The sequence below is a fragment of the Polaribacter sp. OB-PA-B3 genome, from assembly GCF_054589375.1.
Genome location: NZ_BAAIIX010000003.1, coordinates 57,672 through 115,342, shown reverse-complemented (window position 1 = coordinate 115,342; position 57,671 = coordinate 57,672). Strand labels below are relative to the sequence as shown.

General features: G+C 29.4%; 51 protein-coding genes, 1 other RNA gene and 1 pseudogene (2 of these 53 cut by a window edge). 23 read left to right on the top strand and 30 right to left on the bottom strand.

What is annotated here, in order from left to right; all coding sequences use genetic code 11:
- The 4 genes in view from ACYPV9_RS07630 to ACYPV9_RS07615 are tightly spaced (at most 50 nt apart) and all read right to left on the bottom strand, a layout consistent with a single transcriptional unit that may run on beyond the window.
- A protein-coding gene (locus ACYPV9_RS07630) for a mechanosensitive ion channel family protein (protein ID WP_459742771.1) crosses the window boundary here: on the bottom strand, window positions 1-128 show its 5' end (the start). It extends 1,084 nt beyond the left edge of the window; 128 of the gene's 1,212 nt are visible here — the first part of the coding sequence; the start codon lies at window positions 126-128; the stop codon falls past the left edge of the window.
- Between the two features lie 39 nt (window positions 129-167).
- Entirely contained in the window at window positions 168-392 is a 225-nt protein-coding gene (locus tag ACYPV9_RS07625) for a DUF3820 family protein (RefSeq protein WP_299064846.1), read from the bottom strand.
- On the bottom strand, window positions 392-1,597 hold the full coding sequence (locus tag ACYPV9_RS07620; RefSeq protein WP_299064845.1) for an NAD(P)-dependent oxidoreductase: 1,206 nt from the start codon (window positions 1,595-1,597) through the stop codon (window positions 392-394). Before ACYPV9_RS07620 ends, ACYPV9_RS07625 begins: the two co-directional genes overlap by 1 nt.
- Window positions 1,598-1,647: 50 nt before the next feature.
- The gene (locus tag ACYPV9_RS07615) at window positions 1,648-1,860 is read right to left on the bottom strand and encodes a hypervirulence associated TUDOR domain-containing protein (protein ID WP_459742768.1); all 213 of its coding nucleotides are present in this window, start codon (window positions 1,858-1,860) and stop codon (window positions 1,648-1,650) included.
- Between the two features lie 186 nt (window positions 1,861-2,046).
- Between ACYPV9_RS07615 and ssrA the strand changes: the two genes are divergently transcribed.
- Both ssrA and ACYPV9_RS07605 read left to right on the top strand, forming a co-directional pair.
- Window positions 2,047-2,440: a transfer-messenger RNA gene (ssrA, locus tag ACYPV9_RS07610) on the top strand.
- A 727-nt stretch (window positions 2,441-3,167) separates the two neighbouring features.
- Window positions 3,168-4,253 (top strand): glycosyltransferase, encoded by a 1,086-nt coding sequence (locus tag ACYPV9_RS07605; RefSeq protein ID WP_459742766.1) that lies wholly within the window; start codon window positions 3,168-3,170, stop codon window positions 4,251-4,253.
- On the opposite strand, the gene ACYPV9_RS07600 is transcribed toward ACYPV9_RS07605, so the two are convergent.
- From ACYPV9_RS07600 to ACYPV9_RS07590, 3 genes are read right to left on the bottom strand one after another with little or no spacing between them, the layout of a single operon-like run.
- Window positions 4,254-5,066: a 2OG-Fe(II) oxygenase gene (locus ACYPV9_RS07600; RefSeq protein WP_459742764.1), complete on the bottom strand. Its 813-nt coding sequence runs from the start codon at window positions 5,064-5,066 to the stop codon at window positions 4,254-4,256. It lies immediately after the preceding gene.
- Window positions 5,059-5,937 (bottom strand): glycosyltransferase family 2 protein, encoded by an 879-nt coding sequence (locus tag ACYPV9_RS07595; protein WP_459742762.1) that lies wholly within the window; start codon window positions 5,935-5,937, stop codon window positions 5,059-5,061. Before ACYPV9_RS07595 ends, ACYPV9_RS07600 begins: the two co-directional genes overlap by 8 nt.
- Complete coding sequence (locus ACYPV9_RS07590; protein WP_299064840.1) at window positions 5,937-6,623, bottom strand: cell division ATP-binding protein FtsE; 687 nt, start codon at window positions 6,621-6,623, stop codon at window positions 5,937-5,939. The genes ACYPV9_RS07595 and ACYPV9_RS07590 overlap by 1 nt, the downstream gene beginning before the upstream one ends.
- Before the next feature lie 160 nt (window positions 6,624-6,783).
- Between ACYPV9_RS07590 and ACYPV9_RS07585 the strand changes: the two genes are divergently transcribed.
- From ACYPV9_RS07585 to ACYPV9_RS07560, 6 genes are all read left to right on the top strand, one after another.
- Complete coding sequence (locus ACYPV9_RS07585) at window positions 6,784-9,822, top strand: tetratricopeptide repeat protein (protein WP_459742760.1); 3,039 nt, start codon at window positions 6,784-6,786, stop codon at window positions 9,820-9,822.
- Window positions 9,822-11,585 carry a TonB-dependent receptor gene (locus tag ACYPV9_RS07580; protein ID WP_459742758.1) on the top strand — a complete coding sequence of 588 codons (1,764 nt, stop codon included), beginning with the start codon at window positions 9,822-9,824 and terminating at the stop codon, window positions 11,583-11,585. Before ACYPV9_RS07585 ends, ACYPV9_RS07580 begins: the two co-directional genes overlap by 1 nt.
- A 94-nt stretch (window positions 11,586-11,679) precedes the next feature.
- Complete coding sequence (locus ACYPV9_RS07575) at window positions 11,680-13,110, top strand: M20/M25/M40 family metallo-hydrolase (RefSeq protein WP_459742756.1); 1,431 nt, start codon at window positions 11,680-11,682, stop codon at window positions 13,108-13,110.
- Window positions 13,111-13,112: 2 nt separating this feature from the next.
- Window positions 13,113-13,475 (top strand): DoxX family protein, encoded by a 363-nt coding sequence (locus ACYPV9_RS07570; RefSeq protein WP_459742754.1) that lies wholly within the window; start codon window positions 13,113-13,115, stop codon window positions 13,473-13,475.
- Between the two features lie 3 nt (window positions 13,476-13,478).
- The gene (locus ACYPV9_RS07565; RefSeq protein ID WP_459742752.1) at window positions 13,479-15,092 is read left to right on the top strand and encodes an amidohydrolase; all 1,614 of its coding nucleotides are present in this window, start codon (window positions 13,479-13,481) and stop codon (window positions 15,090-15,092) included.
- A gap of 35 nt (window positions 15,093-15,127) precedes the next feature.
- Window positions 15,128-15,577 (top strand): FKBP-type peptidyl-prolyl cis-trans isomerase, encoded by a 450-nt coding sequence (locus ACYPV9_RS07560; RefSeq protein WP_459742750.1) that lies wholly within the window; start codon window positions 15,128-15,130, stop codon window positions 15,575-15,577.
- A 33-nt stretch (window positions 15,578-15,610) separates the two neighbouring features.
- Here ACYPV9_RS07560 and trpA read toward each other — a convergent pair whose 3' ends face one another.
- From trpA to ACYPV9_RS07495, 13 genes and pseudogenes are all read right to left on the bottom strand, one after another.
- Entirely contained in the window at window positions 15,611-16,375 is a 765-nt protein-coding gene (gene trpA / locus ACYPV9_RS07555) for a tryptophan synthase subunit alpha (protein ID WP_459742748.1), read from the bottom strand.
- The gene (locus ACYPV9_RS07550) at window positions 16,372-17,163 is read right to left on the bottom strand and encodes a DUF3050 domain-containing protein (protein ID WP_459742746.1); all 792 of its coding nucleotides are present in this window, start codon (window positions 17,161-17,163) and stop codon (window positions 16,372-16,374) included. Before ACYPV9_RS07550 ends, trpA begins: the two co-directional genes overlap by 4 nt.
- Window positions 17,163-18,347 carry a tryptophan synthase subunit beta gene (gene trpB / locus ACYPV9_RS07545; RefSeq protein WP_299064831.1) on the bottom strand — a complete coding sequence of 395 codons (1,185 nt, stop codon included), beginning with the start codon at window positions 18,345-18,347 and terminating at the stop codon, window positions 17,163-17,165. The genes ACYPV9_RS07550 and trpB overlap by 1 nt, the downstream gene beginning before the upstream one ends.
- 1 nt (window position 18,348) lies before the next feature.
- The gene (locus ACYPV9_RS07540; protein WP_299064830.1) at window positions 18,349-19,038 is read right to left on the bottom strand and encodes a phosphoribosylanthranilate isomerase; all 690 of its coding nucleotides are present in this window, start codon (window positions 19,036-19,038) and stop codon (window positions 18,349-18,351) included.
- Between the two features lie 2 nt (window positions 19,039-19,040).
- Window positions 19,041-19,829, bottom strand: a complete 789-nt coding sequence (trpC, locus tag ACYPV9_RS07535; protein WP_299064828.1) for an indole-3-glycerol phosphate synthase TrpC — start codon at window positions 19,827-19,829, stop codon at window positions 19,041-19,043.
- Window positions 19,830-19,858: 29 nt separating this feature from the next.
- Window positions 19,859-20,217, bottom strand: a pseudogene (locus ACYPV9_RS07530) (four helix bundle protein).
- 30 nt (window positions 20,218-20,247) lie between these two features.
- Complete coding sequence (locus ACYPV9_RS07525; protein ID WP_299064826.1) at window positions 20,248-20,415, bottom strand: hypothetical protein; 168 nt, start codon at window positions 20,413-20,415, stop codon at window positions 20,248-20,250.
- 22 nt (window positions 20,416-20,437) lie between these two features.
- A complete protein-coding gene (gene trpD, locus ACYPV9_RS07520; protein ID WP_459742743.1) occupies window positions 20,438-21,427 on the bottom strand; it encodes an anthranilate phosphoribosyltransferase in 990 nt (329 codons plus the stop codon).
- Window positions 21,427-22,002 carry an anthranilate synthase component II gene (locus tag ACYPV9_RS07515; protein WP_459742741.1) on the bottom strand — a complete coding sequence of 192 codons (576 nt, stop codon included), beginning with the start codon at window positions 22,000-22,002 and terminating at the stop codon, window positions 21,427-21,429. Before ACYPV9_RS07515 ends, trpD begins: the two co-directional genes overlap by 1 nt.
- Before the next feature lie 56 nt (window positions 22,003-22,058).
- Entirely contained in the window at window positions 22,059-23,450 is a 1,392-nt protein-coding gene (locus tag ACYPV9_RS07510; RefSeq protein ID WP_459742739.1) for an anthranilate synthase component I family protein, read from the bottom strand.
- 271 nt (window positions 23,451-23,721) lie between these two features.
- Window positions 23,722-27,063 (bottom strand): bifunctional amidotransferase subunit GatB/aspartate--tRNA ligase AspS, encoded by a 3,342-nt coding sequence (gene gatB/aspS / locus ACYPV9_RS07505; protein WP_459742737.1) that lies wholly within the window; start codon window positions 27,061-27,063, stop codon window positions 23,722-23,724.
- On the bottom strand, window positions 27,063-28,454 hold the full coding sequence (locus ACYPV9_RS07500) for an amidase family protein (RefSeq protein WP_459742735.1): 1,392 nt from the start codon (window positions 28,452-28,454) through the stop codon (window positions 27,063-27,065). Before ACYPV9_RS07500 ends, gatB/aspS begins: the two co-directional genes overlap by 1 nt.
- 1 nt (window position 28,455) lies before the next feature.
- Window positions 28,456-28,716 (bottom strand): hypothetical protein, encoded by a 261-nt coding sequence (locus ACYPV9_RS07495; RefSeq protein ID WP_459742733.1) that lies wholly within the window; start codon window positions 28,714-28,716, stop codon window positions 28,456-28,458.
- Between the two features lie 642 nt (window positions 28,717-29,358).
- On the opposite strand from ACYPV9_RS07495, the gene gyrB reads away from it, so the two are divergent.
- From gyrB to mdh, 3 genes are all read left to right on the top strand, one after another.
- Entirely contained in the window at window positions 29,359-31,296 is a 1,938-nt protein-coding gene (gene gyrB, locus ACYPV9_RS07490) for a DNA topoisomerase (ATP-hydrolyzing) subunit B (RefSeq protein ID WP_299064812.1), read from the top strand.
- Window positions 31,297-31,482: 186 nt separating this feature from the next.
- Window positions 31,483-32,490, top strand: a complete 1,008-nt coding sequence (locus tag ACYPV9_RS07485) for a DUF6588 family protein (RefSeq protein WP_299064811.1) — start codon at window positions 31,483-31,485, stop codon at window positions 32,488-32,490.
- A 131-nt stretch (window positions 32,491-32,621) separates the two neighbouring features.
- On the top strand, window positions 32,622-33,548 hold the full coding sequence (gene mdh / locus ACYPV9_RS07480; protein ID WP_299064809.1) for a malate dehydrogenase: 927 nt from the start codon (window positions 32,622-32,624) through the stop codon (window positions 33,546-33,548).
- Between the two features lie 81 nt (window positions 33,549-33,629).
- Here mdh and ACYPV9_RS07475 read toward each other — a convergent pair whose 3' ends face one another.
- Window positions 33,630-35,306, bottom strand: coding sequence for a formate--tetrahydrofolate ligase (locus ACYPV9_RS07475; protein ID WP_459742730.1), 1,677 nt, complete (start codon window positions 35,304-35,306; stop codon window positions 33,630-33,632).
- A 186-nt stretch (window positions 35,307-35,492) separates the two neighbouring features.
- On the opposite strand from ACYPV9_RS07475, the gene ACYPV9_RS07470 reads away from it, so the two are divergent.
- The 4 genes from ACYPV9_RS07470 (at window position 35,493) to obgE (ending at window position 41,496) form a co-directional block, all read left to right on the top strand.
- Window positions 35,493-36,083: a hypothetical protein gene (locus ACYPV9_RS07470; RefSeq protein WP_459742727.1), complete on the top strand. Its 591-nt coding sequence runs from the start codon at window positions 35,493-35,495 to the stop codon at window positions 36,081-36,083.
- Between the two features lie 159 nt (window positions 36,084-36,242).
- Complete coding sequence (secDF, locus tag ACYPV9_RS07465; RefSeq protein WP_459742725.1) at window positions 36,243-39,242, top strand: protein translocase subunit SecDF; 3,000 nt, start codon at window positions 36,243-36,245, stop codon at window positions 39,240-39,242.
- A gap of 93 nt (window positions 39,243-39,335) precedes the next feature.
- Complete coding sequence (locus tag ACYPV9_RS07460; RefSeq protein WP_459742723.1) at window positions 39,336-40,454, top strand: adenylate kinase; 1,119 nt, start codon at window positions 39,336-39,338, stop codon at window positions 40,452-40,454.
- A gap of 52 nt (window positions 40,455-40,506) precedes the next feature.
- Window positions 40,507-41,496 (top strand): GTPase ObgE, encoded by a 990-nt coding sequence (gene obgE, locus ACYPV9_RS07455; protein ID WP_459742721.1) that lies wholly within the window; start codon window positions 40,507-40,509, stop codon window positions 41,494-41,496.
- A 65-nt stretch (window positions 41,497-41,561) separates the two neighbouring features.
- Here obgE and ACYPV9_RS07450 read toward each other — a convergent pair whose 3' ends face one another.
- The 5 genes from ACYPV9_RS07450 to ACYPV9_RS07430 form a co-directional block, all read right to left on the bottom strand.
- Window positions 41,562-42,014: an energy transducer TonB gene (locus tag ACYPV9_RS07450; RefSeq protein ID WP_459742719.1), complete on the bottom strand. Its 453-nt coding sequence runs from the start codon at window positions 42,012-42,014 to the stop codon at window positions 41,562-41,564.
- Window positions 42,015-42,075: 61 nt separating this feature from the next.
- Entirely contained in the window at window positions 42,076-43,110 is a 1,035-nt protein-coding gene (locus tag ACYPV9_RS07445) for an energy transducer TonB (protein ID WP_299064795.1), read from the bottom strand.
- 60 nt (window positions 43,111-43,170) lie between these two features.
- Entirely contained in the window at window positions 43,171-44,427 is a 1,257-nt protein-coding gene (locus tag ACYPV9_RS07440) for a tetratricopeptide repeat protein (protein WP_459742716.1), read from the bottom strand.
- A gap of 10 nt (window positions 44,428-44,437) precedes the next feature.
- Window positions 44,438-45,982 (bottom strand): M56 family metallopeptidase, encoded by a 1,545-nt coding sequence (locus ACYPV9_RS07435; protein WP_459742714.1) that lies wholly within the window; start codon window positions 45,980-45,982, stop codon window positions 44,438-44,440.
- Window positions 45,983-45,995: 13 nt separating this feature from the next.
- On the bottom strand, window positions 45,996-46,358 hold the full coding sequence (locus ACYPV9_RS07430; RefSeq protein WP_459742712.1) for a BlaI/MecI/CopY family transcriptional regulator: 363 nt from the start codon (window positions 46,356-46,358) through the stop codon (window positions 45,996-45,998).
- A gap of 122 nt (window positions 46,359-46,480) precedes the next feature.
- On the opposite strand from ACYPV9_RS07430, the gene ACYPV9_RS07425 reads away from it, so the two are divergent.
- From ACYPV9_RS07425 to ACYPV9_RS07405, 5 genes are all read left to right on the top strand, one after another.
- Entirely contained in the window at window positions 46,481-46,984 is a 504-nt protein-coding gene (locus ACYPV9_RS07425) for a DUF456 domain-containing protein (protein ID WP_299064786.1), read from the top strand.
- A 432-nt stretch (window positions 46,985-47,416) separates the two neighbouring features.
- The gene (gene lysS / locus ACYPV9_RS07420; RefSeq protein ID WP_079737105.1) at window positions 47,417-49,111 is read left to right on the top strand and encodes a lysine--tRNA ligase; all 1,695 of its coding nucleotides are present in this window, start codon (window positions 47,417-47,419) and stop codon (window positions 49,109-49,111) included.
- Between the two features lie 74 nt (window positions 49,112-49,185).
- A complete protein-coding gene (locus tag ACYPV9_RS07415; protein ID WP_459742709.1) occupies window positions 49,186-50,037 on the top strand; it encodes a DUF3667 domain-containing protein in 852 nt (283 codons plus the stop codon).
- An 8-nt stretch (window positions 50,038-50,045) separates the two neighbouring features.
- A complete protein-coding gene (locus ACYPV9_RS07410) occupies window positions 50,046-50,963 on the top strand; it encodes a glutaminase (RefSeq protein WP_299064780.1) in 918 nt (305 codons plus the stop codon).
- Window positions 50,964-50,993: 30 nt separating this feature from the next.
- A complete protein-coding gene (locus ACYPV9_RS07405; RefSeq protein ID WP_459742707.1) occupies window positions 50,994-51,689 on the top strand; it encodes a hypothetical protein in 696 nt (231 codons plus the stop codon).
- Between the two features lie 4 nt (window positions 51,690-51,693).
- On the opposite strand, the gene rsmG is transcribed toward ACYPV9_RS07405, so the two are convergent.
- Entirely contained in the window at window positions 51,694-52,323 is a 630-nt protein-coding gene (gene rsmG / locus ACYPV9_RS07400) for a 16S rRNA (guanine(527)-N(7))-methyltransferase RsmG (protein WP_299064776.1), read from the bottom strand.
- 123 nt (window positions 52,324-52,446) lie between these two features.
- Here rsmG and ACYPV9_RS07395 point away from each other — a divergent pair, with 123 nt between their 5' ends.
- Window positions 52,447-53,538: a fatty acid desaturase family protein gene (locus tag ACYPV9_RS07395; protein ID WP_299064774.1), complete on the top strand. Its 1,092-nt coding sequence runs from the start codon at window positions 52,447-52,449 to the stop codon at window positions 53,536-53,538.
- A 29-nt stretch (window positions 53,539-53,567) separates the two neighbouring features.
- Window positions 53,568-54,755 (top strand): pyridoxal phosphate-dependent aminotransferase, encoded by a 1,188-nt coding sequence (locus tag ACYPV9_RS07390; RefSeq protein ID WP_299064772.1) that lies wholly within the window; start codon window positions 53,568-53,570, stop codon window positions 54,753-54,755.
- Between the two features lie 161 nt (window positions 54,756-54,916).
- Here the strand turns inward: ACYPV9_RS07390 and ACYPV9_RS07385 are convergent, their stop codons facing one another.
- On the bottom strand, window positions 54,917-55,132 hold the full coding sequence (locus ACYPV9_RS07385; protein WP_459742705.1) for a hypothetical protein: 216 nt from the start codon (window positions 55,130-55,132) through the stop codon (window positions 54,917-54,919).
- A gap of 167 nt (window positions 55,133-55,299) precedes the next feature.
- On the opposite strand from ACYPV9_RS07385, the gene ACYPV9_RS07380 reads away from it, so the two are divergent.
- On the top strand, window positions 55,300-56,400 hold the full coding sequence (locus ACYPV9_RS07380; protein WP_459742704.1) for a DUF4407 domain-containing protein: 1,101 nt from the start codon (window positions 55,300-55,302) through the stop codon (window positions 56,398-56,400).
- A 124-nt stretch (window positions 56,401-56,524) separates the two neighbouring features.
- Here ACYPV9_RS07380 and ACYPV9_RS07375 read toward each other — a convergent pair whose 3' ends face one another.
- Together ACYPV9_RS07375 and ACYPV9_RS07370 are read right to left on the bottom strand one after the other, a co-directional pair.
- Window positions 56,525-57,115, bottom strand: a complete 591-nt coding sequence (locus tag ACYPV9_RS07375) for a PhnA domain-containing protein (RefSeq protein WP_299064768.1) — start codon at window positions 57,113-57,115, stop codon at window positions 56,525-56,527.
- Between the two features lie 52 nt (window positions 57,116-57,167).
- Window positions 57,168-57,671, bottom strand: partial view of a penicillin acylase family protein gene (locus tag ACYPV9_RS07370; RefSeq protein WP_459742702.1) — the 3' end only. Its footprint extends 1,890 nt past the window's final position; 504 of the gene's 2,394 nt are visible here — the last part of the coding sequence; its start codon lies off the right edge, out of view; the stop codon is at window positions 57,168-57,170.

Sequence of the window (57,671 nt, the reverse complement as noted above, 5' to 3'; positions counted from 1 at the left end):
TTAAATAACACATTTCTATCTAAAGCATCTAATTTAGTTTGTAACCATCTAAAAAACTTCTTTAGAAGAAAGAAGAAAAGGAAAATACCTAGAATTGCAAATCCAAAATAAATGTACTTTAAAGTCATAATAACCAATTGTGTTAATAATATAAAAATAATGTATTATTACGAATATTCTTGTTGAATTTTTCTAATAATATCTTCTAAACCATTTAATTGAAGCTCGTAAACTAACTCCATTTGTTTACCCAATTTACCATTTGGAAACCCTTTTGTCTTATACCAAACAATATAATGTTCTGGTAAATCTATTAAAAATCTTCCTTTATACTTACCAAAAGGCATTTTCATTTTCGCCAAATCTATTAGAAATTGTCTATCTTCTATCATTACTCTTTACCATCTACATAATCTTGTAAATAAGAAAAACGTTTTGTTAACTTACCGTTTTCTGTCATTTTTGCTCTTTCTAAAACACCATCTTTATCGTTATTAAAAAAAGCAGGAATTACATTTTCTAAAAACATTTCTCCGAAACCTTCACTTGCATCTTTTGGTAATTCACATGGTAAATTATCTACAGCCATTACCACAATAGCATTTTTATCTTGATAATCTACTTCTAATTCTGTATCTGGGTTGTATCCGTAAATAGGTTCTGCAATAGTTGATGCTTTAATTGTTGACGCAACAGGACCATCAACATCACAAGAAATATCTGCAACAAATTTTATATTAAAATCTTTAGATTTTGCATCTTCTCTAGTAAATAAATATGGCGCGCCATTTCCATAAAAATGACCAGCAATAAAGAAATCCGTTACTTCTGCAAAACGCATAAAATTAGATTCATAATTTTCTGGATGATTGTAAAAATCGAAATTATCTATAATTTCACCATCTTTTCGTTTATTATAATCTAGCACATCAGCTAAACAGTATACAGTTTCATCAAAAGTTTTTTCTAAATATTCGTTTACAGAAACTTCTTTAATTTGCATTGCATCTAACATTTCTTTTGCTCCGTATGCAACTTTACCATTACCGGTTAGTAATATTTTTATTTTTGGTAATGCTATTTTTTTTAATTCTGATATTAATTCTTGCTGGCTATCTAAGGTTTCTGCTTTAGGCAAATTAAATGTTTCATTTTTTAAACCAATTGCTCTAAAACCATTATAAGCACCAACTATACCTGCGTATCTACCAAAACCAATTAAACGAGCACCATTTTGCTTTATAATTGTTTCATGGTCGTATAATTCGATATTTTTATCTAGAATAGCTTGCAATAAATCTCTATTATAGGGTTGTTTTTTAATTGTATGACTAAAAAAGAAATACTTTTTATTAGGAATTAATGCATCAATTGGCACTTCTTTTACGCCTAACAATACATCACAATTAGATACATCTTCTAAGACTTTAAAACCTAAATCTGAATATGCTTGGTCGCTAAAAACACGTATATCAGAGCTTTCTACTACAATTTCAGCATCAGAATATATATTTTTAAATTGCTCTAATTTAGAAGGAGAAAAAACGACTCTTCTATCTGGTGGGTTTTTGCGTTCTTTTATGATACCGAATTTCATACGTTTTAGTTTTGCTCGAAGATATTTTATTTATATGAACCTACAAAAAGTTAGTTTACTCTTTCAACTTCGCTTTCTAATTTCAAGACAACATTTCCATCTTTTTGCTTGATATACAATGCTTTATTCCCAACATCTCCTTTTCTAACGATCTCAGTGTTATCGATGGTTTTTGTTACTTTTTTAGAGTATGTTTCTACTACTTCACCTTCTGCTGAACCATTTCCCCATTTCCAAGTTACCTTTGTACCTTTTCTTATCATAATAATATTTAATTTATTTACTATTAATAGAACTAATTTGCGTTACAATTATAAGTTTTTGTATTTTTGCAACCTTGTAATAATAATAACTAAGACAAGTTACAAAGTTTCATCAGTATTAAAAAATGAAATTTTTAAATAGATTGGTCTAATTATTGTATTCTTATTACAGCTCTTTGAAATATTGGGGACGACTGGTTTTGACAGCAAGGTCAGTGAATTTGTAAGCATATCGAGTTATGAAATAACACTCGTAAAACCTAATTTCAACTTTTTAAACGGCGAAGATAACTACGCTTTAGCTGCATAATTCGAATCATAGTAGAATTAGCCTCGGCACACAAGGTGTGCAAGCTTTATGTCCACGAAAAGCCTTGGTTTATGGCGTTTCACTTTTGGGCATCGTAAAAATAGACATAGAAAACCTGTTACTTTGCCAGGTTTTTGAAACTAAAAAAGTTAAGTTTAAAGTGGATTGTTCTTAATCAGCTTTAGATCGAAAATTAAGAAAGAACTAAATATGTAGAAAGCTTTTTGGCTGCTTGTTTGGACCCGAGTTCGATTCTCGGCGTCTCCACAAATAAAAAAAACCTCTAATTTAGATAAATTAGAGGTTTTTTAATTCAACTTTTCTTTTTACAATTGTTCTTAGTGATTCCTTTTTTTATAATTATTGATGTTGATAGAAACGGAATTCTTATGTATTTAACCTTACATTCGTGACATTTATAAATTTTAGCTCTAAACAATAATCTTAAATAAGAATTTCTTGTTATTCTTTTTCTAAAACCAGAATCGCATGAGGGGCATTTACTCATAATTGTCTTTTAAAATTAAATATAAAAAAACATGTTTCTTTAATTAATAATTTGAATACCTCTTTCTAATTGCTTTCCTTTTTTAATAACGAACTCAGAAAACAAATAAGGCACTTTTAGAACTTTAGTCTTACAATGAAAACATTTAAAAACTCTTGACTTAGGTATAATTCTTTGAAAAAAGTTTCTTGATGATCTTTTACTGTAATTAGAATTACATGTGGGGCATTTTGACATTAATAGGGTTTTTAGGGGTTAAATTTTAGTTTAGTAAAAACTTTTCCTTATAATATCACAAGCAATTGTCTCAAATATAATTATTATTTTAGTAATTCTAAGATATTATTTGTAAAAATATAATAATTTTAATGAAGGTATTTTATTATTTCAATAACAAAAGACAGTATATCAATATCATAAGTTAAAAAATAAATAGATAAAATATATTAATCTGTTTTAAATTATCTTGCATTAAAATTCTAGTAAAAATTGAAAAGAATACTTATCTCTGTTACTAACGATTTATCTACCGACCAAAGAGTTGCAAAGGTTTGTAAAACACTATCGGAAAATAATTTCGATGTTATTTTAATTGGTAGAAAATTAAAGAACAGCAAAAGTCTTTCAAGAAATTATAAAACAAAAAGATTTAAACTTCTATTTAACAATGGATTTCTATTTTACGCAGAATTTAATTTAAGGTTATTCCTATACTTATTGTTTTCTAAAAAAAACTATTTATTAGCTAATGATATAGATACTTTATTACCCAATTATCTTATTAGTAAACTTCAAAACAAAAAACTAGTATTTGACAGTCACGAACTTTTTTCTGAAATACCAGAACTAGTTCATAGACCAAAAGTTAAAAGATTATGGATGACTTTGGAAGATAAAATAATACCTAAATTAAAAAATAATTATACAGTTTGTGATAGCATTGCAAAACATTATCAAAATAAATATCAAACTAATTTTAAAACTATTAAAAATTTACCTTTTCAAAAAGAATTAAAAAAAGGGAGTTTCAATTTTGATACAAAAAATCAAAAAATCATCTTATATCAAGGAGCAACGAACATTGGTAGAGGAATACAATTAATGATAGAAACTGTAAAACTATTAGATAATTATATTTTTGTTATCATTGGAGATGGTGATGAGTTTCTAAATTTAAAATTAAAGATAGCATCAGAAAAATTAGAAAAAAAAGTTTTTTTATTAGGTAGAAAAACTCCTGCAGAATTAGCAGAATTAACACCTTTAGCAGATTTAGGTATTAGTGTTGAAGAAGATTTAGGATTAAATTACAAATACGCATTACCTAATAAAATATTCGATTACATTCAAGCAAATGTCCCTGTTTTAGTTTCCGACTTACCAGAAATGAAAGCTATTGTTTCTAAATATAATGTAGGTGAAGTTCTAAAAAATAGAAAGCCTGCAATTATTGCAAAACAAATTCAACAAATGTTAGAAAATGATTATTTAGTATCTATAAAAACCGCAAAAAAAGAATTGATTTGGGAAAACCAGGAAACTGATTTAATACAAATTTTTGAAAATTTAGAGTAATTACTTTTTATATTGATGTGGATTTTCTCGAACTCCTTTCTTAAAAATTTTTCGTAAACTTCCACGAAACCCATTATCTAAACGCAATAAAATATCTTTAATTTTTTCTGAAGACCTACCTCTAAAAGTAGTTACATGAAAAGTATCTGAAATTAAAAAAGGAGTATTAGAAAAATAATAATTAGAAACACAATTTCTAACATCATCTTTTAAAACTTTACTTACAGAGTGCCAAGAATTATTATGCGTAGACATTACAACTAATCTATTAAACTTGCTAACTATGGTTATTTGAGGTTCTTTTAAACCTTTTGGCCATAACTCTAAATTACCACCATTTTCTAGTTTCCAGTTTGGTGAAACATAGTAAAGTAAGTTTAATACGCGCCATTTATTTCTATCCTTGTCATGAGAATTATCTAAATGCGGATTCAGAAAATTATCTTTTTCCATTAAAGATAAACCACCTGCATACAGATTCTCATCACCTTCTAAATCTTTTAATTCACAAATTTCACCAACTAATTTTACAACTCTTTTATCTTGAAAAGCATAAACAATTTCTTCTAAAATTGTATCATACTTATTCATCTGATAAGCTGTAAATTTAAATTCTCTTAAGTTTTTTTTCTTAACAGTTGCTTTTGTATTTGGAAATTTATGATAGATTTCTAAAGCCAAATCTTCTGGCAATAAATTATCTAGATAAAAATAACCAATTCCACCTTTTGAAGATAAAAACTGCTTTTTTAAAACATCTTTTTTCTCAACTAAATTTCTTAAAATTAAATTTGCAATTTCGGTTCTATTCATCTTTTAATTTTAGTTGACAGAGGTAACTTACTTTCATACAATTTAAAAAAAATACTGATGATTTATTCTTTGCTGAATTCTCAAAAAAAGGTTGTAAAAAAGCAACTACTCTTAATGACTTAAATTTAGAAATTTTATTAATTAGCTTTAATAATTGTAAATTATCAGGATTTATCAAATTACTTTTTTCTAAGAAAATTAAATTTCTCATCGCCTTTTTTGTCTTTTTAATAAAAAGTGTATTGTCATCAATACCCAAATGATAAACTTCGTTTGCTATTTGCTTTATTTTGTAACCTTGCTTTATTAAATCCAAAGAAAAAAGTAAATCTTCTCTACCGTAATCAACCAATTTTTCTTCAAATTTAATTTTTAAAAAAACTTCTTTCTGAATTAAAAAATTAGAAGTGAAAAAATACTTAGAAGGATTCTCTGTTCGTTTTTTTAAAGAAATTTCTTCATTTTTTTTTCCGTATTTGTATCTTAAATACTTTTTGTTTTTGGGTAAATGTTCATATTTAATTCCGCCACAAAAAACAGTTTTATCAGAATTAAAATATTTACTATAATTTCTTATAAAGTTAGTTTTTATTGGTAAAACATCTGCATCTAAAAAAAGCAACCAATTAAATGTAGCTTTTTCTGCTAATAAATTACGAATTGCACTTCTACCAACATTCTTCTTAAAAGCTGTAAAAGTTGCGTTAGAAAGTGTATTTATTTCTCTATTCTTTAAATTAATAGAAGAGTTAGATCCATCATCAAAACAAATTATTTCGAAAGAGATTCTTTCTAATACTAGTTGTTTGTGAATACTTTTAACTAATTTAAATGCATTGTAATTATATGTTGGTATTAATACAGAAAGCATTAAACACTTGCTTGTTGGGCAACTTCAAACAACTCGCCACCTTCACATTTTAAAGTTTTTTGTTTAAACTTTACAATTAATTGGTAATCGTGAGTTGCCATTAAAATTGTTTTACCACTTTTATGTATTTCATTCAAAAGTTGCATGACTTCCATAGAAGTTTTCGGATCTAAATTACCTGTTGGTTCGTCTGCTAAAATTAATTCAGGATCATTTAAAAGAGCTCTTGCAATAGCAACTCTTTGTTGTTCTCCGCCAGAAAGTTCGAAAGGTTTTTTTAAGTATTTAGATTTTAATCCAACTTTATCTAATACTTCATAAATTTTTTCTTTCATCTGTTCTTTATCTTTCCAGCCTGTTGCTTTTAAAACAAATTTTAGATTATCAAAAACATTTCTATCGTTTAAAAGTTTAAAATCCTGAAAAACAATTCCTATTTTTCTTCTTAAAAACGGAATTTGTTTTTCTTTTAACTTTTTTAAATCAAAATCTACAATGTTTCCCGTACCTTTTTGCAATTGTAAATCACCGTATAAAGTTTTCATTAAGCTACTTTTACCACTACCAGTTTTTCCTATTAAATAATAGAAATCGCCTTTATTAATGGTTAAATTAACTTTAGAAAGCACTAAATTATCTCTTTGGTAAATTTCTGCATTTTCTAATTGTAAAACATGATTTTTCATAGGAATAAGTAGTTTCTACAAACTTAAAAGTTTCTATTGATTTTTTAACTATGAATTGACAACAATTCTTATTTTTGATTTAAAATGAAATAATATTTCTTCCCCCATCCAACAAAATAAAAAATTATTCGTTATCACTTTTGAGAATAAATATAACTCTATGAAATATCGTTTTTTAACAAAACTGATTCTTTCTTTTTGCATCTTTTTATGCAGTAATCATTGTTTTTCACAACAAACAATTGCTGATGCTACAAATTTAACAACGTATAATAATGCATTAAAATTATACAACTCTAAAGCTTATGCTGCCGCTTTTAAAACTTTTAATAAAGTTGCCCAAGACGCAAGTGTTGGTTCTAATTTAAAATCTGATGCAAGGTATTACGAAGCAATGTCTGCAATAAAATTAAACCGAGCAGATGCAGATAAAAAGGTATTAACTTTTGTTGAAGAAAACCCAAACAGTAATAAAAAAAATATTGCTTTTTACAATGTAGCAAACTACTATTTTGCTAATAAAAAAGCAGCTTATGCCTTAAAATGGTTTCAGAAAGTAGATGTAGATAAACTTTCTAAAGAAAATAAAAAAGAACTTAATTTTAAAATGGGTTATTGTTTTTTAGCTACAAATAATTTACAATTAGCCAAAGCACGATTTTTACCATTAATTAATGATGCAAAATATGGTAATGATTCGAGATATTACTTCGGATTTATTTCATACAAATTAGAAGATTATGGTATTGCAGAGTCTACCTTAAAAGAAATTGCAGACGACGAATCTTACAGAGCAGAAATTACTTATTATTTATTAGACATTAGTTTTAAAGCAGGTAAATTTAAACGATGCATTAAAGTTGGTTTAGAGTTATACCCAACAATAGAAAGAAAATTAAAATCTGATGTTGCTAAAATTATTGGAGAAAGTTATTTTAATTTAAATAAATATGCAGAATCTATACCTTATTTAAAAGCTTATAAAGGCACAAAAGGTAAATGGAATAACACCGATTTTTACCAATTAGGATATGCGTATTACAAACAAAACGATTTTGAAAATGCTGTAAATAACTTTAATAAAATTATCGATCAAAAAAATTCAGTTTCTCAAAATGCATATTATCATTTAGGTGAATGTTACATGAAATTAGATAATAAAAGTGCAGCTTTAAACGCATTTAAATCTGCTTCTTTAATGGATTTCGATAAAAACATAAAACAAGATGCAGCTTTAAATTATGCTAAACTTAGTTACGAAGAAGGAAACCCTTTTGAACCTGTTGCTCAAGTTTTACAAAATTATTTAAAAAATTATCCTAAGTCGAAATCATACAAAGAAATTAACCAACTAGTAGTTTCATCGTTCTTAAACCAGCAAGATTATAAAGGTGCTTTAGCATTTTTATCAGAAAAAAAATCTGAAGAAAATATTGCACTTATTTATGAAGTATCCCTTTACAGAGGTATACAATTATTTAATGAAAACAAATTAACAGAATCTATTCCATTCTTTATTGAAGCAAAAAAATCGAAAATTAATCAAATAAACCAAAGAGCAAAATATTGGCAAGCAGAAACTTTATATCTATTAGAAAATTATAAAGATGCATTGTCGAAATTTATTTCTATAAAAAGCGAGTCTAGTTCAAAAAATATCAGCGAATTTTCTAGATTAGATTATAACATTGGTTATAGTCAATTTAAACTAAAACAATACGAAAACGCAGCTAATTCTTTTACAAAATTTCTTAAAAGAGATAGTATTTCAAACAATTTAAAGTACGATGCTTTAATTCGATTGGCAGATAGTTATTTTGCAACTACAAATTATACAAACGCCATTGCTACTTATAAAAATGTTACCGATAATTTTGGCCTTGGCGCAGATTATGCACAGTATCAAATAGGTATGAGTTACGGTTTTATAGACAAGAATGAGGAAAAAATATCAGCTTTAAAAAAAGTAATAAACAACTATCAAGTTTCTAACTTAAAAGATGATGCTTTATATCAATTAGGAAATACGTATACCAAAATAAAAGATCATAAAAATGCACATATTGCATATGATCGTTTAATTGAAAAACATCCCAAAAGTACTTTTGTTTCTAGAGCTTTGCTAAGGCAAGGGTTGCTTTACTTTAACGACAACTTAAATATGCAATCTTTAATGAAATATAAAGATGTGGCAGCTAAATTCCCGAATTCTCCAGACGCTTTAGAAGCGGTTGCAAATGCAAGAAACGTATATATAGAAGAAGGAAATTTAGAAGATTATGTGAATTGGGTTGCAACTTTAAAATTTATTAATATCACCAGTTCTGAGTTAGACAATACTACTTTTGCAGTTGCAGAAAAAAAATATTTAGAATCAAAAAAAGGAGACGATATTATAAATAGTCTTCAGAAATACATTAGAGATTTTCCTAAAGGAACTCATATTATTAAGGCAAATTATTATTTAGCAGATGTTTTATTTCAAGTGAAAGAATATAAAAAATCGATTCCTTATTTCGAGTTTATTATAAATGAAGATACATCTGATTATACAGAAGATTCTTTAAATAAGTTGTCTCAAATTTATTTAAACCAAAACGATTTTAATACAGCTTTACCTCTTTTAGATAGATTAGAAGAAGAAGCATATGTTACCGAAAACATCCTCTTTGCACAAAGTAATTTAATGAAAGGATATTATGAAACAGAAGCTTATGATTTTGCTATTGAGTACGCCAAAAAAATCTTACAAAAAGACAAACTTGATGCTACAATAAGTAACGATGCTAAAAAAATAATTGCTAGATCTTCTTTTAAAAGCAACGATTTAAGAACTGCAGAAGAATATTACACAGAAATAGAAGTAACTGCCACTGGAGAAGTAAAAGCAGAAGCTCTTTTTTACAATGCTTACTTTAAAAATGAGCAGAAACTATATAAAGAATCTAATAAAGTTGTGCAAAAGTTAATAGCTAACTATGCTAATTATAAATATTGGGCTGTAAAAAGTTATGTTATAATGGGTAAAAATTATTATGGTTTAAATGATGTTTATCAAGCTACTTTTGTTTTAGAAAATGTAATTAAAAACTTTAAACAGTTTGATGACATTGTAAAAGATGCACAATTAGAATTAAATACCATAAGAGAAAACGAAGCCAAAACAAACAACTCCGTAACACCAGAAAAGAAGAACTAATGAAAAGAAGCTTTTTATTAATTATAGTTTTATTGGTTGTTTTCTCTGCAAAAGCGCAAGAGAAAAAGAAAGATACTGTAGTAGAAACAGAAATAGTAAATGTTGTTACTAAATACAACCCTAAAATTGCTGATGTAAAAAAAATTAAAAACAATCCTGCAATTCAATTACTTAAAAAAAATGATAAGAAAAAATTAGAATATTCTATATTTTCTGCGCCTGTTGCCTCTACATTTACACCTAAAACAGGTGTTGTAAAAGGTATAAATGTGGGTGTAAAAGAAAGAGTATATAATAATTATTTTGCTGCAGGAATTGGGAATTACATAAGTCCGTATGCCGAATTATTTATTTATAACAGCACAAGATTTAATGACGAATATGGTGTACACGCAAAGTTTAATTCATCTGAAGAAAACATAAAAGACACTAAATTAAATAGCACTTTTCTAAATTTTAAATCTTCGGCATTTTTTAAAAAAGAAGAAAGATATTTCGATTGGAAAGTTGGTTTAGACATCGAAAGAAATCATTATAACTGGTATGGTTTACCTACAGATGTTCTTTATAATGAAGCTGTAATTAATGCTATAGAAGAAAATCAAAATTATACTTATTTTAAAACAACAGGAGATTTTAAATTTCATGATTCTTATATTGATTTTGGTAAGGTAACAGCTTCTTATTTTACCGATAAATATAATAGTTCAGAAATTTACGCGAGTTTTAATGCAAAATTAGATTTTCCTTTAGACTTTATAAATTATAATTTAAACACTATTTCTTTTGATGCTGGCGTAGAAGTTTTAAATGGTAATTTTTCTGAAAGTTATGACAATTCTGGCGGAATAAATTACAATACAATAACCGCTAAATTAATACCAGAATATAAACATGAATTTGGCAATTTAATTTTAAAAGCTAGTTTAAGAACATTTGTTTCTGTTGATACGGAAAATGATATTACAAACTTTTTTATGTTTCCAGATTTGTTTTTACAAACCCCAATTTTTAAACAATATGTAAATTTTTACACGGGGTTAACTGGTAATTTAGAAACAAATACATACAAAAACTTTACAGAACTTAATCCTTATGTATCTCCTACTCTTTTTATAACTCAAACAGCAGAGTCTTCAAATGTTTTTCTAGGTTTAAAAGGAAATATTACTAAAAGTATAAGTTACAACATTAAAGCTAGTGCGGTAAAAGAAGAAGACAAACCTCTATTTTTAAGAAATAACACCAAATCTAACGGAACAAATACATCAAATAACGGTGAGCAATTAAAAGGTTATGAATACGGAAATTCTTATAGAATATTTTATGACGACATTAAATCGAATACTATTTTTGCTGAATTTGAATATCTTTTTAACAAAAACCTTACTTTCTCAACTCAAGTTGAAGTAAAAAACTATACAACGTTAAACGCATTAGAAAGTTGGAACTTACCAAGTTTACAAGGTGCTTTTTTAGCAAAGTATAAAAAAACAAAGTGGTATGCTACTGCAAATATTTTTTATGTTGATGAAAGAATGGATGCTTTGTATAACGCAGAATTTCCATCTAGTTTAAGAGGCATACAAACTTTAGATTCATTTTTTGATGTAAATTTAGATGGTGGTTATCATTTTAATGATAAATTCTCTGCTTTTCTTAAATTGAATAATGTGCTAAATACAAGTTATCAAAGATTTGCAAATTTTAAAACTCAGGGGTTTCAGGTCTTGGCTGGTTTTACTTATAAGTTTGATTTTTAAATCATCTTTTTCTTGTAATACTTTCGAGTGATAAACAAATAATTTTCTCAATTCATTTTTGTAGCTTTAACAATTCTTAAATTATTCTACAAACATGAAAAAAATAATATATCTAATTACACTATCATTATTAATTATATCTTGTAATAAAACACAAGAAAAAGAAATTAATAACGCACTTTCTTCTGAAGAAAAAATAGATTCTACTAAAATAAAAACACTTTTTAATAGCGCTTTAACGCAAGGTAAATCTTATGAATGGTTAAGAGATTTAACGCAAAATATTGGTGGTAGATTATCTGGTTCTAAAGAAGCTGAACAAGCTGTAATTTGGGGAGAAAAATTAATGAAAGAAGTAGGTTTAGACTCTGTTTGGTTACAACCGTTAATGGTACCACATTGGGTTAGAGGCGAAAAAGAGATTGCAACTTATACAACTAACGGAGTTCAAAAAAATGTTGCTATTTGTGCATTAGGTTTTTCAGTTGCAACCCCTCAAACTGGTGTTTTAGCAGAAGTTTTAGAAGTAAAATCTTTGGAAGAAGCAGAAAAACTTGGTAATAAAATGGAAGGTAAAATTGTATTTTTTAATAGACCTTTTGATAATACTTTAATAAATACATTTGGCGCTTATGGTGGTTGTGTAGATCAAAGAGTACAAGGTGCAGCAGTATGTGGTAAATATGGTGCAAAAGGTGTAATTGTTCGTTCTATGACAAATTCTGTAGATGATTATCCGCATACAGGAACAATGACATATAATGATTTACCAAAAGAACTACACATTCCTGCTGCTGCAATAAGTAGTAAAGCTGCTAATATTTTAAGTGAAGATTTGCAAAAAAATCCAAATTTAAAATTCTATTTTAAGCAAAGTTGTGAAACGTTACCAGATGCTCCTTCTTTTAATGTAGTCGGAGAAATTAAAGGAACAGAAACACCAGAAAATATTTTTGTTGTTGGCGGTCATTTAGATTCTTGGGATTTAGGTGAAGGTGCTCATGATGACGGAACCGGAATTGTACAATCTTTAGAAGTTGCTTATTTATTTAAGAAAAACAACATCAAACCAAAAAACACTATCAGAATTGTTTTTTATATGAATGAAGAAAATGGAACTCGCGGAGCAAAAAAATATGCAGAATTAGCCAAACTGAACAAAGAAATGCATATTGGTGGTTTAGAATCTGATGCTGGCGGACATACCCCGAGAGGTTTTTCTATACAAGCAAACGATTCTAATACAGCATTACTACAAAGCTGGAAAAAACTACTATCTCCTTACGGATTACACGATTTAGTCAAAGGTGGTTCTGGTGCAGATATTGCACCGCTACAAGCAGAAAATGTAACTTTGGTTGGTTACAGACCAGATAGTCAGCGTTATTTTGATTATCATCACACAAGCAGAGACACGTTTGATAAAGTAAATAAAAGAGAACTAGAGTTAGGTAGCGCATCTATGGCTAGTATTGTTTATCTAATGGATAAATACTTATACAATAATCAAATTGTGAAACCTTAAAAATGGAAACAACTGTAATTATTTTAAGAGTTTTATTCGGAATTTTATTTTGCTTTGCAGGAATAATGCACATTATTAAACCTAAAATTTTCAAACATTTTATACCAGAATTTCTACCAAAATTATTGGTAAATTATGTTTTTGGTGCTTTAGAATTTCTCCTTGGTTTAGGATTATTTTTTTCGAGTACAGTAAAAAATGCATCCATAGGAATTTTTATATTATTGGTAATCTTTTTACCAATTCATATTTGGGATGCTACTAAAATTAGACCCGCAATAGGATCCAAAAAAATTGCATACGTTAGAATTCCGCTACAATTTCTTTTAATGTATTGCATCTATTTAATCTATCTTAATACTTAAAAAATGAATAAAAAATTAATCTTAATTTTCACCCTAATTTCAATTTTCTCTTGTAAAAAAGAGCCAGTAGATTTAATTGTTTTTAATTCTAACACTTATACTGTAAATAACGATTTTAACAAAGCAGAAGCATTTGCTATTAAAGACGGTTTGTTTGTTGCTGTTGGTAATAACGACGAAATTAAAGGTAAATACGAATCTAAAAAAATAGTTGATGCTCAAAACCAAACAATTGTTCCTGGTTTAATTGACGCACATTGTCATTTTTTTAGAATGGGTTTACAACAACAAAAAGTTTCTTTAGAAGACACAAAAAGTTATGATGAAGTTTTAGAGAAAATTGTTGCTTTTCAGAAAGAAAAAAACACAAGTTTTATTACGGGTCGTGGATGGGATCAAAATGATTGGGAAATAAAAGAATTTCCGACAAAAGAAAAGTTGGATGCTTTATTTCCTGAAACACCTGTTGCAGTTGGCAGAGTTGATGGACACGCATTATTAGTAAACCAAGCAGCCATCGATTTAGCAGGTATTACAAAAGACACAAAAGTTTCTGGTGGAGAAATTATAATAAAAGATGGTAAAATGACAGGTGTTTTAATTGATGCTGCTATGGATTTCATCAAATTTCCATCAGCATCTTTAGAAGAAGCAACACAAGGTTTATTAGATGCTCAAAAAATATCTTTTTCTTATGGTTTAACTACAGTTGATGATGCTGGTTTAGACAGAAGTGCTATCGAGTTAATAGACAGTCTTCAGAAAGAAAACGCGCTTAAAATGCGTATTTATGCAATGGTATCAGGAGACAAACAAGAGCAAATTGACTATTACATTAACAAAGGAATCATTAAAACAGAAAAATTAAACGTTCGTTCTTTTAAAGTGTATGGAGATGGTGCTCTAGGATCTAGAGGTGCAGCAATGAGAACATCTTATTCTGATAGAGACAATCATTTCGGAGCTTTAATATACTCGCCAGAAAGATATCAAGAAATTGCAAAACAAATTGCAGCTTCAGATTATCAAATGAACACGCATGCAATTGGAGATTCTGCTAATACTTGGATGCTTAAAACCTATAAAGAAGTATTAAAAGATGCAAAAAATAGACGTTGGAGAATTGAACATGCTCAAATTATTTCTGAAGATGATTTCTCTTATTTTGAAAATATAATTCCGTCTGTGCAACCAACACATGCAACATCAGATATGTATTGGGCAGAAGATAGAATCGGAGAAAAAAGAATGAAAGGAGCTTACGCTTTTAAAGACTTATTGAATAAATATGGCAAAATTACTTTGGGTACAGATTTCCCTGTAGAACAAGTAAATCCTTTTTTAACTTTTTATGCTGCCACTATAAGAAAAGATTTAGAAAATTATCCTGAGGAAGGTTTTCAAATGGAAAATGCATTAACAAGAGAAGAAACTCTAAAAGGCATGACAATTTGGGCTGCGTACTCTAATTTCGAAGAAGAAGAAAAAGGTTCTATTGAAGTAGGTAAATTTGCAGATTTTGTAATTTTAAATCAAGACATTATGCAAATTGAAGGAGAGAAAATACCTAAAACGAAAGTGATAGCAACTTATTTAAATGGTGAAAAAGTATATTAAAAATCAACCTATATTTGTAACAAATTAATTCATAGATGAAAAAGCATATTATATTCTTGTTATCAATTATCCTACTTACATCATGTATAAATGATACCGAAAGTTTTAAACCTCAAACAGAAGAAGATATTATCAAATATATTGAAGCTAATGATTTAAATGCAAATAGAAGCAATACTGGTTTGTATTATGTGATCTCTAAAGAAGGTTCTGGTGCTAGACCAAATAATAATTCTAATGTTACTGTGGCCTACAAAGGATATTTTTTAGATGGTAAAACTTTTGATGAAAGTAATTCTGAGGGTATTTCATTTGGTCTGAATCAAGTAATTTTAGGCTGGACAGAGGGAATTACTTATTTTAAAGAAGGCGGAGAAGGAAAATTACTTGTACCTTATAATTTAGGTTACGGTTTAAATGGTAGACCAGGAATTCCTGGTGGTGCAGTTTTAATTTTTGATATTAAATTGATAAGTGTAAATTAAAAAAAAAGCGAAACTTAAAAGTTTCGCTTTTTTTTATGATATAATTGGTGATATAAAGTCCTTAATTCCAGAGACACCATTTACACCTAAGTTTTTAATAAAAGCAGAACCTATAATAGCTCCGTTAGCATAATTACAAGCTGTATTAAATGTTTGTTTATCAGAAATACCAAAACCTACAATAAGTTTACTTTTCAAATTCATATTTTTTATTCTTTCGAAATAAGCTATTTGATTATTTGAAATTTCCCCTTTTGCCCCAGTAATAGAAGCAGAAGCAACGACATAAATAAAAGAATTTGTATAATTATCTATTTTATAAATTCTTTCTTCTGAAGTGTGTGGTGTTATTAAAAATACATTTGTAATTCCGTATTTATCAAATAAATCTTTGTAATGATTTTCATATTCTACCATAGGTAAATCTGGTAAAATAACCGTATTAATACCACAATCTATTACTTTCTGACAAAATTTATCTTCTCCATATTTTAACATCTGATTCAAATATCCCATTAAAACCAATGGAGTTTTGTTTGAATCTTTAATAGACATTAATTGATCAAAAACAATATCTAAATTAATTCCATTTGCTAAAGCTTTCTGGCTACTATCTTGAATTGTTGGTCCGTCTGCAAGCGGATCTGAATATGGCAAACCTACCTCTATAAAATCTACATCGCTTTTTTCTAACTCAGAAATAACTTTAGTTGTATCATCTAATTTAGGATATCCACAGGTAAAATATATCGATAATAAATTATCTTTTTCTTCTAAAATACTTTCTAAACTTTTCATGCTAAAATTGGTTCTTTTTTACTTTCTAATTCTTGCTTCACTGCCGTCCATAAATTTATTCTTACCTGCAAAGCACTTTTTGCAATATCTAGAACTTCTTGCCATTTTACGTTATCATTTCCACATAATTCCTCAATCATTTGTAAAGACAACGGTCCGTGTTCATCACCATCTAACTCTATGTGTCTTTCTAAATAGTATGTAAAATTATCAAAATTAATATTTTCTTTTGTAGAGGTTTCTTCTACTATTTTAAGAAACATATCGGGTATAATGTCTTCTCTACCATAAGTAAAAGCTGCAGCAATTTTATGTGTTTGATTAGAGTTGATTGTATCAAAAGTAAAATTAACAAAATCTTTAACAGCTTCTGATATTGTAACTATTTCTAAGGATTTTTTAACAGTTTTTCCTTCATTAATACTTTGTAAAAATTTTTCTATAAGAGAACTATCTGCTCCCATTTCTTCCATAGCATCAACATACATTTCAAAATGACTTTTAAAAACACCATCTTTATTTACATCACTTTCTTCTGCTAATGTGATTTCATTTATAAAACGAACAAGATTCGTATTCTTTTTTGGCAACCACGGTAAAGAGACAGAAGTTAAGTTAATTTGTAAAGCCTTTAAAAGCGACATAAAATCCCAAACAGCAAAAACATGACTTTCCATAAAAAACTTAATATCTTCTATAGAACTTAATGTTTTATATAAATCATGCTCTCTTAATTTTATTCTTAGAGGCAATAATTCTGTTTCTATAAACTTTAAATTAGAATTCATTATTCTTTTAAATGTTTTATATAAGTTTCTAAATCTTTGTCTCCTCGTCCAGATAAATTAATTACTACAACTTGATTTTCTTTAAAATCAATTTTTGGTAAAACAGCCAAAGCATGTGCCGTTTCTAAAGCAGGAATAATCCCTTCAATTTTTGTTAATTCATATGCTGCTTCTAAAGCTTCTGCATCTGTAGCATTCATAAATTTAGCTCTTTTACTTTCATATAAAAAAGCATGCAATGGGCCAACACCAGGATAATCTAAACCTGCAGAAATCGAATATGGTTCTACAATTTGACCATAATCATCTTGCATTAAAATCGTTTTACTACCGTGAATAATTCCTACTTCGCCTAATTGAGATGTAGCTGCACTTTCGCCGGAATTAACACCTAAACCAGCCGCTTCAACAGCAATTAATTCTACTTCGTGTTCATCCATATAATGGTAAAATGCTCCGGCAGCATTAGAACCTCCACCCACACAAGCAATAATTGTATCAGGATTTTCTTTACCTGTTTTCTCTTTTAATTGCCATTTCATTTCTTCAGAAATTACAGCTTGTAAACGTGCAACCATATCTGGATGTGGATGCGGACCAACCACAGATCCTATTAAATAAAATGTTTCTGGATTCTGAATCCAGTATCTTATTGCTTCATTTGTAGCATCTTTTAGCGTTTTACTTCCGCTAGTTGCTGCCACAACTTTAGCGCCTAACATTTTCATTCTAGCAACATTTGGCGCTTGCCTTTCAATGTCTTTTTCTCCCATAAAAACTGTACAATCTAAGCCCATTAAAGCACAAACAGTTGCCGTTGCAACACCATGTTGTCCTGCACCCGTTTCTGCAATAATTTTAGTTTTACCTAGTTTTTGTGCAATTAAAATTTGACCAATTGTATTGTTTACTTTATGAGCTCCCGTATGATTTAAATCTTCTCTTTTTAAATAAATGTGGGCTGCATATTTTTCTGATAAACGCTTAGCATAATACAAAGGTGTTGGTCTACCAACATAATCTTTAAGCAAAGATTTATATTCATCTTGAAATTCTTTAGATTCGATAATTTGAATATAATTATCTTCTAATTCCTTTACATTAGGATACAACAATTCTGGTATAAATGCACCTCCAAATTGTCCAAAATATCCGTTTTTATCTGGTTGAAACTTTGATTTCATATTATATTTTGTTCTTGAAGTTTTTAACTTCATTAATATTTTTTAATCCTGGTTCTAATTCAAATTTACTATTTACATCTAAAGCATAAATAGGTAAATTAGACTTTGCTATTATTTGTACTTGTTCTAAATCACTTAAACCTATACCACCACTTAAAAAGAAAGGTTTATCAAAAGGGTATTTTTCTAAAACAGACCAATCAAATTTGGTTCCATTACCTCCTCTTTCTTTTCCTTTAGTATCAAATAAAAAGAAATCTACAACGTTTAAATATGGTTTTAAAATATCAAAATCAAATGTGTCTTTAATACCAAAAACTTTTATAATTTCAACTTCGTTTTTAGAAATATAATGCTGATTTTTTTTCTTCTTAATCTGCTTATTTTCTTCAATAAACAATGCTCTTCTTTCTGATAATTGTTTTTTTAATTCGTTGATATAATCTACAGATTCATCGCCGTGTAATTGAATTGCGTCTAATTGGTATTCTTCTACCAAAGAAATTACAATTTCTGTGTATTCATTTACAAAAACACCAGTTTTTTTTATCGAATTAGAAAATTCTGGAATAATACCTTCAAAATTTCTTTTTGATTTTTCATAGAAAATAAAACCCATGTAATCTGGATTTACATCAGCTAATTGCTGAATGTTTTCTGTAAACTTCATTCCACAAACTTTCAGTTTCATACCTATCTTATTTGACTGATAAATTCTTGACAAGCTTCTCCTGGATTTTCGGTTTTCATGAAGTTTTCTCCAATCAAAAAACCTTGAAAACCAAATTCTTTTAATCCCGTAATAATTTTTGGATCAGAAATCCCACTTTCTGAAACTTTTAAACAAGTATCTGGTATTTGACTAGAAAGTTTAATAGAATGATCTAAATCTACTTCAAACGTCTTTAAATTTCTGTTATTAATACCTATAATTTTATTGTCTAAATCGTTAATTTTATCTAAATCTTCTTGCGTATGCACCTCATATAAAACTTCCAAACCCAAATCTGTTGCTAGGTTTCCGTAGTTTTTTAATTCTGTAGCGGTTAAACAAGAAGCTATTAAAAGAATTACATCTGCACCAATTGCTTTTGCTTCTACAATTTGAAAACCATCAACAATAAAATCTTTTCTAAGAATAGGTTTTTGCTGATTGATTACTCTTGCTTCCATCAAATCTGCCATAGAACCTCCAAAAAAAGAAGTATCTGTTAAAATAGATTGTGCCGCAACATTTGCATCTAAATACCCATTAGTAACCTCTGCAATTGTAGCTTTATCGTTAATGATTCCTTTTGATGGTGATTGACGTTTGAACTCTGCAATAATACCTGAAGAACCAACCTCTAATAACGATTTTTTTAATGAAAAAACTGTTCTACCAAAATTAGGACTTTCTACTAATTTCTTTACAGGAATTTCTGCTTTAATTTTAGCTATTTCCTTCTTTTTAAATGCTATTATTTTATCTAAAATTGTCATATTTGTAATTATGAATTCTAAATTAAGAATTATGAATTTGTATTTCTAATTGTTTTTTGAATACTTCCGATTATTTTTAAAATTTCTTCAATATCCTTTAATAATGATTCTGATTCTTGTTGTGTTAAAAATCTGTATCTTTTAATAAACGAATCCAATAATGAGATTCTCTTGCTTCTTTATAAGCTATTGTTAATTTAGCTAAAAAATCTTTTCTACTCTGGCCTCCAATTGCTTCTTCTATATTAGCACCAATTGACGTTCCTGAACGTAACAACTGTTTACTTAACACAAACTCTTTTTTCTCTTGTGATAAATGTTTGTATAGTTTAATAATTCTTACTGCGAAATTATAGCTTTTAGTTTGAATTATGTTGTCCTTTTTCATAAGTCGTAATTTCGAATTCGTAATTATTAATTACTTTTTTAAATTATTTCTATACCTTAGAAAAAAATAAACAATTAATCCGACGATTAATCCAACAGCTGCTTGCTTAAATAATTCTTTTGTTTGAATACCTATTGCCAAACCAATAAATAAAAATCCAGGTACAACTAAAAATAAATTTTTTTTCTTTTTTGCCATTATTTTTGTTAAAATAGAAATGCTAAAAACTAATTAATTTTTCTAATGTTTCTTTTGCTTTAAAACCAAATAATGATTGTTTAGCTTCTTCAAAAGCTGTTTCAAATAGTTTAGTTTCATCTACAATTGTTAATGCAAATGCTGCGTTTGTTAAGACAACGTTATTTTGAGATTCAGTTCCGTTTCCTTCTAGAATCGTTTTAAAAATCTTAGCTGCATCGGCCACAGAATTTCCGCCAAATATTTCTGATTGTTGTATTCTTTTCTGACCCAAATCTTCTGGATTAATCAATTGCTCTCCATTTTTTGTAAACAACTTAAATCCGCTTGTTAGCGAAATTTCATCATAACCATCAAGCGCATGAATAATACCGTAATTAATATTTTCTTCTTGTAAAATATAATTATACAACCTTGCTACTTCTAAATTAAAAGTACCCAACATATGATTTTTAGGCGAACTCGGATTTACCAAAGGCCCTAACATATTAAAAAAAGTTTTTAATTTTAATGCCTTTCTTGTTGGTCCAACAGCTTTCATTGCAGGATGAAATTTAGGTGCATGTAAAAAACAAATATTCGCTTTTTCTAAATGTTCTTTTAAAACATTTTCATCATTTGTAAAATTATAGCCAAAACTCTCTAACATATCTGAAGAACCTGATTGAGAAGAAACCGAATAATTACCGTGTTTTGCTACTTTTTGTCCTGTACCTGCAACTATAAAAGAGGTTAATGTAGAGATGTTAAATGTATCTTTTCCATCTCCGCCTGTACCAACAATATCAATCGTGTTATAATCAGAAAAATCTACTTTGATAGCCAATTCTTTTAGCGCATCTCTAAAACCTGCCAATTCATCAACAGTGATTGGACGCATCATAAAAACCGTCATAAAAGATGCTAAATGTGCATCATTGTATTTTTCAGCGGCAATATCTTTTAAGATTTGTTTTGCTTCTGATTTTGACAGTCTTTCGTGATTGTATAATTTATTTAAGATTGCTTTCATTACGAATTTGCATTGATAAAATTAGTAACCAACTGCTCGCCTACATCTGTTAAAATAGATTCTGGATGAAATTGAACCGCAGATATAGGATATACAACATGCTCAATTGCCTGTATTAATCCGTCTTCGTCTCTAGCAGTTACTTTTAATTCTTCCGGAAAACCTTCATCTGTAGCTGCCCAAGAATGGTAGCGCGCTGCTAAAAATGTTTCTGACACATCTTTAAAAATAGTCGCATTTTTATCGGTAACTTTCATTTCTGTTGCTACACCATGAAAAACATCATTTAGGTTTATAATTTTACCCCCAAAAACTTCTGTTATTGCTTGTAAACCTAAACAAACACCAAAAATTGGTTTTACACCAGCATATGTTTTAATTACTTCTTTTAAAATACCAGCTTCATCAGGTATTCCTGGTCCTGGAGATAGCATAATCATATCGTAATTTGCAACGTCTGCAATACTTATTTCGTCGTTTCTAAAAACCGCAGGAAAATTTCCTGTTATCTTTTCTACCATGTGAACCAGGTTGTAGGTAAACGAATCGTAATTATCTAAAATTAATATTTTCATATTTAAAAGCTTTTGGCTTTTTGCTATTAGCTATTAGCTAACTGCTAAAAGCTATTTTATATATTCTCTGCTAAAATCAACGCCTTTTTTAACGCTGCTAACTTGTTATTTACTTCTTGCAATTCTTTTTCTTCATCAGAATGAATTACGATTCCTGCCCCTGCTTGGTAATACAAAACATTGTTTTTACTTACAAAACTACGAATGGCAATTGCCAAGTTTACAGAACCATCTAAACCAATTATACCAACAGCACCACCATAAAAACCTCTAGATTGATTTTCGTATGTATCTATTAACTGCATTGCTTTATACTTTGGTGCACCGCTTAAAGTTCCTGCAGGAAAAGTATCTCCAACAATTTCTATCGGGTTTCCTTTTAATTGCCCAGAAACTGTAGATACTAAATGAATTACATGGCTAAAATATTGTACTTCTTTAAAAACCTCTACTTCTACTTTATCTGCATGCTTACTTAAATCGTTACGAGCTAAATCTACCAACATAACGTGTTCTGCTGTTTCCTTTTTATCTGCAGATAGTTTTTTACCCAACTGAATATCTTTAGCCATATCACCTGTTCTTCTAAAAGTACCTGCAATTGGATTGATCGTTGCCTTACCAGCAGAAATTTTAATTTGTGCTTCTGGCGAAGAACCCATTAATTTAAAAGAACCATAATCAAAGAAAAACAAATATGGCGACGGATTTATAGATCGTAATGCTCTATACACATTAAACTCGTCTCCTTTAAATTTTTGCTGAAATTGGCGTGACAAAACCAACTGAAAAACATCGCCTCTTTTACAATGAGACTTTGCCTTTTTTACATAATCTATAAATTCTTCTCCTTTTACATTCGATGTTTCATCACCAACAATTTCGAAACTTTGTGTATTAAATGTTTGTGCATCTATAATTGTTTGAATTTCTTTAATTCTAGAAACAGAACCTTCTTCTATATTTTCAATCAAAGTCATCTCGTCATTAAAATGATTGATTGCAATAATAAATCTGTAAAAACTATACTGCATTAAAGGTATTGCAGATGATGCTTCTTTTACATTTAAATCTATGTTTTCGAAATATTGTACAGAATCATAAGTTGTATATCCATACAAACCGTTAAATGATTTTAATTCTGGCGGACAATCTAAATCGATCGCTTTACTGTAACTTTCAAAAATAGAATTAAAATCTCTACCAATTTCTTTGTTAGCTATTTCTTCTCCTTTATGAGAAAATTTTAAATGATGATTCTCTGCTTTAATCGTTACAACAGGTTCTATAGCTATAAAAGAGAAACTTTCTTCTTTGCTATGATAATCTGAACTTTCTAATAAAAGTGTATTTGCGTATGCATCTCTAAATCTCAAATACAAACCTACAGGTGTAATTGTATCTGCAATTTTTGTTTTAAAGGTAGTTTTAAATTGTATTTTCTTCATATTGATAATATGTAATTGCCTCGTAATATTTACGGTAACAATTTGTTTATTTATAGAAAAGTAAATGCTTCATTAACTTTTCGAAATGATGCTTAATAAAAAGCAAAAAGGCTTATCGTGAGATAAGCCTTTTTTATTATGTTATATACATATAGGTTTGTTCTCACTTATTAGATAAGAGAGTTCCACCACCAAGTATTGTTTGTATTATTTTTCATTTACTAGACAAAAGTAAGATAGATTTTTAAAATAAACAACCTTTAAAATGATTTTATTTTCGCATAATTTTCACATTCATTTCTTCTACCTTTTTATCGGATAAAATAGAAGGTGCATTAAATAATAAATCTTCAGAAGATCCTGTTTTTGGAAAAGCCATTACCTCTCTAATAGAAGCTTTCTTTTCTAAAATCATCATTAATCGATCAACTCCCCAAGCAATTCCTCCGTGTGGTGGCGCTCCATATTGAAAAGCTTTGTACATCGTTCCTACACTTTTCATCATTTCCTCTTTATTGTAACCCATATTTTTATAAGTTGCTTCTAAAATTTCTGCTTTGTGCGCACGTACAGAACCTCCTCCAATTTCATAACCATTTAAGATTAAATCGTATTGTTGGGCAATAATTGTTCCTATTTCTTCTCCTTCTCCGTTCATATGCTTTTCTAAATCGTATACTGCAGGCATAGAAAAAGGATTGTGTGTAAACGTCCATCGTCCTTCATCTGTTTTTTCAAACATTGGAAAATCTACAACCCAAGCTGGTCTTAATTCTTTAGGGTTTATCAACTTTAAGATACGTCCCATTTCTTGACGAACAGCATCTAATGCTTTGTTAGCAGTTACATAATCCGCAGCAGAGAAAAACACAATATCACCAATTTGAGCATTGGTAGTTTTTATAATATTAGCAGCAATATCTTCTCCTAAAAACTTAATAATTGGCGATTGTAAATCGTTTTCATTTACAATAATGTAAGCCAAACCACCTAAACCATTTTGTTGTGCAATGGCTGTTAAATTTTCAATCTGACCTTTAGACATTCTTTTGTTTCCTTGTTCTTTTGCAGAAACTTTAATACATTTTACAATTCCACCTTCTTCAATTGGTTTGCTAAAAACCTGAAAAGTAGTATCTTTTACAATATCTGTAATGTCTTGCATTTGCAAACCGTAACGTAAATCTGGTCTATCACAACCATATTTATCCATAGCATCTTTATAAGTAATAACCTCAAAAGGATGTAAAATCCATTTTTTACCATAAATTTTTCGCACAACTTCATTAAACATTTTAGTGTTTAAATCTATAATTTGCTGCATACTTGCGTACGCCATTTCAATATCTAATTGTGTGAATTCTGGCTGTCTATCTCCACGAGAATCTTCATCTCTAAAACAACGTGCAATTTGAAAATATTTCTCAAAACCACCCACCATTAACATTTGTTTAAATTGCTGTGGCGCTTGAGGTAGTGTATAAAAAGAACCTGCTTGTTTTCTTGTTGGCACAATAAATTCTCTTGCACCTTCATCTGTTCCGGCAGTTAAAATAGGAGTTTCAATTTCTAAGAACTCTTCTTCATCTAAAATGTCACGTAATAACTTAATTACTTTATGTCTGTTTACAATTGCTTTACGAACATCATCATTTCTATGATCTAAAAACTTGTATTCAAAACGAACCTTTTCGTTACTTTTAAATGCTCTTTTAATTTCGAAAGGCAATGTTTTAGAAAGGTTTAAAATTTCTAAATCAGATGTTTCTAATTCTAATTTACCAGTTCTTAAACCTGCATTGTAATCGTCTTCATTTCTTTGAACGACAACTCCTGTTACAGAAATTACAGATTCTGGCTTCAACTTCACTAATTCATCTAAATTAGGAAAAGATTCTCTACTTAAACGAACTTGAAAAATTTGATTGCTTGAATCTCTTAAATCGATAAACATTAACTCTCCGTGATCTCTAACACTAGAAACCCAACCAGATAATGTTACTTTTTCTGTAATTGACTCTTCTGATAATTGAGATATTTTATGGGTTCTATATGTTTCCTTAATTACAATTGGCACTTCAGGTAAAACCTCTTCTTCCAAATTGGCTTTTTGAGGTTCTTTATTTCCTTTTTGCTGTTGGCTCTTAGCATTTGGTTCACCATTAATAGCTAAAGGCGAATGGCTAATAGCTTTAAGGATTCCTGTACGAATAACTTTACCAGATGCTCCTTTACCAATAATTGCAATTACTTTTCCAACAAGAATTCCAGCTTTACCTTGGTTTCCAGCTTTAATATCATTTGCAATTGCTTCATTTTCTGAAATTACCTTTTCTATAGCTGCAGTAATTTCAGATTCAGAAATAGTATTCTCTTCAAAATACTTTTTGTAATTAAAATTCGCATCTTTTAAATAAGATGCAATTCCGTTTTGAACTAAAACAGAAGTAATTTTATCCTCTTTAAATAATTTAAAAATGGTAATTAAATCTTCAATATTATGAATGTTTTCATATGCATCGGCATCCAAATTATTTACCAATGTTTTTGCTACAAAAGAAGGATCTTGAATGGCATTATTAATCGTCATAAATGTTTTAGAACGAATTGCATCTGCCGTAAAAAATTTTGCATCTTGTGGTAAAACACCTCCTTTAATTAAAACAGATTCTACCGCATAAGGCAATGCACTTGTATCAATCTTAGTATTTTTTACAACAGTTTTTATAGAAACAAAAGGTAAATCGGGTTCAGAAATAAAACGATAATCTGCTTCAAATTCCTTTTTACGCATGGTTTTGGTTTGCTTTAAATCTGCATCCCATAAAACCGTAGTTTGGTCTGGTCTAAATTCTTTATGTTCTGTAAAATAATTGAATTGTTTTTCAACCTCTTCCTTTAAAGCTTCTACCATAAACTTAAAAGAATTTAAGTTTTTGATTTCTGTTCTTGGGTTTAAATCGGTAGTTCCTATTTTTCTTAATGAAACCGAAACATCAGATTTAAATTCACCTTTTTCTAAATTTGCTTCAGAAACACCTAAATTCTGAACAATACGCTGTATATACTGTGCATATGTAGAAGCATCTTCGATATTTCTGATACATGGATCTGTTACAATTTCTATTAAAGGCACACCTGCTTTATTAAAATCTACTAACGAAATTTTCTTTTCGTGCATTAATTTTGCAGCGTCTTCTTCTATGTGTGTTTGGGTTAAACTCACGGCAAACTGAGTTCCATCATTTCTATAACAAGAAATTTCTCCGTCTGGAATTACAGGATTATGAAACTGTGTAATTTGTATGTTTTTAGGATTATCCGGATATTCGTAATGTTTTCTATCCCAAGAAATTACTTCATTAGAAAAAGTAGATTTTACTGCCTTACCAAAAACAATAGCTTTGTTAATTGCTTCTTTATTTATAGCTGGCAAAACACCCATTTGCCCTGTACAAACCGAACAAATATTTGTATTCGGAATTTCTGTTTCTTCATTCGGACAAGAGCAAAATAATTTTGTCTTTGTATTTAAACGAACATGCGTTTCTAAACCGATAATTAATTCTAAATCGTGTGCTTTTAAAGCATCATTTAACTGTGATAATTCCATTATAAAATATCGTTTAAGAAGTTAGCAAACTGTAAAACTTCCGCATCTTTTTTCTTGTCTGCTGTAATTTGTAATCCTGTATTCGTTCCTTTTGGTATTGTAAGCGTAGGTAATTCTCCTAAACTAAAGCCAACGGTATACGCATCGGATAAATACATGGCTAAAGGATCATTTAAACTCTCGCCAATTTTTGGAGGATTTGCAGGTGTTACTGGTGATAAAATAATATCTACTTCATTAAAATCTTCGCTAAATCTTGCAGAAATCTGATTTCTTAAATCTTGGGCTTTCAAATAAATTTCATCAGAAAAACCCTGAGATAATACCTGGTTTCCACCAACAATTCTTCGTTTTGTTTCTTCAGAAAACTTCTCTGAACGCGTGATTGAATATGTATCCTTTAAATTTTTTCCTTCAATTCTTGCCCCGTAATTTGTACCGTCTAAACGAGACAAGTTAGAAGCAGTTTCTGCCATTGCCAGCGTATAATAAGTTGAAACTAAAATATCTGAATTAAAAAAATCTAATTCTTTTACTGCAATTCCTTTGGCTTTTATTTTTTCTATAGTAGCTAAAAACTCTTCTTTTATTTCTGATGAAATTGCTTCACTTTCAATAAAATTCTTAAAATAACCAACTGTTTTTGTTGCTGAATGTAAATCCTCAAAAATTACATCAGAATTATAAGTTGTTTGATCTTTAACATCTTTACCACTCATTATATTTAAAACAATTCTTATGTCTTCTATAGATTTAGTAATGGGTCCAACACAATCTGTAGAAGAAGCGTAAGCCATTAAACCGTATCGAGAAATTCGTCCGTAAGTAGGCTTTAAACCATACACTTTATTATAACCTGCAGGTTGTCTGATAGAACCTCCTGTATCTCCTCCGATAGAAAAAACGGTATAATCTTTTGCCACATTTACGGCAGAACCTCCAGAAGAACCTCCACCAACTAAATCAGAATTAACAGCATTTTTAACTGCGCCAAAAATCGTATTTTCTGATGATGAACCATGTCCAAAACTATCGCAATTTTCTTTTACCAAAGGTATAGCGCCAGCATCTAATAACTTCTGAATAGCAGTTGCTGTATATGCAGACTTGTATTTTTTAAGTAAATCTGAGCTAGCAGTTGTGTACGTTCCTTGCAACATATACACATCTTTTATTCCAAAAGGAATCCCTTCTAAAAGCCCGATTTCTTCTCCGTTTGCAATTTTTAAGTCCACTTTTTTTGCCAACCCTAAAGCAATTTCCTCTAATAAAGAATTAACAGTATTATGTGTATTTTGCTTTAATAAATCTATCTTTCCTTGTACTAATTCTATACAAGAAATCTCTTTGTTCATCAATTGCTGATGTAACTTTTTTATCTGCGACTCCATATTAACCTTCTATCACTTTAGCAACTACTAAAAAACCATCTTTTTCTTTCGGAAAGTTTTCTTTAATTATTTCTTTTTCTGTTAACGAACTTTCTATAACAACATCTTCTCTTAAATCATCTAAAGACACAACATTATTATAATTAACACTAGCAGTATTATTATTGGCATTTTTAATTACATCGAATAATTTATTAACCGATTCTGATGGTTTTGCTCCTTTAATACTAGACAAAATGTCTACCGTCATTATTTTACTCATGTCTTTACATTTAGATTCAAAAAAAAGCCTTCCAAAAAATTGGAAGGCTTTATATATTTTTAAACAACAACCTTCCGTCCTATAAATTAGGATTATTGAAATTACGATTGTTATTATTAATTGTCATATTATTTATTGATATTGACAAATATATGTAGAAAATATGTTACAAAATGCTCTTTTTTATCATTTTATGTAGTCTTTATGGTATCCGTAAAATATTGAAGTTAAATTATATATTTAGTAAAATGATCAAAGAAATAATACTTTTCATTTAATTATTGGAATGTAGTTTAGTTTTACAAATGATTAAAATTAAAATTTATTATACCTATTAAATGTAAAACCAGACAATAAAACTCACAAATTTGTAATTTACATTTTATAAAATTAAAGTTTTAAGCAACTTTTCTTAATTTGAAATTTTTATTTAGAATAAAAATCATCAAGATTAAAAATAAAAGCATTTTTAAGCGATTTAAGACACTTTTAAGAAATCAACAAATGTTGATAATTTTTACACCAAATAGCTAAAAACTATTAAAAATTAGAATGAAAATTGTAAATTTGAGTTTACTTTAATTCGTATTTGTAATTGCGAATTACATCAAAAATTAAAATTAACAATTCACTTTATATATAATGAGCGAAGAAAAAAAACATAATTATTCTGCCGATAGTATACAGGCACTAGAAGGTATGGAGCATGTAAGAATGCGTCCTTCTATGTATATTGGCGATGTAGGTGTACGTGGTTTACATCATTTAGTATACGAAGTAGTAGACAACTCTATTGATGAAGCAATGGGAGGACATTGTGACACAATACATGTTACTATAAATGAAGACAACTCTATTACAACTAAAGATAACGGACGTGGTATTCCTGTAGGAATTCACAAAAAAGAAGGCGTTTCTGCACTACAAGTTGTAATGACAAAAATTGGAGCTGGTGGTAAATTCGATAAAGACTCTTATAAAGTTTCTGGTGGTTTACACGGTGTTGGTGTAAGTTGTGTTAACGCATTATCAGATCATTTAACAGCAACTGTACATAAAGAAGGTAAAGTTTGGCAGCAAGAATATGAAAGAGGTAAAGCTTTATACCCTGTAAAAACAATTGGCGAAACAGACTTTACTGGTACAATTGTAACTTTTTTACCAGACAAGTCAATATTTCAGCAATCTACAGAATACAATTACGACACGTTAGCTACACGCTTACGTGAATTAGCTTACTTAAATAAAGGTATAACAATTACTTTAACAGATAAAAGAAATACAGATGATGAAGGCAACTTTATTTCTGAAACTTTTCATTCTGATGAAGGTTTACCAGAATTTATAAAATATTTAGATTCTACAAGAGAGCAACTTACCGCTTCTGTTATTTCTATGGAAGGTGAGAAAAACGGAATTCCGGTTGAAGTTGCTATGGTTTACAACACTTCTTATGCAGAAAACCTACATTCTTATGTAAACAATATTAATACACATGAAGGAGGAACACATTTATCTGGTTTTAGACGTGGTTTAACAAGTACGCTTAAAAAATATGCAGATGAATCTGGCTTATTAAAAAATGTAAAGTTTGAAATTGCTGGAGACGATTTTAGAGAAGGATTAACTGCAATTGTTTCTGTTAAAGTTGCTGAACCTCAATTCGAAGGACAAACAAAAACTAAATTAGGTAACAGAGAAGTTACTTCGGCAGTTTCTCAAGCAGTATCAGAAATGCTTACTGATTATTTAGAGGAAAACCCAAATGATGCTAAAACAATTGTACAAAAAGTAATTTTAGCAGCTACCGCAAGACATGCAGCACGTAAAGCCAGAGAAATGGTGCAACGTAAAACTGTAATGAGTATTGGTGGTTTACCTGGTAAATTATCTGATTGTTCTGAAACAGACCCAGCACAATGTGAAATATTTTTGGTTGAGGGAGATTCTGCAGGTGGAACAGCAAAACAAGGTAGAGATAGAAACTTTCAAGCAATTCTACCCCTTCGTGGAAAAATTTTGAACGTTGAAAAAGCAATGCAACATAAAGTTTTTGAAAACGAAGAAATCAAAAACATGTTTACAGCTTTAGGTGTCTCTATTGGTACAGAAGAAGATCCTAGAGCATTAAACTTATCAAAAGTAAGATATCATAAAGTAGTTATTATGTGTGATGCCGATGTAGATGGATCGCATATTGCAACTTTAATTTTAACATTCTTCTTTAGATATATGAGAGAAATGGTAGAGCAAGGCTATATTTACATTGCAACACCACCTTTATATTTAGTTAAAAAAGGTCAAAAAAGAGAATACGCTTGGGATGACAATCAACGTGATTTAATTGCTCAAAAATTAGGTGGCGGTGTAAACATTCAAAGATATAAGGGTCTTGGAGAGATGAATGCAGAACAATTATGGGACACAACAATGAACCCAGAATTTAGAACTTTGCGTAAAGTTGTTATCGATAGTCCAACAGAAGCAGATAGAGTTTTCTCTATGTTAATGGGAGACGAAGTACCACCACGTAGAGACTTTATAGAACGTAATGCAAAATATGCTAAAATTGATGTTTAAAAAACATTGAATTTAAAAGTAAAAGCCTCAACAAATAGTTGAGGTTTTTTTTATACCTATCTCTAGGTATTTTCCCCTTTTTTTATAGTAAAACCATTAATAACTTAGCTGCCTATTAACATAATTTTATATATTCGCTTAAGTTTCCCCAAAAATTAAAGAAACATAACTAAAACATAACTAAACATGAAAAAATCTATTTTATTTTTTTTAGGAGCCATAGCAATGGCCTTTAACACCAACGCTCAAGACGGTTTTGAAGGTTACTTATTGGCTAGTGATCAAGATCGTGGCAAATTAATAAACGCATATATAAATCCGGCCATGAAAGGATTAATACATAGTATGAATAATGGTTGGTATCACACAGCAAAGGTTCATAGTCCTTTCGGATTTGATTTATCTATTGGTTTAAACGCTTCTTTAGTACCAGAAGAAGACGAAATGTTTACATTATCTGGTTTAAACTCTATAAATAGTGGTTCTATATCTGCAGCAACAGTTGCGGGTTCAGAAGACTTTACTCCGCTAACAGCAGTTAGTTTTCAAGATCCTAATAACCCAGCAATAACTTACAGCACAACTTTTGATGCACCAGGTGGTGTTAAAGAAAGTTTACCTCTTAATGCTGTGCCTGCACCTGCAGTTCAATTAAACTTAGGTTTACCTGCAAAATTTGAAGTAAGTTTAAGATTGGTTCCTAAAGTTGGTTCTGATAATGTAAAAGGAGATTTATTTGGTATTGGATTAAAAAAAGAAATTACCAATTGGTTTGGCCCATTAGATAAAACACCTTTACATGTTTCTATTTTAGCTGCCTATACAACCATGAATGTTGATTATAACATTACAGATAGTGGCGCAGTTAACGTAACTGATGGTTTTGCTCAATTTAAATTAAACTCATACAATGTAGAAGCTATAGCTTCTTTAAACTTCCCGTTTATAAATATTTATGGTGGTTTTGGTTACGGTTCTGGTACTTCTACTTTAAAAATGTTAGGAGATTATGAATTATCTTATGCAGGACAAACAAGAACTGTTACAGACCCAATAGATTCAGAATTTAATGCAAGCGGATTTAGAACAACAGTTGGTACAAGGTTAAGCTTAGGTTTCTTTAAAATCTTTGGAAGCTATACTTTACAAGAATACAACACTGCTAATCTTGGTATAGCAATTAGTATCAGATAATTCTAATTTAAATATTCAACAAAAAAAGACATCTCGTTAAGATGTCTTTTTTGCTTTAAAAGAGTTAAAAATTCGTCTAAAAAATTGTATTTTAGCGGGATATATTTTAAACAAATAAAAAACATATAAATATGAAAGTTACAGTTGTTGGTGCAGGTGCAGTAGGTGCTAGTTGTGCAGAATACATTGCTATTAAAAATTTTGCATCTGAAGTTGTTATTTTAGATATTAAAGAAGGTTTTGCAGAAGGTAAAGCCATGGATTTAATGCAAACAGCTTCTTTAAATGGTTTTGATACTAAAATTACTGGAAGCACAAATGATTATACTAAAACTGCAAATTCTGATGTTTGTGTAATTACTTCTGGTATTCCTAGAAAACCAGGGATGACTCGTGAAGAATTAATAGGTATTAATGCCGGAATTGTAAAAATGGTTTCTGCTAGTTTAATCGAGCATTCTCCAAACACAATTATTATTGTAGTTTCGAATCCTATGGATACTATGACGTATTTAGTACATAAAACTACGGGGTTACCTAAAAATAGAATTATCGGAATGGGTGGTGCATTAGACTCTGCTCGTTTTAAATATAGATTAGCAGAAGCTTTAGGTGCTCCTATTTCTGATGTTGACGGAATGGTAATTGGTGGTCACTCAGATAAAGGAATGGTTCCTTTAACTAGACTAGCTACTAGAAACTCTGTTCCTGTTTCAGAGTTTATTTCAGAAGAAAGATTAGAACAAGTAAAACAAGATACTAAAGTTGGTGGAGCAACATTAACTGGTTTATTAGGTACTTCTGCCTGGTATGCTCCTGGTGCTGCTGTTTCTGGTATGGTGCAAGCAATTGCTTGCGATACTAAAAAAATCTTTCCATGTTCTACTTTATTAGAAGGAGAATTTGGTTTAAACGATTTATGTATCGGAGTTCCTGTTGTTTTAGGTAAAAACGGAATTGAAAGTATTGTAGAAATCAACTTAAGTGATGCAGAAAAATCTCACTTAGAAGAGTCTGCCGCTGGTGTTTCTAAAACAAACGGTTTATTAGAATTATAAGAAATTCTTTTTAAAATCATAATTAAAAGTCTAGCTTATAAAGCTAGACTTTTTTTATTTCTATGTTTTTTTAATTTTAAATTAAGACAACCCAGAAATAACCCCGTTTTTATCAATAAACATATTTTCTGATGCAGGTTTAGCAGGTAACCCAGGCATTCGCATCATTTTACCCAAAATAGGAATAATAAATTGTGCACCTGCAGCAATCTCAATCTCTCGAACTGTTATTACAAAGTTTTTTGGCCTACCAATTAATTTATCATTATCAGAAAAAGATTTTTGTGTTTTAGCCATACAAACAGCAAAATCATTAAAACCTAATCTATCAATTCTTTTTAGATTTAATAATGCTTTATTATCATACACTACTTTATCTGCACCATAAATTTCTTTAGCAATAATTTCTATTTTGTCTTTAACAGGTGATTTCCAATTATACAAAGGCTTGTATTGTGTAGCTTTTGTTTCGACGATTTCTACAACGGCTTTTGCTAAATTACTTGTACCTTCTCCTCCGTTTGCCCATCCTTTAGAAAGAACTGCTTTAACACCTAAATTAGCACAACTTTCAATTAAAAAATTTACTTCATCTTCAGAATCTGAAATAAACGAATTTATTGCTACTACAGGTTCGATATTAAATTTTCTGATATTTTCTATATGTTTCTCTAAATTAGTAAAACCTTTTTTTACTTTCTCTAAATCTGGTGTATCGTAAGCATCATTTAATGCACCACCGTGATGACGTAAAGCTCTAATTGTGGCTACTAAAACAACACATTTAGGATTTAAATTTGCAAACTGAGATTTGATATTTAGAAATTTTTCGGCTCCTAAATCTGCACCAAAACCAGCTTCTGTAACCACATAATTAGACAAAGAAAGTCCCATTTTTGTTGCAATAATGGTATTAGTACCTTGTGCAATATTTGCAAATGGTCCGCCATGAATAATTGCAGGATTTTCTTCTAAAGTTTGCACTAAATTTGGTTTAATAGCATCTTTTAGTAGAATTGCCATGGCATTTTCTGCTTTTAAATCTCTTGCAAATACTGGCTTTTTATCAAAAGTAAAACCAATAAAAATATTACCCAATCGCTCTTTTAAATTTTCTAAATCAGAAGCCATACAAAGAATTGCCATAACTTCTGATGCCGGAGTAATGTTAAAGCCATCTTGTCTAGGAATTCCGTTTGCTGTTCCACCCAAACCAATAGTTATATCTCTAAGAGCTCTATCATTCATATCTATAACACGTTTCCATAGAATAGTTCTAGGGTCGATGTTTAAGTTATTTGTTTTACTCTGAATATTATTATCAATCAAAGCAGACAATAAATTATTAGCCTTTTCGATTGCATTAAAATCTCCTGTAAAATGCAGATTGATGTCTTCCATTGGCACAACTTGAGAATATCCACCGCCAGCTGCACCACCTTTAATTCCGAAAACAGGCCCTAAAGAAGGTTCTCTTAAAACTACCGTTGCTTGTTTACCTATTTTATTTAAACCTTCAGTCAACCCTATTGAAACTGTTGTTTTTCCTTCTCCTGCAGGAGTTGGAGTTAACGCTGTTACCAAAACCAAATTATTTTCTTTCACTTTGGTTTCATCTATTAAATGTAATGGCAATTTAGCTTTGTATTTACCATACATTTCTAAATCGTCTTCTTTTACATTTATTTTTGCTGCAATTTCCTTTATATGCAACAACTTTTTTGCTTGAGCAATTGCAATATCTGTTTGGTGTTTCATTTTATATAATCTGAGTATTATTTTATCAATTTTGAAAAATAAATATAGTTAAATTTCATATTCTATAAAACGATAATCAGAATCGAAACAAACTTTAACATATAAATAATTTTTACTCTAACAAACTCATTTAAATAAGATTATATATTTAGAAAGTAAAACAACATTTTTTTATATATTTGGCGCATGCAAGCAAAATGGTACTTTAGTACTTTCTTTTTAATATTTATATACTTTGGCGCATTCCAAGAGCAAGTTTCTATACCAAACCAAGAAATTGTTCTAGAATTTGTTGATGCAAATATTAACGAAAAAGATATTGAAAAATCTATTGCTGAGGTTAAAGAAAAACTTCTAAAAGTTGGCATTACAAATATTGTAATTCACAAATCTGAAACTAGCACCTTAAAAATCTCTTATTTTAGTAAAATTGACATTAAAAATATAAAAGAGATTCTTTCTAAAGAGAATAAATTACTTTTAAATACAAATTCTCCTTACAAGAACTCAACAAATTATAATTTTGATGTTTACGAACTAAATGATGCAACACAATTATCTAATGTAGACAAGAAGTTTGTATTCGAAATTAAATACAATTCAGATCGCTTTACTACTATTAACTATAGTACTTTAATTAAAAACTTAGAAAGTAGCACTGCAGAACAACTGTATAAAACAGCTTACAAAGCAAATAAAAACAGCCCTTTTACAAAAGATAAAACTTCTTGTAAAGAACCAGAAGTTAGAGCTGGACCCAAATTTTATTTATCTTAAAAAAAGTATTTTTTACACTTTTTAAGAATCCACTTCAAATTTATGAGAACCATACTCATACGCTAAAAAAACATACAAAAAAATTAATTGTCTGATAATTCGAGAAACTATATATTTGCTCGTTTTTAACAGAAAAAAGCAGACAATAAAATAAAAAACATGCAAAACAAAGGACTTATTAAAGTATTCGCTATCCTTTTCGGAATAGTGAGTTTATATCAACTATCATTTACATTTTTAGCCAATAAGGTAGAAAATGATGCAAAAGTATATGCAGAAGAAAAAGTAACTGATAATGATGCTAGATTAAAAGCAACAACAGAAAAAAAATATTTAGACAGTGTTGCGAATAAAAACATTGTAGATTTAGGTATTGCAGAATACACTTACAACGATGTAAGAGACAAAGAAATGAATCTTGGTCTTGATTTAAAAGGTGGTATTAATGCAATCTTACAAGTTTCTGTAAAAGAAGTTTTAAAGAATTTATCTAACGATTCTAAAAACGAAGCTTTTAACAAAGCACTAGAAATTGCAGATGAGAAGCAAAAAAGTAGTAACTCTAACTATTTAGATTTATTTTTCGAAGAATTCGAATTACTTGCTGGCGATACTAAATTAAGCGATCCATCAATTTTTGGTACAAAAGCTTTAAGTGATAAAATCTCTTTTAACGAAAATAATATTTCTGTTAGAGAAACTTTACAACAAGAAATTAACAGTTCTATTGGTACTGCTTTTGAAGTATTAAGAAGTAGAATTGATAAATTTGGAGTTTCTTCTCCTAACATTCAAAGAATTGGTAACTCTGGTAGAATTCAAATTGAATTACCTGGTGCTAAAGACATCGAACGTGTAACTTCTTTAATTACAAGTAAAGCAGAATTACAGTTTTGGGAAGTTTACACAAATGCAGAAGTTTTACAATATTTATCTGTTGCAAACTCTAAGTCTATCGAGCTATTAAAAGATACATCAGTAGTAGAAAAAGTAAAAGACACTACTAAAAAAGATGATATTGATGATTTATTAGGAGAATCTATCGATTCTACACAAGTAAATCAAAAAATGCTTTTCTCTTACTTAAGCCCAATGCAAGCACAAATAAGTTCTACAATTGGTTATTCTAAAGTAATTGATACTGCAAAAGTAAATGATTTATTAAGGAGAAAAGAAATTAGAGATTTATTACCAAACGAGTTACGTTATGTAAAATTCTTATGGGATTATAAATCTTTTTCTACAGAAAGAAATGCAACTTCAGATGATGAATTTGAAGCTGATGAAATTGTTGCTTTATATGCTATTAAATCTAACAGAAATGATGTTGCCCCGTTAGAAGGTGATGTTATTTTAGATGCTTCTCAAGTATATAGCCAATTAAACAAGCCAGAAGTAAGCATGACAATGAATAGTGGTGCTACTAAAGATTGGGCTAAATTAACAACAGAATTAGCTGCACAGCCAAATAAATTTATTGCTGTAGTATTAGATAATAACGTTTATACAGCGCCAACAGTAAATAATGCTATTACAGGAGGTAGTACTTCTATTTCTGGTGGAAATATGACAGTTGCAGAAGCAGAAGATATTGCAACGGTATTAAAAGCAGGTAAATTACCAGCTGCTGCAAGAATTATTCAAGCAGAAGTTGTAGGACCATCTTTAGGACAAGAATCTATAAACGCTTCTATCAACTCATTTGGTTTAGCTATTTTATTAGTTTTAATCTGGATGGTTTTATACTATGGTAAAGCTGGTTTATATGCAGATATTGCATTAGCAGTAAACATATTATTTATCTTCGGTATTTTAGCATCATTTAATGCTGTGTTAACTTTACCTGGTATTGCTGGTATTATCTTAACAATAGGTATGTCTGTAGATGCGAACGTAATTATTTTCGAAAGAATTAAAGAAAGTTTATCTAAAAAGAAAGGTTTAAAACAATCTGTAGAAGAAGGATTCTCTGTAAAAGGAGCATTATCTGCAATTATTGATGCAAACATTACTACATTATTAACTGGTATTATTTTATATGTTTTTGGTACAGGACCAATTAAAGGTTTTGCATTAACATTAATGATTGGTATTGCAACATCTTTATTTACTGCTGTATTTATTACACGTTTATTAATTGACGGTGCTGTAAATAAAAATTCTAAATTAACATTTAACACATCTATCTCTAAAGGATGGTTCCAAAATATTAATGTAGCTTTCTTAAAGAAACGTAAAATTGCATATGTAATTTCTGGTGCAATTATTATTGGAGGTTTAATCTCTATTTTTTCTATCGGATTAAAACAAGGTGTAGATTTTAAAGGTGGTAGATCTTATGTTGTTCGTTTTGATCAAGACATGAATGCTACAGAAGTTGCCGAAACTTTAAAAGGAGCATTTGGTACTGCACCAGAAGTAAAAACTTATGGTACACCAAATCAATTAAAAATTACAACAGTTTACAGAATTGAAGACGAAGGACAAGAAGTAGATGAAGAAGTTCAAAACACTTTATTTACAGGTTTACAATCTTACTTAGGCGAAACTTCTTACGAAAACTTTAAGCCAGGTTTCGAAAAAGAAAGCGCTGGTGTTATGAGTTATATTAAAGTAGAGCCAACTATTGCAGATGATATTAAAACATCAGCTTTATACGCAGTATTCGGTTCTTTACTAGTAGTATTCTTATACATTTTATTACGTTTTAGAAAAGTATCTTTCTCTATTGGTGCTGTAATTGCAGTTTTCCATGATGTATTAATTGTATTAGGTGTATTCTCTATTACTTATAGCTTTATGCCTTTCGATATGGAAATTGGACAATCATTTATTGCGGCAATATTAACCGTAGTTGGTTATTCGCTAAATGATACCGTGGTAATATTCGATAGAATTAGAGAATTTGCAGGTATACACTCTAACTGGAAATACAGCGAAGTTGTAGACAAAGCATTAAGTTCTACTTTAGGAAGAACAATCAATACTTCTTTAACAACATTATTAGTAATGTTAGCAATCTTCTTATTTGGTGGAGATTCTATTAAAGGATTTATGTTCGCCTTAATTGTAGGTGTAGCAGTTGGTACATATTCATCTTTATTTGTAGCAACACCAATAATGTACGACACTTCAAAAAAAGAAGAAAAGAACAAATAGTTCTAACTTAACATAACAAAAACCGTTTTCCTGTGCCTAAACATAAGAAAACGGTTTTTTCATTTCATTAATAGCAGTTATATTTGCAAACTTATGAGTATTATAAAACTTCAAGACCTTTATTTTAAACCTTATATTAATAAGGATAAAATTTCGGCAATTGTAAAGTATTTAGCAACAGCTGTAAAAGCAGATTTATCAAAAGATGAAGTTCCTATTTTTGTAGGAATTTTAAACGGATGCTTTTTATTTGCAGCGGATTTTATTAGAGAATATCAAGGCGATTGTGAAGTCTCTTTCGTAAAATTAGCTTCTTATAATGGTACAAGTAGCACAGATAATGTAAAACAGTTAGTAGGTATTAATGAAGATTTAACTGGCAGAACAGTTATCATTTTAGAAGACATTATAGATACCGGTACAACACTTCAAGAAATTTATAATATCTTTAAAGATAAAAACGTAAAACAACTTAAAGTAGCTACGTTATTTTTTAAACCAGATGTTTTTAGAAAAGAACTACCCATAGATTATATCGGTCAAAGTATCGAAGATAAATTTATAGTTGGTTATGGTTTAGACTATAATGGTTTAGGAAGAAATTACCCAGAAATATATCAATTATCAACAACACCACAAATGAAAAACATAGTATTATTTGGCCCTCCAGGAGCTGGAAAAGGAACACAAGCAGAGTATTTAAAAGAAATGTATAATTTAGTACACATTTCTACTGGAGACGTATTCCGTTTTAACATCAAAAACCAAACAGAACTTGGTATGTTGGCTAAAAAATATATGGATGATGGAAATTTAGTACCAGACGAAGTTACTATTAACATGCTAAAAGCAGAAGTAGAAAAAAATACCGATGCTAAAGGTTTTATTTTTGATGGTTTTCCAAGAACAGAATCTCAAGCAGAAGCTTTAGATGCGTTTTTAGCGGAAAAAGGAGAACAAATAAATGGTATGGTTGCCTTAGAAGTACCAGAAGATGTATTAGTTACTCGTTTATTAGAAAGAGGAAAAACTAGCGGAAGAACAGATGATACCGACGAAGGTAAAATTAGAAACCGCTTTAATGAATACAACACAAAAACTGCTATTCTTAAAGATTATTTTGAAGCTCAAAATAAATATTACGGCATTAATGGTGTTGGTTCTATAGAAGAAATTACACAAAGAATTTCTAAAGTATTTGATACTTTATAGATTTTTAAATTAAATGTAATTAAGCATTTAATTTTATATTCAATTAGAAAATATGACTGAAGGAAATTTTGTCGATTATATAAAGATTTACGCATCTTCTGGTAAAGGAGGTCAAGGTTCTGTGCACTTACACAGAGAAAAATTTATTACCAAAGGAGGACCTGATGGTGGTGATGGTGGTCGTGGAGGACACATAATATTGCGTGGAGATAAAAACATGTGGACATTATTTCACTTAAAGTTTAAACGTCATTTTAGAGCAGAAGGTGGTGGCGCAGGAAGTGCTAGTAGAAGTACAGGTAAAGACGCCGAAGATATTTACATCGATGTGCCGTTAGGTACAATTATTAGAGATGCAGATACTGATGAAATTCTGCATGAAATTACAGAAGATCAAAAGGAAGTAATCTTATTACCTGGTGGTAAAGGCGGATTAGGAAACTGGAACTTTAAATCTTCTACAAATCAAACACCGAGATATGCTCAACCAGGTATTGATGGTCAAGACGGATGGTTTAGAATTGAATTAAAGCTATTAGCAGATGTTGGTTTGGTTGGTTTTCCTAATGCTGGTAAATCTACTTTATTATCCGTTTTAACTGCAGCAAAACCAAAAATTGCAGATTATGCTTTTACAACACTAAAACCAAATTTAGGAATTGTAGAATACAGAAATCATCAATCTTTTGTAATAGCAGATATTCCTGGTATTATAGAGGGTGCTGCAGAAGGTAAAGGCTTAGGACATCGTTTTTTACGTCACATCGAAAGAAATTCTGCTTTATTATTTTTAGTTCCAGCAGATAGTGATGATATTAATAAAGAATATGAAATTCTTTTAAACGAACTTAAAAAGCATAATCCAGAACTGTTAGACAAAGATAGATTGTTGGCTATTTCTAAATCAGATATGTTAGATGATGAATTACAAGCAGAAATTAAAGCAGAATTACCAAAAGGCGTAGACGCTATATTTATCTCTTCGGTTGCAGAAAAAGGTTTGCAAGAGTTAAAAGACAAACTTTGGAATATGCTGAATTAAAAACTCCGTATTAATAAAATTTATAAAGCCATTTTAGAGAATCTATATTTTCTAAAATGGCTTTTTTATTCTTTCAACTCTATAAGTATTGGTAACCTGTACTTTGTAGTAACCGGAATTCCTCTTTTAATTGCAGGATAAATCTTAGTTATTTTATTTACAGAAAGTGCTATAATACTATCCAATTGAGGCAAACTGTTTTTAATTGCTACAGATGATTCTATGGCTTTTAACAAAATACTACCTTGAGAATCTATCACTAAATCAACAAAAACAATTTCTGAAATAGGTTTATCTATAGCAAATTCATGCTTTAGTAACTCCTCTCCTATTTTATTATGAATTGTATTTCTAAAACAATTAGACTTTTCTTCTTTGACTATCAAGGAATCGCAAACTTTAAAAGATGGTGAAGTATCTACCGAAGAAAAATTAACAATTGTATCTAACGCTTGTGTGTTCTTATTAGAACTAAATGAAAAATTAGTACAAGAAGAAATCATTGCAATAAAAAGCATAAGAAAAACTGTTCGAAATACCATTTTATAAAGTTAGTGTAATTTAAATAATAAATAATTTTTATTCTACTCTTATAGAAAACGGAAAACTATAAGCAACCTTAACGGGTTTACCTCTTTGAGTAGCTGGTTTCATTTTAGGCAAAGATGAAGCTACTTTAAGGGCTTCTTCTTTAATTTTAGGATGCGGTGCTCTAGCATCAATATTTATTACATGTCCTTTTTCATCTACTTTAAAAAGTATAATAATTTTCTTTAAACCAACTGTTAAACCTAATTTATTAGGAAGATTTGCATCAAAATTATTAAGAAAATGTTTTTTAATACCTAAACTAAAACAATCTTTAATTTGGTTTTTAGTTTCATTTTCACAACCCGGAAAAACCGGAGGCATTTCTATTACTGTAAACGATGTTGATTTAGATGATTTTTTAGTTATTTCTGTAAAAATATTACTTGTATCAACAGTTTTATTTTTAGAAACATTTAAATCATTAACAACAACATCTAATGTTCCGCCTAAAGAATTTAAGTTTTCCTTCATTTTATTTAAAGAAGAATGCATCTTTTTATATTGATCAGAATTTTTATCAGATATAAAAGAAAGTGATTTTTCTAAAGACTTAATAGATTTTTTTAAACGAGTAACTTCTTGTTTTTTTTGCGCTATATTTTTTGCGTTATCTAAAGCATCTTGCTTTTCCTTTTTTTGCTTTAAAACTTTTAATTTATTTACCGATTTATTAGGTGAATCTTTAGCATCTAAATTGTTGGTATATGCAACAAGCATATCTTTATAGGCTTGTGAAGATTTATTTTTATTTAATTTAAAGTAAGCTTTAAAATATTCTTCTGCTTTTGTGTAATCACCTAAATCATGAAAAAACTTAGCGCCAAAAGCGGCAATTTTCTCTTGAGTAATTCCGTTATTTAATTCTCTATTTTTTTGTAAGTATTTGGTTGTTTTTTCTAAATCTAAGGCTTCAAAACTTTTAAGAGCTTTATTAAAATAAACTCTTGCCAAATCTTTATTGTCTTGTGCTTGTATAGAAAAAGAAAATGTAAGTAATAGTAATAATGTTAGTAGTAATCTCATTTTTAGGAGTAATTGAAATAATGTTTTATTTTCAACGTAAAACTACTAAAATTTAATGAATTACTCCTCTAACTTCTCACCTCTCATAAAGTAGTCTTTTTTAATTTCAGAAATTCTTTTTTGTACATATTCACTTTCTACTTTATCTATATTCGCAAAACGGTCATTGTAACTTTTATACTGTTTGTAAGCCATTTTTTTATCCTTATAAAGATCATCTGTTATTTTAGCTACCTGAAATTTGGCGTTGTAATTTTTACGGTTTTCTTCGAAAGCTTTTTCATAAAAACGCAGAGCCATTTTTGGTCGTTTCATTTTATAATATGCAGATGCCAAACCATAATATTCTTCGTCTCGTTTTTCTTTACCAATAGTTGTGGCTCTATAGTAATTAAACATTGCCTTTGTAAAATCTTCTTTTTTCATACCAATATGACCTAAATAAGTATAAGTCTTATAATTAGTTGCATCTAATTCTGCTGCATTTTCAAATCTTAGTTTTGCATTGTCAAAATCTTCTAAATTATAATACACTTTACCCAACATTGTGTTTGTAAACAAATCCATAGGTTTAATACTATCTAATTTTAACAGAACGGGTACAATTTCTTTAAATTTTTTCTCTCTGTATAATTGATTTACCTTCACCTTATTGATATTTATATGATTTGGCGCCACTACTAAACCTTTATTGATAAATAAATAAGTAGAATCTTTTTCTCTTAATTTAAAAAAACTAAGTGCCAATTTTGAAATTGACTTTACATGTAAACTATCTTTTTTATAGGTTTCGATAAAACTGTTTATCATTCTATCTCTATCTTTTATATATGCATATGCTAAACCTAATTGATAAGCATAATGTGCATTTGTACTATCTTTTTCTATTAAATCTTTAAATAAAGAAATGGCTTTTTTACTTTTTCTATATTGTAAATACAATTTACCCAATTGATATTCTAAAATTAAGTTTAAAGAATCTTTTGCCAATAATTTCTCATAAATAGCAATTGATAGATTCGATTTACTTAACTTTTGATATGCTTTTGCCAATTTTAGGCTTGCTTTTTTGTCTTCTTTAAAATTTAAGGCTTTTTCTAAATAATTGGCTGTTTCTTTGTAATTATCGATAGATTCGTAAATAACAGCAGTTTTATAGTTTGACAAAAACGATTGGTCTTTTATTGCTTTTAGTTTTTTTAATGCTAAATGATATCTACCATTATCTGATAAACTGTCTATCGCAGAAAAAGCCGAGGTTTGCGCCCCGACTTTTACTACCACAAATAGTAATACAATTAAAATTCTCTTTTTCATTTATTTTAAATTAGTTTACCATAATAGTTAATGGTACATTGTAACTTACCACAACTTTTCCGTCCTTATTTTCACCAGGAATCATTTTAGGTAAAGAATTCATTATTTTTAAAACTTCCTCTTTAATTTCTGGGTGCGGAGCTCTTGCTTGCACATCTATAACGTCTCCATTCTTATCTATTTTAAAACCAACAAAAATTCTTTTTTTGCCTGATGATAAGCCCAAATTATTTGGCAAGTTAGCATCAAAATTTTCACTAAAATGTTGTTGAATACTTTTATGAAGACAATTTTTATCTCCTTCCTCACATCCCGGAAAAGTTGGAGCCTTTTCTATTTTTAAAATATTTACAGAACTATCTTTAGAACTTCTTCTTTCTTTTTTCATAACAGAGAAATCAGGAACCATAACTAAAACCTTTCTGTTGTCTTTGTAAGTAAAAATTTTTAAACTTGCAATTCTCTCTCTGTTTCTAGCTTTTGCAAAACTATCTAAGATATTCATTTTAGATAAATATTCTTCTTTTTCACCATCATTTAAATCCTCAAACGCTAACTCTTCTCCTTGAGGTAATCTAAATTCTTCTCCTATTCCTAAGTAAGAATCGAAATAGGTTTCTTTTTTTCCTGTATTAACATTGATTTTCCCATTATCATTGTAATATAATTTTACAAGCTTTTTTTGTCCACTAACTTCATTTACATCATTTTCAGAACAAGAAGTATAAAAAAGCATACTTGTTAATACCGGAATCAATACTAAGTATTTTAGTTGATTCATTTTTTTTGATTGTTTTTTCTTCATCATAATAATTCTTTTTTTAATTAATGTTTGTTTGTAAAATTGGTTGATAAACGCAATATCTTCAACCTGAAAAAAACTTGATAGCAATTTATTTATGTAATTTTCTTTGGGTTCATTTTTCGTGGCAACTTCATCAGAAATATACTCGTGCACTAGTGTAATTCTTTTTTGGTAAATAAAAATCATCGGATTAAACCACATAACAATTTTTAAAAACTCAAACAACAATAAATCTAAAGAGTGCTTTTGAGTACTGTGCACTAACTCGTGTGCAATTATTTGTTCTTTTTGATTTTCTGGAATTTCTTCTCCCAAAAAAATATAATTAAAAAAAGAAAATGCTTTTGATTGATTCGGAATTAAAACCAAAGTATAACCTACTTTTCTAATAAGTTTGTATGAATTTATAAGTTTGTATATCTGTATTAATTTCGATAGAAAAACTACTGTAAAAAAAATGACGCCAATGGCAAATATGACATCTATATAATTTATAGATTGATACCACGTCGATTTCTGAATGATAGCTTCTGGCGATAAAACTATTTCTGGTAAATACACAATATATTCTTGCGGAACCGCTTTTTGAAACGTAGGTATTTTTATTAATGGCAATAAAAAGGATAGCATTGGTGTGCTTAACAAATACCATCTGTTTTTAGTAAAAAAAGTTTCTTTGCTTAAAAAGAAATCATAAATAGTCAAAAACAATATTTGAAATAAGATTACTTGAATTATGTAATTAATCATAGCATTTAATTTTTTATTCTTTCTTATTAACTTCTTTTAAAATAGATTCTAACTCTTTAACATCCATTTTGTTTTCTTTTACAAAAAAGGACACCATACTTTTAAAAGATCCATTAAAATAACCATTCATTAATTTATGTAAACTCTGGTTGCTGTATGTTTCTTTCTCTATTATCGGATAATACATAAAACCTCTACCTAATGGTTTGTGTGCAACAAATTCTTTAGTTTCTAAAATCCTTACAATTGTAGAAACTGTATTATATGCTGGCTTTGGTTCGGGTAAAATTGCTATAATATCTTTTACAGAGGCTTCATTTAAATCCCACAACACTTGCATTATTTGCTCTTCTGCTTTTGTTAATTGTTTACTCATTTTATAACTAAGTTTTTAGTTCAACAACACAAATATAACTAAAAAATTAGTTTAAACTAATTTTTTAGTTATAAATTTATGTAACAAACCTTTTATAACTTCGTCTTACTATAAAAATGATAATGGATATTTTCTTACTATTTATAGGTTTCTTACTTGTTCTATTAGGAATTGTGGGGTCTTTTTTACCTGTCTTGCCTGGTCCGTTAACGGGTTGGTTGGGTCTATTAACCTTACATTTTACATCTATAATTGCAATAAATTGGACTTTCTTAGGAATTACACTGGCAATTGCAATTTTAATTTGGGTATTAGATTATATAATTCCGGCCATAGGAACCAAACGATTTGGCGGAAGTAAAAACGGTGTTTACGGTACAACCATTGGTTTATTTATTGGCTTGTTCTTTATTCCGATTCCCTTTGGTTTGTTAATTGGTGCTTTTTTTGGTGCATTAATTGGCGAATTAATGTTTGATAGTAAAGATACAAACAGAGCTTTAAAGGCTTCTTTTGGTTCGTTTATAGGAATATTGGCTTCTGCAACAATAAAATTCTCGGTATCTTTTGTTTTTGTAATTCTATTTTTGATGAAATTTTGGGAATACAAAGCCTCTTTTTTCTAATTTTTAAATTTATTAAAAGATAAAAGTTTCTAAGAAATTATGAGACATCTTAGAGTTGTAGAAAAGCTAATAAATACACTTAGCCCTGATTGCAGCATTTGTTTGAGCTCTTTTTTATTTTTTTCTGAATAAAAAAAGCGAGTGCAAAAGCAGGAATAGCTTCAAAAAAAGAAAATTTTACTTGAGTTGAGAGCAAAAAAAAAGCGTCCCATTTAAGGGAAGCTTTCCATTGGTTAACAAAACCACGACACTTTTTATAAAGTGCCAAACAACACAACTAAATGCTACTTCAACAAAAAGTAGCGGGCAAATATACAACGTTTTATGATATCTACAAGAATTATTTAATATTTTCTCGAAATCTTCAATTGTTAAATTCTTGAAAGATTGTATCTTTGCAGTCTTTAAAAATTTATCATTAATATATAAGAAATGCAATTATCAGAACAAGAAGTTGTACGTAGAGAAAAGCTTACAAAATTAAGAGATTTGGGTATCAACCCTTATCCTGCAGAATTATTTCCGGTAGATACCAATTCGAAAGAGATTAAAGAGAACTTTGCGGAAGATAAACAGGTGGTTATTGCAGGTAGATTAATGGTAATTAATATACAAGGTAAAGCCTCTTTTGCTCAGCTACAAGATGGTGAAGGTAGAATTCAACTTTATTTTAATAGAGATGAAATTTGTACTGGCGAAGACAAATCTTTATACAATAATGTCTTTAAGAAATTATTAGATTTAGGCGATTTTGTAGGAATTACCGGAACACTTTTTACAACTAAAGTTGGTGAAAAAACTGTAATGGTTAAAGATTTTAAGTTATTATCTAAAGCCTTAAAGCCTTTACCAATGCCAAAGGTTAAAGACGGTGTTACTTATGATGCTTTTACAGATCCAGAGATGCGTTACAGACAACGTTATGCAGATTTAGTTGTAAACCCACATGTAAAAGAAGTTTTTATTAAAAGAACAAAATTGTTTAATGCAATGCGTTCTTTCTTTAATGATGCTGGTTATTTTGAAGTTGAAACGCCAGTTTTACAACCAATTCCGGGTGGTGCTGCAGCAAGACCATTTATTACACATCACAATTCTTTAGACATACCTTTATACATGAGAATTGCGAATGAGTTATATCTAAAAAGATTAATTGTTGGTGGTTTTGATGGGGTTTATGAGTTTTCTAAAAACTTTAGAAACGAAGGAATGGATAGAACTCACAATCCTGAATTTACAGCCATGGAAATCTATGTTTCTTACAAAGATTACAACTGGATGATGGATTTCTGTGAGAAATTATTAGAACATTGTGCAATTGCTGTGAACGGAACTTCTGAAGCAACTTTTGGTGAACATAAAATAGACTTTAAAGCGCCTTATGCTAGAGTTACAATGGCAGATTCTATTAAGCATTTTACTGGTTTTGACATTACAGGAAAAACTGAAGATGAAATTAGAGAAGCGGCTAAAGGCATGAATATTCCTGTTGATGAAACAATGGGTAAAGGAAAATTAATTGATGAAATTTTTGGTGAAAAATGTGAAGGAAACTACATTCAGCCAACATTTATTACAGATTATCCTAAAGAAATGTCGCCGCTTTGTAAAGAGCATAGAGACAATCCAGAATTAACAGAGCGTTTCGAATTAATGGTTTGCGGTAAAGAAATTGCAAATGCATATTCAGAATTAAACGACCCGATTGATCAAAGAGAACGTTTCGAACATCAGCTTAAATTGGCTCAAAAAGGAGACGATGAAGCTACCGAATTTATAGATCACGATTTCTTACGTTCTTTAGAGTATGGTATGCCTCCTACTTCTGGTATGGGTATTGGAATGGACAGATTAATTATGTTCTTAACCAACAACCAATCGATACAAGAAGTACTTTTCTTTCCTCAAATGAGACCAGAAAAGAAAGCACCTTCTATCGAGTTAAACGACGAAGAAAAAGCTGTTTTAGCAATGATTGAAAAAGCTGGAAAAATAGATTTAAACGATTTAAAAACTCAATCTGGTTTATCTAATAAAAAATGGGATAAAACAATTAAAGGTTTAACTAAAAAAGAAGTTGCCAAAGTTTCTAAAACTGATGAAGGTTTGTTTGTAGAAGCTTTATAAAACTTCTAATTGAACATAAAAAATTTAAAAAGGAACTACAGAAATGTAGTTCCTTTTTTATTTATATTTGATTTATGATATGTAAAAATTGTGAAGAAAAGCTAGAAAACGACGCCCGGTTTTGTGATAATTGTGGCGCAAAAGTTATTGTTAGTAGAATTACGTTTAAACAACTTGTTACAGAATTAGTTATTAATGTATTTGGTATTGATAGTAAGTTTTTCTTGACTTTAAAAAAGATGGTAACTAGTCCAGATGAAGTTTTAACAGAATACCTTACAGGAGTTCGTAAAAAATACGTGAATCCGTTTGCTTTTTTAGCTATTGGTGCTGGTTTATCGCTTATAATATTTAATTATTTTGCAGACGATTTTATAAACATGCAAAGTAACTTTAGATCAGAAGATATAAGTCAACTTAGAGAAACTGCAAATTTGGATGTATCTGCATTTAAAAACGTATCTAAAGAAGAACTTCAAAAAATGGAGAAAAATAAGAAAATGGCTCAGAAACAATTAGAGGTTTCAGAGAACATAATGCAGTTTATGCTCCGATATTATAACCTCTTAACTTTTTTGTTTTTACCATTTTATGCTTTGTTAAGTAAATGGACCTATAGAAAACCACATAATTTTGGCGAACATATTGTAATGAATTCTTATTTATATGGTTTAACAACTTACTTTTCTATCATTGCCTTTTTTGCTGCGATGTTAATTCATCCTTCAATTTACTTTTACAGCGTAATTGCATACATTCTATATTATTTATATGCTTTTAAAAAATTATACAAACTTTCTATAGGTACATCTGTTTTAAAATTTTTTAGGTTTTTAATTGGTGTATTAATGTTTGGTGTGATTTTATCAGTGTTAATTGCTATTATAGTTTTCATTTTAGCTAAGTTTGGTCTCATAAAATTTTAATACAATAGATGAAAAAATATCCAACTATAATTGAGAATATTTATTCTGAAATAAAAGACATTAAAGACGATGGTAAGGTTGCCAACTACATACCAGAATTAGGTTGTATTTCTGCTGAAAACTTCGGAGTTAGTATTACAACTATTGATAAAAAAAATTATGGTGTTGGTGATTTTGAAAAAAAGTTTTCTATACAAAGTATTTCAAAAATTTTATCTTTAACATTAGCCTATCAATTAGAAGGTGAAAACTTGTGGCAACGTGTCGATGTAGAACCCTCTGGAAATCCTTTTAATTCTTTGCAACAATTAGAATCTGATAAAGGTATACCAAGAAATCCGTTTATTAATTCTGGTGCAATTGTAGTTTGCGATGTTTTAATTGGTCATTTAAAAAATCCGAAAGAAGAATTTTTAAATTTTTGCAGAGAAATTGCAAACAATTATCAACTTAATTATAACGAAAAAGTTGCTGAATCAGAAAAAAGAACTGGTTTTAGAAATGTTGCACTTTGTAATTTTATAAAATCTTTTGGTAACATTAAAAATAATGTAGATGATGTTTTAGATTTCTATTTCCATATCTGTTCTTTAGAACTAACTTGTAAAGAGTTAACAGAAATTTTTATGTACTTAACAGAAGAAAATTATACTACGCATAAAGGTAATTCGATCGTTACAGAAAGTCAAACAAAAAGAATTAATGCTATAATGCTTACCTGCGGTTTTTATGATGAATCTGGTGAATTTTCTTTTCGTGTTGGTTTACCTGGTAAATCTGGTGTTGGTGGCGGAATTGTAGCAATTCATCCAGATAAGTATTGTATTGCTGTTTGGAGCCCGAAGTTAAATAAAAAAGGAAATTCTTGTAAAGGAATGTTGTTTTTAGAAAAATTTACTACCGAAACAGCTTCTTCAATTTTTTAATTTTTACCTAATAAAATTTCATACATTTTTATGAGCTTATCTTTAAATCAGAATAAAAACGTTAAAAAAGTTTTTAGTTTTGATGCACTATTAAAAACTCCTTTTCAAGAAAACACAAATGCAATTTGTTTAAAACGCACGTTACTAGGTAATTTTGCTGAAATAATAGATAAAATAATTTGTAATGATAAAATTACAGTAATCAGTGTAAAAGATTTAGAATCTTTAAAATTGAGTATAGAAGGGAATTTAGCCCGAGAAATACTTTTGAATGACATGAATGTATTAGAAGAAAAAGGTGCGGCGCCCGTTTTAAACATTATTAAAAACTACGATGCGGATGACAGTTATCCGTTTTTTCCAACTGATGTGTATTCTTTTCACGTAGATAAATCGCCAATACCAACAGCAACTTTTCTATGTACTTATTTTGGAGCAGCAAGTGATATTGTTTCGAACACTGAAGCGACACAAAAAATCTTGATACCAGAAATTAGAGAAGAATTACTAAAATTACATGACGGCAAGGAAGAAGATTTTGAAGCTTTTTTATCAGACTTCTATTTTGATTTGCATTACAAAGCAAATCCCGATGCACAAATTACAAACTTGGGCATCGGGAATTTCTGGAAACTTGCTGTAGACCATCCTGCAAGTAAAGTTTTACCTTGTATACATAGAGCACCAAAAGAAAATGGGCAAACTCGTTTACTAATGATTTGTTAATTGATTACCCTTTAAACTTCATGCCTAAATGCACTACTTTTTTTGTTTCAAAAAAGTCTTCTTCAAAATAATCCGGTAGGTTATAAATTGTTGCAGATGTATATAATTTCAGTTCTTCAGATAAATCTCCTCCTTTTAAATATAAAATTCCGTTTTTTAAATCGTGATTTTGTTTTTTAGCAATTTTGCCTTTTGTCCAACCAACAAAAGTTTCCATTTGTGCTACTGCTCTACTTACAATAAAATCGTAATTATCGTTAATTTCTTCTACTCTACAATTAAAAGTTTTTACATTTTCTAAACCAAGGCCTTCTTTAACTTCATTTACAACTTTAATCTTTTTACCAATAGAATCTACTAAATGAAACTGAGTTTCTGGAAATAAAATTGCTAACGGAATTCCTGGAAAACCACCACCTGTACCAACATCCATTACTTTAGAACCTGGCTTAAACTGCATTACTTTTGCTATTCCTAAAGAATGTAAAACGTGGCGTAAATACAACTCGTCTATATCTTTTCTAGAAACAACGTTAATTTTTAAATTCCAATCTTTATACAATTCTTGCAACTTGCTAAATTGTGCTATTTGTGTTTCTGATAAATTTTTAAAATATTTGTGAATGATATCCATCTTTGTAATGTTTGAAATGCAAAAATAGTTATTGTTAACAAACAATTAGTAACAAAACCTGACGTTTATCATAAAAAGCAATTTCAAAAAGATTATTTTTGCAAATCAATATTAAAATACTGAATGAAAACAATAACTTTCTCTAGAGTTGATAAAGCTAAATTTTTTAGAACTCTAAATAAAAGAGTAAATACTTATTTTAAAGAAAATAATATTAAAAGAACCGGAAACTGGAAATTGTATTCAAAAGCAATTATAATGTTTTCTTTATTTTTAATTCCTTTTATACTTGTATTAACTGTATCTATGCCACAATGGGCAATGGCGTTATTAATGGTTTTAACGGGTGTTGGTATGGCAGGCGTTGGTATGAATGTTATGCACGATGCAAACCACGAATCTTTTTCTAAAAGAAAATGGGTAAATAAATTAATGGGAAGCAGCATATACATCTTAGCAGGTAATGTGTATAACTGGAAAGTACAACACAATGTTTTACACCATACATTTACTAACGTAGAAGGCCATGATGAAGATATAGATGCTGGTAGAATAATCCGTTTTTCAGAACATTCTAAATGGTTTAACATTCATAAATTTCAAAAGTATTACTCTATTTTCTTATATGGTTTATTAACAATAAACTGGGCAATTACAACAGATGTAAAGCAAATGCGCAGATATTTAAAAAGAAAATTATCTTATGGTAAGTTTCCGAATCCTACAACAGAATGGACCAAATTAGTAATCTCTAAAGTGGCATATTATGCACTATGGATTGCTTTACCAATTTTAGTATTAGATATTTCTTGGTGGAAAGTAATTATTGGTTTTTTTGTGATGCATTATACTGCCGGTATGATTTTGAGTTTGGTTTTTCAATTGGCACACATCGTACCAAATACAGATATGCCATTACCAGATAAAGACGGTAATTTAGAACACACTTGGGCAGTCCATCAATTATATACTACATCTAACTTTGCTCCTAGCAATTGGTTGGTAAATTTCTATACGGGTGGTTTAAATCATCAAGTTGAACATCATATTTTTCCGCACATTTCTCATGTACATTATAATAAATTAGCTAAAATTGTAAAAGAAACTGCAAGTGAGTTTAATTTACCTTATAATGAATACGATACCATGCGTAAAGCAATTATAGAACATTTTAGACACTTAGGAGTTTTAGGTCAAAACCCAGAAATAGCATAACAAATACACACAACTAACAGTAGTACACAATGAAACATCCATTATCGGACAGAATTAACAGTTTACCTGTTTCGCAAACATTAGCAATGGCTGCTAAAGCCAGAGAATTAAAGGCAGAAGGAAAAGATATTATAAGTTTAAGTTTAGGAGAACCAGATTTTAACACTCCAGATTTTATTAAAGAAGCAGCAATAGAAGCTGTAAATCAAAATTATAATTCTTACACGCCTGTAGATGGTTATTTAGAGCTAAAAGAAGCTATTTGCACAAAATTTGAACGTGATAATAATATCAATTACAAACCTAGTCAAATTGTAGTTTCTACAGGTGCAAAACAATCTATTGCAAATGTTGCACAAGTATTGTTAAATCCTGGTGACGAAGTTTTATTACCTGCACCATATTGGGTTAGTTATTCTGCAATATCTATTTTAAGTCAAGCTAAATTTGTAGAAATTCCGTCTTCTATAGACGACGATTTTAAAATTACGCCAGCGCAATTAGAACGTGCAATTACACCAAAAACAAAAATGATATTCTTTAACTCGCCAAACAACCCAAGTGGTTCTATGTATAGCGAAGAAGAATACAGAGCTTTGGCTGCAGTATTAGAAAATCATCCGCAAGTTTATGTTTTATCAGATGAAATCTACGAGCACATAAACTATGGTGCTAAACCTTTTAGTTTTGCTGCCATAGAAAGTATGTACGATAGAACAATAACTGTTAATGGTTTAGCAAAAGCATTTGCTATGACAGGTTGGAGAATCGGTTATATTGGTGCCCCAGAATGGATTGCTAAAGCTTGTACTAAAATGCAAGGGCAAGTTACTTCTGGTACAAACTGTATTGCACAAAGAGCTGCAATTACCGCTGTATTAGCGCCAGTTTCTAAAATACAATATATGGTAGACGAGTTTAGAACTCGTAGAGACCTTGTAGTTGGTTTGTTAAGAGAAATAGAAGGTTTTAAAGTAAATGTACCAGAAGGGGCTTTTTACGTTTTTCCAGATATTTCAGCATTTTTTGGTAAAACAATAGACGGAGTTACTATAGAAAATGCAAGCGATTTTTCTTTATTTATTTTAGAAAAAGCAAATGTTGCAACAGTAACTGGTGAAGCTTTTGGTGCACCAAATTGTATTAGAATGTCTTATGCAGCATCAGAATTGCAATTAAGAGAAGCAATTAAAAGAATTAAAGAAGCTTTAAGTTAAAAGCAAAACATAAATTATTTTAAAAATCCATCTTATTATAAGATGGATTTTTTTTGTTTTGGCGTGCCCTTTCAGGTCAGGCTTTTGCACTCGCTTTTTGTTCATACTTCACAAAAGAGCTCAAACAAATGCTGCAATCCTTCACGCATGCATATTTGCTATTAAATAGAAATCATAACTAATGTAATTACAAATAAAGAAACTTGTAATATAACAGCAGTTTGACTCTCTTGTCTTGTTTGATGATTAAAAACAAAGCTTTTTATTTTAGAAATAGACTTTCCTTTTTCTCTAGCAATACTATTTTTTATTTCTTTTTTATAACTTGAAGTTAATATTCCTCTTTCTAATACGGTAGTTGATTGTAAATATTTCATGGTATTTGGTTTTATTGATTTATATAAAGAAGACGACATCTAACACTCTTTGTTACAGACTAAAAGTTTCTAAAAAGTAAAATAAATTCATTTTTCTAGCGTTGATGGTTTACGACAACGAGAAAAAAAATTAAAAAAATATTCCATCAACAACTAAATTGCATCTTATGCTTAAAAAATTCTTCATTATTTGCTCTGGTGCAGATAAAAACCTTCTAAATAACTGTGCCGACGGAGAGCAAAATAAATATGTTGGTATTGGTGCAACTGTATTTTTTACAGCAATTATGGCTACAATTTCTGCAAGTTATGCGTTATACACTGTTTTCGATAATACATATACTGCCGTTATTTTTGGTTTAGTTTGGGGTTTCTTAATCTTTAATTTAGACAGGTTTATAGTGGCAACTATTAAAAAAAGAGATTCTAAATGGAAAGAATTTTTACAAGCATCGCCAAGAATTATATTGGCAATTATAATTGCGATAGTGATATCTAAACCTTTAGAATTAAAGTTATTCGAAAAAGAAATCAATCAGGTTTTGTTAACAGAAAAAAATCAAATGACTTTAGATAACAAAACTCAAATAGCAGCACAATTTAGTCCTGAAATTGCTAAGATTAATAGAGAAATAGAAGCTTTAAAAAATGAAATAGTCGAAAAAGAAATTACTACTAATGCGTTATATGACACTTATATTGCCGAAGCAGAAGGAAGAAAAGGAACCAAACTATTAGGTAAAGGACCTGTGTATAAAGAAAAAAGAGAAAAACATGATACTGCTTTGGCTGAACTGAATCAACTTAAAAAAGACAATGCAGCAAAAATAGAAACCAAAGAATTAGCAATTGCCGATTTAGTAGAAAATCAGAAATTAAATGAATCTAAAACACAACCTATTATTGCAAATTTTGATGGTTTAATGGCAAGAGTAAATGCTTTAAACAAATTACCTTGGTTGCCTTCTTTTTTTATATTCCTATTATTTCTAGCTATAGAAACGTCTCCAATTTTTGCAAAATTGATTTCACCGAAAGGAGAATATGATTTTAAATTAGAAGAACAAGAGTCTGCTATTAAAACTTGGGTACAACAGCAAGTACATCAAAGAGAAGTAATGTTGGCAACAGATATAGCATTAAATAACAAAGTCTATAAAGATATTGCCGAAGAAGAAGAATTGTATAAATACAAACAAAAAATGGCTCGCGAATTAATGAAATTGCAAGCCGATTCTTTTTATAAAAAGCAACAAAAAATGCTGTAATACTATATGTTGGCAAATAGCTGCGTTAGCGATTGCAACGGCATCCTTTTTTGAGGTACGAAAAAAAGATATAGTGAAAAGCGCGACCTGAAAGGTAACGCCCAATAACTTTCTTGGAAAAAAATTATTCTTTTTCTGCCATTTTCTTAACGTAATCTGTAATAATTACAATTTGTGTTGGCCCTACTTTGCCTTCTATATATTTGGCATTTTCGTGGTCTAAAGAAATTCTACGAACCGCTGTACCTTGTTTGGCAACCATACTAGAACCTTTTACTTTTAAGTCTTTTATTAAAACCACAGAATCTCCGGCTTGTAATATAGCACCATTGGCATCTCTATGAATAATTTTTTCACTTTCATCTAAATGATCTCCAGATTCTTTAGCATAACGTAAATCGTCTTCTTCTAAATACATCATGTCTAATAAATCTTGTGGCCAACCTTCGTTTTTTAAACGAGAAAGCATTCTCCAGGCCACAACCTTTACAGCTCTGTGCTCAGACCACATAGCATCATTTAAACAACGCCAGTGATTTGCCTCTGTAGCTTCTGGATTTTCTATTTGAGTTACACATGTTTCGCATGCCAACAAACTACCATCTACACCACCTGTAGAAGTTGGTTTTACTTCGTAAATTGATAAATTATTTGTTGCAGCACACAATTCGCATTGGTTACCGCTTCTACTTTCTAGCTCTTGTTGTAAACTCATTATTTATTTTTTATACCGCAAAAGTACATTTTAAAATTAGTTTTACTAATTACTACCGTGCTTTTAAGATTAAAAGGTTTTTACTGTTTTTAATTTCTGTTTGATTAAGCATCATTTTTACATACTCGCCATTTAGGTATTTTTGAGCTTGATCTTTATAATGCTTACTAAATACTCGACCAGATTGACCTGTTGGCACAATGGCTAAACTGTTTTCTACATCAGAAAAATCGACAACTCTTCTTGTAGATGGGCCTGCTTTTACTTTGTAATATCCTGTAGAATCGATATCGTAAATTTGATTGTTAATCACTTGGTCTCCGCCATTAGTTATAAACGGACCAACGTTAAAATATTTTCTTAGTAAAGCTACTTCACCAACGGCATGTTTGTGTTCTACAGAAATTACTCTTTCCCATTTCCAACCAGCAACATTAGCACCTAATTGATTTTCTAAAAACTGAAATGCTTTTTGAAATGATTTGGTAACAATCTCTTGCTTAGTTTCAATTTTGTTAACAGTATTTACGTTATCCCACCAAACTGAATTTTCTCT

What these genes read in the sequence shown, in the direction of transcription:
- ACYPV9_RS07415 (WP_459742709.1), top strand. Translation starts at nt 49,186, where the DNA reads ATGATATGTAAAAATTGTGAAGAAAAGCTAGAAAACGACGCCCGGTTT.
- trpD (WP_459742743.1), bottom strand. Translation starts at nt 21,427, where the DNA reads ATGAAAGCAATCTTAAATAAATTATACAATCACGAAAGACTGTCAAAA.
- trpC (WP_299064828.1), bottom strand. Translation starts at nt 19,829, where the DNA reads ATGACAATTTTAGATAAAATAATAGCATTTAAAAAGAAGGAAATAGCT.
- ACYPV9_RS07485 (WP_299064811.1), top strand. Translation starts at nt 31,483, where the DNA reads ATGAAAAAATCTATTTTATTTTTTTTAGGAGCCATAGCAATGGCCTTT.
- lysS (WP_079737105.1), top strand. Translation starts at nt 47,417, where the DNA reads ATGCAATTATCAGAACAAGAAGTTGTACGTAGAGAAAAGCTTACAAAA.
- gatB/aspS (WP_459742737.1), bottom strand. Translation starts at nt 27,063, where the DNA reads ATGGAATTATCACAGTTAAATGATGCTTTAAAAGCACACGATTTAGAA.
- ACYPV9_RS07445 (WP_299064795.1), bottom strand. Translation starts at nt 43,110, where the DNA reads ATGAGATTACTACTAACATTATTACTATTACTTACATTTTCTTTTTCT.
- trpA (WP_459742748.1), bottom strand. Translation starts at nt 16,375, where the DNA reads ATGAAAAGTTTAGAAAGTATTTTAGAAGAAAAAGATAATTTATTATCG.
- ACYPV9_RS07425 (WP_299064786.1), top strand. Translation starts at nt 46,481, where the DNA reads ATGGATATTTTCTTACTATTTATAGGTTTCTTACTTGTTCTATTAGGA.
- ACYPV9_RS07470 (WP_459742727.1), top strand. Translation starts at nt 35,493, where the DNA reads ATGCAAGCAAAATGGTACTTTAGTACTTTCTTTTTAATATTTATATAC.
- ACYPV9_RS07620 (WP_299064845.1), bottom strand. Translation starts at nt 1,597, where the DNA reads ATGAAATTCGGTATCATAAAAGAACGCAAAAACCCACCAGATAGAAGA.
- ACYPV9_RS07570 (WP_459742754.1), top strand. Translation starts at nt 13,113, where the DNA reads ATGGAAACAACTGTAATTATTTTAAGAGTTTTATTCGGAATTTTATTT.
- ACYPV9_RS07380 (WP_459742704.1), top strand. Translation starts at nt 55,300, where the DNA reads ATGCTTAAAAAATTCTTCATTATTTGCTCTGGTGCAGATAAAAACCTT.
- secDF (WP_459742725.1), top strand. Translation starts at nt 36,243, where the DNA reads ATGCAAAACAAAGGACTTATTAAAGTATTCGCTATCCTTTTCGGAATA.
- ACYPV9_RS07495 (WP_459742733.1), bottom strand. Translation starts at nt 28,716, where the DNA reads ATGAGTAAAATAATGACGGTAGACATTTTGTCTAGTATTAAAGGAGCA.
- rsmG (WP_299064776.1), bottom strand. Translation starts at nt 52,323, where the DNA reads ATGGATATCATTCACAAATATTTTAAAAATTTATCAGAAACACAAATA.
- ACYPV9_RS07575 (WP_459742756.1), top strand. Translation starts at nt 11,680, where the DNA reads ATGAAAAAAATAATATATCTAATTACACTATCATTATTAATTATATCT.
- ACYPV9_RS07515 (WP_459742741.1), bottom strand. Translation starts at nt 22,002, where the DNA reads ATGAAAATATTAATTTTAGATAATTACGATTCGTTTACCTACAACCTG.
- ACYPV9_RS07405 (WP_459742707.1), top strand. Translation starts at nt 50,994, where the DNA reads ATGAGCTTATCTTTAAATCAGAATAAAAACGTTAAAAAAGTTTTTAGT.
- ACYPV9_RS07435 (WP_459742714.1), bottom strand. Translation starts at nt 45,982, where the DNA reads ATGATTAATTACATAATTCAAGTAATCTTATTTCAAATATTGTTTTTG.
- ACYPV9_RS07525 (WP_299064826.1), bottom strand. Translation starts at nt 20,415, where the DNA reads ATGGCAAAAAAGAAAAAAAATTTATTTTTAGTTGTACCTGGATTTTTA.
- mdh (WP_299064809.1), top strand. Translation starts at nt 32,622, where the DNA reads ATGAAAGTTACAGTTGTTGGTGCAGGTGCAGTAGGTGCTAGTTGTGCA.
- ACYPV9_RS07540 (WP_299064830.1), bottom strand. Translation starts at nt 19,038, where the DNA reads ATGAAACTGAAAGTTTGTGGAATGAAGTTTACAGAAAACATTCAGCAA.
- ACYPV9_RS07590 (WP_299064840.1), bottom strand. Translation starts at nt 6,623, where the DNA reads ATGAAAAATCATGTTTTACAATTAGAAAATGCAGAAATTTACCAAAGA.
- gyrB (WP_299064812.1), top strand. Translation starts at nt 29,359, where the DNA reads ATGAGCGAAGAAAAAAAACATAATTATTCTGCCGATAGTATACAGGCA.
- ACYPV9_RS07395 (WP_299064774.1), top strand. Translation starts at nt 52,447, where the DNA reads ATGAAAACAATAACTTTCTCTAGAGTTGATAAAGCTAAATTTTTTAGA.
- ACYPV9_RS07500 (WP_459742735.1), bottom strand. Translation starts at nt 28,454, where the DNA reads ATGGAGTCGCAGATAAAAAAGTTACATCAGCAATTGATGAACAAAGAG.
- ACYPV9_RS07600 (WP_459742764.1), bottom strand. Translation starts at nt 5,066, where the DNA reads ATGAATAGAACCGAAATTGCAAATTTAATTTTAAGAAATTTAGTTGAG.
- ACYPV9_RS07550 (WP_459742746.1), bottom strand. Translation starts at nt 17,163, where the DNA reads ATGAATTCTAATTTAAAGTTTATAGAAACAGAATTATTGCCTCTAAGA.
- ACYPV9_RS07390 (WP_299064772.1), top strand. Translation starts at nt 53,568, where the DNA reads ATGAAACATCCATTATCGGACAGAATTAACAGTTTACCTGTTTCGCAA.
- obgE (WP_459742721.1), top strand. Translation starts at nt 40,507, where the DNA reads ATGACTGAAGGAAATTTTGTCGATTATATAAAGATTTACGCATCTTCT.
- trpB (WP_299064831.1), bottom strand. Translation starts at nt 18,347, where the DNA reads ATGAAATCAAAGTTTCAACCAGATAAAAACGGATATTTTGGACAATTT.
- ACYPV9_RS07385 (WP_459742705.1), bottom strand. Translation starts at nt 55,132, where the DNA reads ATGAAATATTTACAATCAACTACCGTATTAGAAAGAGGAATATTAACT.
- ACYPV9_RS07595 (WP_459742762.1), bottom strand. Translation starts at nt 5,937, where the DNA reads ATGCTTTCTGTATTAATACCAACATATAATTACAATGCATTTAAATTA.
- ACYPV9_RS07475 (WP_459742730.1), bottom strand. Translation starts at nt 35,306, where the DNA reads ATGAAACACCAAACAGATATTGCAATTGCTCAAGCAAAAAAGTTGTTG.
- ACYPV9_RS07450 (WP_459742719.1), bottom strand. Translation starts at nt 42,014, where the DNA reads ATGCTTTTTATTGCAATGATTTCTTCTTGTACTAATTTTTCATTTAGT.
- ACYPV9_RS07440 (WP_459742716.1), bottom strand. Translation starts at nt 44,427, where the DNA reads ATGAAAAAGAGAATTTTAATTGTATTACTATTTGTGGTAGTAAAAGTC.
- ACYPV9_RS07565 (WP_459742752.1), top strand. Translation starts at nt 13,479, where the DNA reads ATGAATAAAAAATTAATCTTAATTTTCACCCTAATTTCAATTTTCTCT.
- ACYPV9_RS07585 (WP_459742760.1), top strand. Translation starts at nt 6,784, where the DNA reads ATGAAATATCGTTTTTTAACAAAACTGATTCTTTCTTTTTGCATCTTT.
- ACYPV9_RS07430 (WP_459742712.1), bottom strand. Translation starts at nt 46,358, where the DNA reads ATGAGTAAACAATTAACAAAAGCAGAAGAGCAAATAATGCAAGTGTTG.
- ACYPV9_RS07615 (WP_459742768.1), bottom strand. Translation starts at nt 1,860, where the DNA reads ATGATAAGAAAAGGTACAAAGGTAACTTGGAAATGGGGAAATGGTTCA.
- ACYPV9_RS07375 (WP_299064768.1), bottom strand. Translation starts at nt 57,115, where the DNA reads ATGAGTTTACAACAAGAGCTAGAAAGTAGAAGCGGTAACCAATGCGAA.
- ACYPV9_RS07510 (WP_459742739.1), bottom strand. Translation starts at nt 23,450, where the DNA reads ATGAAGAAAATACAATTTAAAACTACCTTTAAAACAAAAATTGCAGAT.
- ACYPV9_RS07625 (WP_299064846.1), bottom strand. Translation starts at nt 392, where the DNA reads ATGATAGAAGATAGACAATTTCTAATAGATTTGGCGAAAATGAAAATG.
- ACYPV9_RS07460 (WP_459742723.1), top strand. Translation starts at nt 39,336, where the DNA reads ATGAGTATTATAAAACTTCAAGACCTTTATTTTAAACCTTATATTAAT.
- ACYPV9_RS07580 (WP_459742758.1), top strand. Translation starts at nt 9,822, where the DNA reads ATGAAAAGAAGCTTTTTATTAATTATAGTTTTATTGGTTGTTTTCTCT.
- ACYPV9_RS07560 (WP_459742750.1), top strand. Translation starts at nt 15,128, where the DNA reads ATGAAAAAGCATATTATATTCTTGTTATCAATTATCCTACTTACATCA.
- ACYPV9_RS07410 (WP_299064780.1), top strand. Translation starts at nt 50,046, where the DNA reads ATGAAAAAATATCCAACTATAATTGAGAATATTTATTCTGAAATAAAA.